Annotated in this window: 51 protein-coding genes and 3 pseudogenes; 27 read left to right on the top strand and 27 right to left on the bottom strand. The window is 68.4% G+C overall.

Annotated features, from left to right (window positions below):
- The first annotated feature begins 66 nt into the window (after nucleotides 1-66).
- A complete protein-coding gene (locus KPL59_RS32735) occupies nucleotides 67-837 on the top strand; it encodes a ParA family protein (protein ID WP_226358633.1) in 771 nt (256 codons plus the stop codon).
- 796 nt (nucleotides 838-1,633) lie between these two features.
- Here the strand turns inward: KPL59_RS32735 and KPL59_RS32740 are convergent.
- The 5 genes from KPL59_RS32740 to KPL59_RS32760 form a co-directional block, all read right to left on the bottom strand.
- The gene (locus tag KPL59_RS32740) at nucleotides 1,634-2,398 is read right to left on the bottom strand and encodes a transposase (protein ID WP_226361064.1); all 765 of its coding nucleotides are present in this window, start codon (nucleotides 2,396-2,398) and stop codon (nucleotides 1,634-1,636) included.
- 523 nt (nucleotides 2,399-2,921) lie between these two features.
- Nucleotides 2,922-3,272: a cytochrome C oxidase subunit IV family protein gene (locus KPL59_RS32745; protein WP_308187994.1), complete on the bottom strand. Its 351-nt coding sequence runs from the start codon at nucleotides 3,270-3,272 to the stop codon at nucleotides 2,922-2,924.
- Nucleotides 3,233-3,883 (bottom strand): cytochrome c oxidase subunit 3, encoded by a 651-nt coding sequence (locus tag KPL59_RS32750; protein WP_226363132.1) that lies wholly within the window; start codon nucleotides 3,881-3,883, stop codon nucleotides 3,233-3,235. Before KPL59_RS32750 ends, KPL59_RS32745 begins: the two co-directional genes overlap by 40 nt.
- On the bottom strand, nucleotides 3,880-4,680 hold the full coding sequence (locus KPL59_RS32755) for a hypothetical protein (protein ID WP_226363133.1): 801 nt from the start codon (nucleotides 4,678-4,680) through the stop codon (nucleotides 3,880-3,882). The genes KPL59_RS32750 and KPL59_RS32755 overlap by 4 nt, the downstream gene beginning before the upstream one ends.
- A 204-nt stretch (nucleotides 4,681-4,884) precedes the next feature.
- Nucleotides 4,885-5,103: a hypothetical protein gene (locus KPL59_RS32760; RefSeq protein ID WP_226363134.1), complete on the bottom strand. Its 219-nt coding sequence runs from the start codon at nucleotides 5,101-5,103 to the stop codon at nucleotides 4,885-4,887.
- 150 nt (nucleotides 5,104-5,253) lie between these two features.
- Between KPL59_RS32760 and KPL59_RS32765 the strand changes: the two are divergent.
- Nucleotides 5,254-6,029: pseudogene (locus KPL59_RS32765) on the top strand (transposase family protein).
- Between the two features lie 90 nt (nucleotides 6,030-6,119).
- On the opposite strand, the gene KPL59_RS32770 reads toward KPL59_RS32765, so the two are convergent.
- Both KPL59_RS32770 and KPL59_RS32775 read right to left on the bottom strand, forming a co-directional pair.
- Nucleotides 6,120-6,764 (bottom strand): hypothetical protein, encoded by a 645-nt coding sequence (locus KPL59_RS32770; RefSeq protein ID WP_226363135.1) that lies wholly within the window; start codon nucleotides 6,762-6,764, stop codon nucleotides 6,120-6,122.
- A gap of 104 nt (nucleotides 6,765-6,868) precedes the next feature.
- A pseudogene (locus KPL59_RS32775) lies at nucleotides 6,869-7,643 on the bottom strand (transposase family protein).
- Between the two features lie 651 nt (nucleotides 7,644-8,294).
- Here KPL59_RS32775 and KPL59_RS32780 point away from each other — a divergent pair.
- Complete coding sequence (locus tag KPL59_RS32780) at nucleotides 8,295-8,570, top strand: hypothetical protein (protein ID WP_226363136.1); 276 nt, start codon at nucleotides 8,295-8,297, stop codon at nucleotides 8,568-8,570.
- Nucleotides 8,571-8,612: 42 nt separating this feature from the next.
- Complete coding sequence (locus KPL59_RS32785; RefSeq protein ID WP_226363137.1) at nucleotides 8,613-8,945, top strand: hypothetical protein; 333 nt, start codon at nucleotides 8,613-8,615, stop codon at nucleotides 8,943-8,945.
- Here the strand turns inward: KPL59_RS32785 and KPL59_RS32790 are convergent.
- A complete protein-coding gene (locus tag KPL59_RS32790; protein WP_226363138.1) occupies nucleotides 8,942-9,436 on the bottom strand; it encodes a hypothetical protein in 495 nt (164 codons plus the stop codon). The genes KPL59_RS32785 and KPL59_RS32790 overlap by 4 nt on opposite strands.
- Before the next feature lie 97 nt (nucleotides 9,437-9,533).
- On the opposite strand from KPL59_RS32790, the gene KPL59_RS32795 reads away from it, so the two are divergent.
- From KPL59_RS32795 to KPL59_RS32830, 8 genes are all read left to right on the top strand, one after another.
- Nucleotides 9,534-10,832, top strand: a complete 1,299-nt coding sequence (locus tag KPL59_RS32795; protein ID WP_226363139.1) for a hypothetical protein — start codon at nucleotides 9,534-9,536, stop codon at nucleotides 10,830-10,832.
- 2 nt (nucleotides 10,833-10,834) lie between these two features.
- On the top strand, nucleotides 10,835-12,382 hold the full coding sequence (locus tag KPL59_RS32800; protein ID WP_226363140.1) for an SCO6880 family protein: 1,548 nt from the start codon (nucleotides 10,835-10,837) through the stop codon (nucleotides 12,380-12,382).
- Nucleotides 12,383-12,507: 125 nt separating this feature from the next.
- On the top strand, nucleotides 12,508-14,031 hold the full coding sequence (locus KPL59_RS32805) for a helicase HerA domain-containing protein (RefSeq protein ID WP_226363141.1): 1,524 nt from the start codon (nucleotides 12,508-12,510) through the stop codon (nucleotides 14,029-14,031).
- Nucleotides 14,032-14,478: 447 nt separating this feature from the next.
- Entirely contained in the window at nucleotides 14,479-16,539 is a 2,061-nt protein-coding gene (locus KPL59_RS32810) for a type IV secretory system conjugative DNA transfer family protein (protein WP_226363142.1), read from the top strand.
- The gene (locus KPL59_RS32815) at nucleotides 16,536-17,279 is read left to right on the top strand and encodes a DUF4913 domain-containing protein (protein WP_308187995.1); all 744 of its coding nucleotides are present in this window, start codon (nucleotides 16,536-16,538) and stop codon (nucleotides 17,277-17,279) included. Before KPL59_RS32810 ends, KPL59_RS32815 begins: the two co-directional genes overlap by 4 nt.
- 897 nt (nucleotides 17,280-18,176) lie before the next feature.
- Nucleotides 18,177-18,956: a hypothetical protein gene (locus KPL59_RS32820; protein ID WP_226363143.1), complete on the top strand. Its 780-nt coding sequence runs from the start codon at nucleotides 18,177-18,179 to the stop codon at nucleotides 18,954-18,956.
- A gap of 128 nt (nucleotides 18,957-19,084) precedes the next feature.
- Nucleotides 19,085-19,636, top strand: a complete 552-nt coding sequence (locus KPL59_RS32825) for a hypothetical protein (RefSeq protein ID WP_226363144.1) — start codon at nucleotides 19,085-19,087, stop codon at nucleotides 19,634-19,636.
- Nucleotides 19,637-20,424: 788 nt separating this feature from the next.
- Complete coding sequence (locus tag KPL59_RS32830; protein ID WP_226363145.1) at nucleotides 20,425-21,372, top strand: hypothetical protein; 948 nt, start codon at nucleotides 20,425-20,427, stop codon at nucleotides 21,370-21,372.
- 36 nt (nucleotides 21,373-21,408) lie between these two features.
- On the opposite strand, the gene KPL59_RS32835 is transcribed toward KPL59_RS32830, so the two are convergent.
- The 3 genes and pseudogenes from KPL59_RS32835 to KPL59_RS32845 all read right to left on the bottom strand — a co-directional run bounded on the left by KPL59_RS32835 (nucleotide 21,409) and on the right by KPL59_RS32845 (nucleotide 23,300).
- Nucleotides 21,409-21,900, bottom strand: a complete 492-nt coding sequence (locus KPL59_RS32835; protein ID WP_226363165.1) for a hypothetical protein — start codon at nucleotides 21,898-21,900, stop codon at nucleotides 21,409-21,411.
- A gap of 636 nt (nucleotides 21,901-22,536) precedes the next feature.
- A pseudogene (locus KPL59_RS37965) lies at nucleotides 22,537-23,004 on the bottom strand (relaxase/mobilization nuclease domain-containing protein); the annotation flags it as partial.
- Between the two features lie 50 nt (nucleotides 23,005-23,054).
- Nucleotides 23,055-23,300 (bottom strand): hypothetical protein, encoded by a 246-nt coding sequence (locus KPL59_RS32845; RefSeq protein WP_226363146.1) that lies wholly within the window; start codon nucleotides 23,298-23,300, stop codon nucleotides 23,055-23,057.
- 503 nt (nucleotides 23,301-23,803) lie between these two features.
- Between KPL59_RS32845 and KPL59_RS32850 the strand changes: the two genes are divergently transcribed.
- The 6 genes from KPL59_RS32850 (at nucleotide 23,804) to KPL59_RS32880 (ending at nucleotide 28,982) form a co-directional block, all read left to right on the top strand.
- Nucleotides 23,804-24,220, top strand: coding sequence for a hypothetical protein (locus KPL59_RS32850; protein WP_226363147.1), 417 nt, complete (start codon nucleotides 23,804-23,806; stop codon nucleotides 24,218-24,220).
- Nucleotides 24,217-25,068, top strand: coding sequence for a hypothetical protein (locus tag KPL59_RS32855; protein ID WP_226363148.1), 852 nt, complete (start codon nucleotides 24,217-24,219; stop codon nucleotides 25,066-25,068). Before KPL59_RS32850 ends, KPL59_RS32855 begins: the two co-directional genes overlap by 4 nt.
- 279 nt (nucleotides 25,069-25,347) lie before the next feature.
- Nucleotides 25,348-26,064 (top strand): META domain-containing protein, encoded by a 717-nt coding sequence (locus KPL59_RS36290; protein ID WP_255678273.1) that lies wholly within the window; start codon nucleotides 25,348-25,350, stop codon nucleotides 26,062-26,064.
- A gap of 119 nt (nucleotides 26,065-26,183) precedes the next feature.
- A complete protein-coding gene (locus tag KPL59_RS32870; protein WP_226351754.1) occupies nucleotides 26,184-27,407 on the top strand; it encodes an ISAs1 family transposase in 1,224 nt (407 codons plus the stop codon).
- 475 nt (nucleotides 27,408-27,882) lie between these two features.
- Nucleotides 27,883-28,260, top strand: coding sequence for a hypothetical protein (locus KPL59_RS32875; RefSeq protein WP_226363149.1), 378 nt, complete (start codon nucleotides 27,883-27,885; stop codon nucleotides 28,258-28,260).
- A 242-nt stretch (nucleotides 28,261-28,502) separates the two neighbouring features.
- Nucleotides 28,503-28,982, top strand: a complete 480-nt coding sequence (locus tag KPL59_RS32880) for a hypothetical protein (RefSeq protein ID WP_226363150.1) — start codon at nucleotides 28,503-28,505, stop codon at nucleotides 28,980-28,982.
- A gap of 6 nt (nucleotides 28,983-28,988) precedes the next feature.
- Here KPL59_RS32880 and KPL59_RS32885 read toward each other — a convergent pair whose 3' ends face one another.
- Together KPL59_RS32885 and KPL59_RS37325 are read right to left on the bottom strand one after the other, a co-directional pair.
- A complete protein-coding gene (locus KPL59_RS32885; RefSeq protein WP_226363151.1) occupies nucleotides 28,989-29,786 on the bottom strand; it encodes an Lsr2 family protein in 798 nt (265 codons plus the stop codon).
- A gap of 10 nt (nucleotides 29,787-29,796) precedes the next feature.
- Nucleotides 29,797-30,402, bottom strand: coding sequence for a histone-like nucleoid-structuring protein Lsr2 (locus tag KPL59_RS37325; RefSeq protein WP_226363152.1), 606 nt, complete (start codon nucleotides 30,400-30,402; stop codon nucleotides 29,797-29,799).
- Nucleotides 30,403-31,251: 849 nt separating this feature from the next.
- Between KPL59_RS37325 and KPL59_RS32895 the strand changes: the two genes are divergently transcribed.
- Nucleotides 31,252-31,770: a hypothetical protein gene (locus KPL59_RS32895; RefSeq protein ID WP_226363166.1), complete on the top strand. Its 519-nt coding sequence runs from the start codon at nucleotides 31,252-31,254 to the stop codon at nucleotides 31,768-31,770.
- Between the two features lie 134 nt (nucleotides 31,771-31,904).
- Nucleotides 31,905-32,354, top strand: a complete 450-nt coding sequence (locus KPL59_RS32900) for a hypothetical protein (RefSeq protein WP_226363153.1) — start codon at nucleotides 31,905-31,907, stop codon at nucleotides 32,352-32,354.
- A gap of 191 nt (nucleotides 32,355-32,545) precedes the next feature.
- On the opposite strand, the gene KPL59_RS32905 is transcribed toward KPL59_RS32900, so the two are convergent.
- From KPL59_RS32905 to KPL59_RS32955, 11 genes are all read right to left on the bottom strand, one after another.
- Complete coding sequence (locus KPL59_RS32905) at nucleotides 32,546-32,923, bottom strand: hypothetical protein (protein WP_226363154.1); 378 nt, start codon at nucleotides 32,921-32,923, stop codon at nucleotides 32,546-32,548.
- A gap of 236 nt (nucleotides 32,924-33,159) precedes the next feature.
- Nucleotides 33,160-33,894, bottom strand: a complete 735-nt coding sequence (locus KPL59_RS32910; RefSeq protein ID WP_226363155.1) for a hypothetical protein — start codon at nucleotides 33,892-33,894, stop codon at nucleotides 33,160-33,162.
- Between the two features lie 21 nt (nucleotides 33,895-33,915).
- Nucleotides 33,916-35,538: an FtsK/SpoIIIE domain-containing protein gene (locus KPL59_RS32915; protein WP_226363156.1), complete on the bottom strand. Its 1,623-nt coding sequence runs from the start codon at nucleotides 35,536-35,538 to the stop codon at nucleotides 33,916-33,918.
- Between the two features lie 217 nt (nucleotides 35,539-35,755).
- Nucleotides 35,756-36,835, bottom strand: coding sequence for a hypothetical protein (locus KPL59_RS32920; RefSeq protein ID WP_226363157.1), 1,080 nt, complete (start codon nucleotides 36,833-36,835; stop codon nucleotides 35,756-35,758).
- A gap of 6 nt (nucleotides 36,836-36,841) precedes the next feature.
- A complete protein-coding gene (locus KPL59_RS32925) occupies nucleotides 36,842-37,282 on the bottom strand; it encodes a hypothetical protein (protein ID WP_226363158.1) in 441 nt (146 codons plus the stop codon).
- A complete protein-coding gene (locus tag KPL59_RS32930; protein WP_226363159.1) occupies nucleotides 37,279-37,617 on the bottom strand; it encodes a hypothetical protein in 339 nt (112 codons plus the stop codon). The genes KPL59_RS32925 and KPL59_RS32930 overlap by 4 nt, the downstream gene beginning before the upstream one ends.
- Nucleotides 37,618-37,823: 206 nt before the next feature.
- Nucleotides 37,824-38,129 carry a hypothetical protein gene (locus tag KPL59_RS32935; protein WP_226363160.1) on the bottom strand — a complete coding sequence of 102 codons (306 nt, stop codon included), beginning with the start codon at nucleotides 38,127-38,129 and terminating at the stop codon, nucleotides 37,824-37,826.
- Nucleotides 38,126-38,428, bottom strand: a complete 303-nt coding sequence (locus KPL59_RS32940) for a hypothetical protein (RefSeq protein ID WP_226360802.1) — start codon at nucleotides 38,426-38,428, stop codon at nucleotides 38,126-38,128. Before KPL59_RS32940 ends, KPL59_RS32935 begins: the two co-directional genes overlap by 4 nt.
- A gap of 307 nt (nucleotides 38,429-38,735) precedes the next feature.
- The gene (locus KPL59_RS32945; protein ID WP_226363161.1) at nucleotides 38,736-39,833 is read right to left on the bottom strand and encodes a hypothetical protein; all 1,098 of its coding nucleotides are present in this window, start codon (nucleotides 39,831-39,833) and stop codon (nucleotides 38,736-38,738) included.
- Between the two features lie 2,836 nt (nucleotides 39,834-42,669).
- Nucleotides 42,670-44,112 carry a hypothetical protein gene (locus KPL59_RS32950; RefSeq protein ID WP_226360774.1) on the bottom strand — a complete coding sequence of 481 codons (1,443 nt, stop codon included), beginning with the start codon at nucleotides 44,110-44,112 and terminating at the stop codon, nucleotides 42,670-42,672.
- 581 nt (nucleotides 44,113-44,693) lie between these two features.
- Entirely contained in the window at nucleotides 44,694-45,032 is a 339-nt protein-coding gene (locus tag KPL59_RS32955) for a hypothetical protein (RefSeq protein WP_226360773.1), read from the bottom strand.
- Nucleotides 45,033-46,279: 1,247 nt separating this feature from the next.
- Here KPL59_RS32955 and KPL59_RS32960 point away from each other — a divergent pair.
- Nucleotides 46,280-46,927 (top strand): hypothetical protein, encoded by a 648-nt coding sequence (locus tag KPL59_RS32960; protein WP_226360772.1) that lies wholly within the window; start codon nucleotides 46,280-46,282, stop codon nucleotides 46,925-46,927.
- A gap of 229 nt (nucleotides 46,928-47,156) precedes the next feature.
- Here KPL59_RS32960 and KPL59_RS32965 read toward each other — a convergent pair whose 3' ends face one another.
- On the bottom strand, nucleotides 47,157-47,921 hold the full coding sequence (locus KPL59_RS32965; protein ID WP_226359944.1) for a transposase: 765 nt from the start codon (nucleotides 47,919-47,921) through the stop codon (nucleotides 47,157-47,159).
- Nucleotides 47,922-48,099: 178 nt separating this feature from the next.
- Here KPL59_RS32965 and KPL59_RS37970 point away from each other — a divergent pair, with 178 nt between their 5' ends.
- A complete protein-coding gene (locus KPL59_RS37970; protein WP_226360771.1) occupies nucleotides 48,100-48,405 on the top strand; it encodes a recombinase family protein in 306 nt (101 codons plus the stop codon).
- Nucleotides 48,406-48,746: 341 nt separating this feature from the next.
- Nucleotides 48,747-50,033 (top strand): hypothetical protein, encoded by a 1,287-nt coding sequence (locus tag KPL59_RS32975; protein WP_226360770.1) that lies wholly within the window; start codon nucleotides 48,747-48,749, stop codon nucleotides 50,031-50,033.
- Here KPL59_RS32975 and KPL59_RS32980 read toward each other — a convergent pair.
- Together KPL59_RS32980 and KPL59_RS32985 are read right to left on the bottom strand one after the other, a co-directional pair.
- Nucleotides 50,018-50,782 (bottom strand): transposase, encoded by a 765-nt coding sequence (locus KPL59_RS32980; RefSeq protein WP_226360769.1) that lies wholly within the window; start codon nucleotides 50,780-50,782, stop codon nucleotides 50,018-50,020. The two genes, KPL59_RS32975 and KPL59_RS32980, sit on opposite strands and share 16 nt — an antisense overlap.
- A 562-nt stretch (nucleotides 50,783-51,344) precedes the next feature.
- Entirely contained in the window at nucleotides 51,345-51,515 is a 171-nt protein-coding gene (locus KPL59_RS32985) for a hypothetical protein (protein WP_226360768.1), read from the bottom strand.
- 720 nt (nucleotides 51,516-52,235) lie between these two features.
- On the opposite strand from KPL59_RS32985, the gene KPL59_RS37330 reads away from it, so the two are divergent.
- The 4 genes from KPL59_RS37330 (at nucleotide 52,236) to KPL59_RS36305 (ending at nucleotide 55,422) form a co-directional block, all read left to right on the top strand.
- On the top strand, nucleotides 52,236-52,850 hold the full coding sequence (locus tag KPL59_RS37330; RefSeq protein ID WP_226360767.1) for a C40 family peptidase: 615 nt from the start codon (nucleotides 52,236-52,238) through the stop codon (nucleotides 52,848-52,850).
- 406 nt (nucleotides 52,851-53,256) lie between these two features.
- Nucleotides 53,257-53,421: a hypothetical protein gene (locus KPL59_RS32995; RefSeq protein ID WP_226360766.1), complete on the top strand. Its 165-nt coding sequence runs from the start codon at nucleotides 53,257-53,259 to the stop codon at nucleotides 53,419-53,421.
- A gap of 11 nt (nucleotides 53,422-53,432) precedes the next feature.
- The gene (locus tag KPL59_RS33000) at nucleotides 53,433-54,983 is read left to right on the top strand and encodes a hypothetical protein (protein ID WP_226360765.1); all 1,551 of its coding nucleotides are present in this window, start codon (nucleotides 53,433-53,435) and stop codon (nucleotides 54,981-54,983) included.
- A gap of 304 nt (nucleotides 54,984-55,287) precedes the next feature.
- Nucleotides 55,288-55,422 (top strand): hypothetical protein, encoded by a 135-nt coding sequence (locus tag KPL59_RS36305; RefSeq protein ID WP_255676958.1) that lies wholly within the window; start codon nucleotides 55,288-55,290, stop codon nucleotides 55,420-55,422.
- The last annotated feature ends 261 nt before the right edge of the window (nucleotides 55,423-55,683 follow it).

The following is a 55,683-nucleotide window of genomic DNA, read 5'->3' on the forward strand; positions in this document are numbered from 1 at the left end:
CGGGCCCGCGTAGTAACTGCGATGATATCTGATGTGATCTCGCCCCTACCGGCTATCGGCTCTGACTTGCTCGCATCCGTGGAAGAACTTCGCATCTGGTCGCGCCCGATGCTCGCCGGACGCGTCATCGCGGTGGCGGCCGGGAAAGGCGGTGTCGGGAAAAGCACTCTGGCCGCAGAGCTGGCCTACTGTCTTGATGCGGTGCTCGTCGATGCTGATTGGGACGACGGCTGCGTGTCCAGAGCTCTCGGATGGCGCCGCGAAACCCGTGCCAGATCTCCACTGCTTGACGCGCTTGACAGCGGTCGCGCACCCCGCCTGATTCGCGGCGGCACTACCAAACCCGACCTGGTCCCGGCCGGTCCAGATTTGGAAGCTCATCAACCGCGCCCGGAGAAATTTGCTGACGATCTCACGCGATGGGCTAGGGAGTGGCAACGACCAGTCGTGATTGACACCCACCCCGGATCAGGGGCCGCAACTTACGGCGCGATGGCTGCGGCTCACGTGGTCCCCTGCCCCACTGAGCTGGGAGAGAAGGACCTCGACGCGCTCGCCGGATGGTGCGAGAAATTGCAAGGGTATCCCCTGTACATTGTCCCATCCCAGGTTCCGAAGAGTCCAGCGGATTCCCACCTTGACTGGCTCGACCAGATCGCCTTAACTTATAATCTTAAGGTAAGCACCGAGGTCCCCCGTGCCGACTGGTTGCCTCAGCGAAAAGCCCGCACCGCCTTGTGTGCGGCAAGATCCCTGTCGAAACGAAACACCCCGATGATCCGTGCCTATATCACGACAGCGAGAGAGGTGGCTGAACGTGCCAACAACGCCTCCTGACGAAAATCTAGATTCACATACCACCAGCGAGACACCCGCTAGTAAGTCGCCGTCACCGACAGCAAAACTCCGCGAGAGAAAAAACTCCCGCCAGCCGCGGCGCCCCCCCGCCCCCCGCCACCCGAAGATTATCGCGCATGAGCCCGCGTCCGCGCATGAGCCCGCGTCCGCGCATGAGCCCGCGTCCGCGCATGAGCCCGCGTCCGCGCATGAGCCCGCGTCCGCGCATGAGCCCGCGTCCGCGCATGAGCCCGCGTCCGCGCATGAGCCCGCGTCCGCGCATGAGCCCGCGTCCGCGCATGAGCCCGCGTCCGCGCATGAGCCCGCGTCCGCGCATGAGCCCGCGTCCGCGCATGAGCCCGCGTCCGCGCATGAGCCCGCGTCCGCGCATGAGCCCGCGTCCGCGCATGAGCCCGCGTCCGCGTCATCTTCAAAGGCTATCCGGGAATGCCTCGGGAACCGGCCCGAGATGGCTTCTAGCGGCACAACAGAGGGGACCCAGGTAGACGAGCCCCGACCGCTGGTGGCCGCCTATCAGGGGCGCGCTGAGCGGAAGACTGTCGTCGATGCTGCATTGTCCTGGGCCGCAGCAGTGCGCAAACTGGACGCGCGTCGCGCGACCCTCATCCGAGCACTAGAGGCGGCGCGGATGGCCGGCGTGCCCTCTGAAGTGTTATCTACCGTACTTTCTGATGCTGAGGGCCGCGCACTCGGTCAACCTCTGCCCATCGAGGTGCGAAATGCCGCAGAAGGCTAGACAGCCCCTGCAAAGTCTTTGAGGCTTATTCAGGCTCCGTCAGGTAAGTGTGTAGAAGATGAGTCCGACGACTGCCGAGATTGTCGTTTTAAATGTGGCGTAGGGCCGCCGGTAGTCTGTGTGGAGAACTTTCCACGTTTTGATATGGGCGATGACTCGTTCGATGGTGGCGCGTGTGTGGTTGAGGCTCTTGTTGAATGTTTTTTGCCAGTCGAGAAGTTCCCGGCCGGGTGGTTTTTTGAACGGGGTGAGCATGCCGCGCCCGATGTATCCTTTATCGCCGATCGGGGGGTATGTGGCGAGGTGGTCGAGGGCGCCGGATTGGTCGAGGCAATATAGGTCGTGTCGGGAGCCTGGGGTCGGGTCGGAGATCCACGACAGCTGCCCTTCCAGGGTGGCTGCGACCTGGACGACGACGCCGGTGGTGCGATGCTTGCCCGACCACAGACCCGGCACCGCGGCCCATGACCAGCAGGGCAGCAAGGTTCCATCGATGATGTACTGCCGATCGGCACGAAGCTCCTCTGCCGTCGGAACGACACTCCGCAGCGCCTGTGCCAGCAACGGTGTCACCCCCGTGATCGCTCGACTAACCGTCGACTGCGACACCCCATAGGTTTCCGCCAACTCCCACTGCACACGATTCCCGCGCAGATACGCCAACGTGATCACCACCGACCAGAACAACCCCAGAACCGGCGGCCAAGACAAACGTGCCTCCGTCGCGTCCCGCTGATCCTGCTCATACACTATAGCGACAAGATCCTGAATTTCATCACGCCGGAAACCAGTGGTATAGTACATACTGCGGCAGCCCGTTCATCTCGGATTGATTCGGCAAACCAATATTCGCGATGGACGGGCTGTCGCCCAACCCGACACGCCGGGCTAGATCGTTATTTCACGGGGCCTGAATAAGCCTCTTTGTAAAGAAATACACGCTCAAGCAAGAGAGAGCTCGTAAATGCGCTGAGCGGCGTCACGTATGGCTACGATTTAACGCGTGGAGTCGAACAGTACCGCAACCGCAACTTACCCAAGCCACGCCGAAGCAAGCCACGCCGAAGCAAGATATGATGCTTCGGTCTGCAAACGCTGTGGAGCAATCCAGGATCAGTGGTCACCTTGCCGACTGGGGTGTGTCCTGTAATTCGGTGGTGCAGGTCCAGGGCGCGATCGAATTACAGGACACACCCCAGTCGCAGCAGGGGCCGAGCCCGTTTCCTCAGAGGTATGGCGCAAATCTGACCAGGATTCGGGGCGATGATTTTCGTCGGAAGGAGCAATTCCATGCCAGAGAAGATGCTCGCAGTGTGGCGGATCTGAGTCATCTCGCCTCCTCTCGAATCGCCATGGTGTCGCCACCGAATACCTCCGTGATTAGCGCAGCGCAGATAACAACGCACCATGCCGTGAAAGTGACGCGGAGTAGCGGTGGTGCGTTGCGGAGTTCCATGAAGTAGTGGCCGACGAGATACACCTTGATGAAGGCGAGCAGGATGATCCCGCTGTTCACAAGACTTGACAGATCGTGAGTGTCGGCCCAGTACCAGGAGAGGGTCGTGGCGGCCATGAGTCCGACCCAGACCACAAGCGTGCGCGTGTATGGTCGCGTCGTGATGTGACCTGTCATGATTCCTATCTCACGAGATACAGTAGTGTGAACAGTATGATCCATATGAGGTCGACGAGGTGCCAGAAACAGGCTCCGGACTCGATGTGACACAGGGCGCGGGCTGTGGGGTTCGGTGTGCGGGCGATGCGACACATGCCGATCAGGACTGCGAGTCCGGCGATGAGGTGTGTCAGGTGTATGGTGGTGAGGACGAAGTAGAACATGAAGAAGCTGTTCGCAAAAGGATCATGCCCGACTGTAAGCATGTCTGACCACTCGGCATATTTGCTGACAACGAACATCAACCCGCACGCTATGGCTGCGGCGAACAGTCGGGCGCTCCACCGGGGCTGGTGATCGCGGAGTGCGATTACGCCCCATGCGACGAACACGGAGCTGGTGAGCAACAGCAGAGTGTCCACCGCACCGTAGGTCAGATGCATCGTCGGCTGAGCGATCCGGAAAGTCTCAATCTGCTGGGCGCGTTCGTAGCCGAACACGATGAAGACGAGCCCGAAGATCAGCAGCTCGCCACCGATCAGCACCCACACGCCCAGCTCACCCGGCACTCTGCCGCGGCCACCAGGTGTCCAGTTCCGCGCAGCCGGACCGCTCGATGTCGAGGCGATCGGATCGGTGGACATATCCGCAGCAGGCTGGCTCTCGCGTGTCATCGAGGTGTCCTGGTGCTCATCCGAGGCGTGTCGTCGAGATCTTGTTCGTGGAGAAACCCGGCCCGGACGTTCCGTACCGTCAACGCGGAGAACGTCAGCAGCCATATTCCGAACACGATGATCGGAACTCCGATACACACGATCCCCTGCCACCCGAACGGCCCATCCTTGAAAAACCACACCGTGGCGCAGGGCAGATAGCCGATACCCACCCAGATACTCAGGTAGCCGCTCCACCGCGGATACACCGGAAGATCGCTTCTGTCCAACAGGACACTCAAGCCTAGCGCAACCGCCCACACAGTAAACGGAATCCACGTGCCGAGAAAAATAATGAACCCGGCATCGTTGAGCATTTGCGTGATCTCCGGCGACACCTCGCCCGCACGAAACGCCGCTGTCGCCCAGAGGGCAGTGTTGAGCACGATCTGCGCGGTCCCCACCGCCATGCACGTCACCTGCACATACGTCAGCACAGGGAACGCACCTTCTTTACGGCTGGTTTGCGCGGCCATCGCCACACCCCACACCGGGATGACACCGAACGAGATCATCGCGAACACCGCGCCGACCCGAATCGGCAAAGTGTTCTGTGCGTAGTAGGAAGCCACAGTTTCCGCGCTATCATCCGGACCGATCCGAGGCGGCAACCAGCCGCCGAGCAATACGCCACCGATCCCGAAAACGATGATGCACACCGGCGCGGCGACCGCAGCGAGCAGGTGCGCCTGACGACTCATGCTCGTACGCGCAGAATACGAGTCTCTGCGGCCCCTTGGGCCGACGTCGGTCACCACCACAGAATGATCTGGTCTCACCGCCGGAGGAAGACACCCCATGTAAAATCACGATGAAACACAGCTGCACACGCAACGACAACGGCACGCCTCCCCCTGCTACTCCACGCCGTGATGAAGAACAGCTGTCCCGCAGGGCAGGGGAATCCGACGCCGTTGTAAATATCAGATAACGCGCACCGTCGCCGCTTGTCGTGATGGGCCCTACGGCTGGATCCAGATGCCGTTTTTGGTGGTGGTCAGGCCGAGTGTGGCGGGGTCGAGACAGACGGTGACGCCGTCGCGTTCGACGCGGTGGGTGTCCCACAGGACGGCGTTGTCGAAGACGTGTCCGCAGCCGTTGGTGCGGGTGCAGCAGTGGGCGCGGTCGGGTCCGACCCAGGTGTGTCCGCAGCAGCTCATCCGGACAAGTACACCGCTCACAGGCGCCGCGGGTTCCTTTCATGATCATGGAGCCTTTTCCATCGTGATTCTGCTGGTCAGGGGCTTGGTGAGGGTGGTGGTGTAGCTGGGTGAGGCTCCCGGTAGGACAGGGATCGTCCAAGATCAATCATCCTGACCGGGAGCCTCGGCGTGTTGTCCTACCCTGCTGCGATCGCGTTGTCGACTCACACCCTTGCCCGGCTGCGCAGCATGATCGGTCGTCAGCGGCGTGCCAGCGGGGGGGGCGTTGGTGGCGGATCACCGCCGGTCAGCAGGCGTTGCTGGTCCTCGCGCACCTGCGTAACGGTGACACCTACGCCCGCCTCGCCGCCGGGTTCGGAGTCGCTACCAGCACCGCCTGGCGTTATGTCCACGACACCCTGGCCCTGCTCGCCGCCCTCGCCGAGGACATCACCCAGGTCGCAGCCAGGGTGGTATCGCTGGCCTGGGTGCTGCTGGACGGGACCCTGGTCCCGATCAACCGGGTCGCCGGGCAGCGCCGCTACTACTCCGGACGACACCGCCGCCACGGAGTGAACGTCCAGATCCTCGCCGACCCGTTCGGCCGACTGATATGGGCGTCTCCACCACTACCTGGGGCCACCCACGATGTGACCGCGGCCCGCGCCGTCGGGGTGATCGACACCCTGACCAGCCGGAACGTCGAGACGTGGGCGGACAAGGCCTACCAAGGCGCCGGAGGGACGATCCGGACCCCCTACAAACGGCACCGGACCCGACCACACCTGTCGACCGGGCAGAAAGCGGTGAACCGCGCTCACACCCGGATCCGGTGCCGAGTCGAACAAGCCGTCGCCGAGCTCAAGGGCTGGCACGTGTTGGACCGGCTCCGCTGCTGCCCCCGCTACGCGAGCACCGTCATCGCCGCGATCACCGTCCTGAACCGGATCGAAACCCGCCGCTGACCAGCAGAAACACGATGAAAAAGGCTCATGTTGTGCGCCGGCCGGTTGCTCTGACGGCAACGGCGGCGACGGAGGTCGATGGTGGTGGTTTTAGTGGAGGTGTTCGTGGACGCGCCAGAGCCTGTCCCCGCCGGGGCTGTTGCCGCTGTTGCTGTCGATGCCGCCGCGGGTCAGGGTGAGGGTGGCTGCGACGGGTTCGGGCGGCACGCGCGGGCCGTGGGGCTCGGTGCAGCGGGTGTGGACGGTACCGGAGACCTGCACCGCGACCCGGTCACTACTCCGCGGGGCTTCGGGTGGGATCACCGCGGCCAGCCCGGACACGGTGACGCTGCAGCGGTCGGCGACCAGTTGTGGCCAGCCGCCCCCGGTCCGCGCCCCATGGGTGACGAGGTAGTCGTTGGCCCGGGCGGCGGGTCCGGTCAGCAGCGGCGCGACGCGGGCGGTCCAGGCCAGCGGGTCCGGATCGGTGTGGGAGATGCTGCGGGTGGCGATCAGCCACCGCTGGGCGGTGATCAGCGGATCAGCCGAGGCCACCCCCACGCCGTCGGGAGTCACGACGGCCGCGCCGACCGCGGACGCGGTCGTGGGCGGCGGCCCGACCGACGACAGTAGCGACACCGACAGCAGCACCGCCCCGCCCAGGGTGGCGACTCCGGCGATGACCAGACCGAGGATCACCCCGAACCGGCCACGGTGGTCGCGGCGCAGGTCGGGTTCGAGGAACGACCGTTCCACCTGCCCCGAACCTCCCGACCCGTCCGTCATATCCGTCATATCCGTCATGTCCGTCTTGTCCGGTCTCGCGTTTCAGGGAGCCTTTTTCATCGTGAATCTGCTGGTCAGCGGCGGGTTTCGATCCGGTTCAGGACGGTGATCGCGGCGATGACGGTGCTCGCGTAGCGGGGGCAGCAGCGGAGCCGGTCCAACACGTGCCAGCCCTTGAGCTCGGCGACGGCTTGTTCGACTCGGCACCGGATCCGGGTGTGAGCGCGGTTCACCGCTTTCTGCCCGGTCGACAGGTGTGGTCGGGTCCGGTGCCGTTTGTAGGGGGTCCGGATCGTCCCTCCGGCGCCTTGGTAGGCCTTGTCCGCCCACGTCTCGACGTTCCGGCTGGTCAGGGTGTCGATCACCCCGACGGCGCGGGCCGCGGTCACATCGTGGGTGGCCCCAGGTAGTGGTGGAGACGCCCATATCAGTCGGCCGAACGGGTCGGCGAGGATCTGGACGTTCACTCCGTGGCGGCGGTGTCGTCCGGAGTAGTAGCGGCGCTGCCCGGCGACCCGGTTGATCGGGACCAGGGTCCCGTCCAGCAGCACCCAGGCCAGCGATACCACCCTGGCTGCGACCTGGGTGATGTCCTCGGCGAGGGCGGCGAGCAGGGCCAGGGTGTCGTGGACATAACGCCAGGCGGTGCTGGTAGCGACTCCGAACCCGGCGGCGAGGCGGGCGTAGGTGTCACCGTTACGCAGGTGCGCGAGGACCAGCAACGCCTGCTGACCGGCGGTGATCCGCCACCAACGCCCCCCCGCTGGCACGCCGCTGACGACCGATCATGCTGCGCAGCCGGGCAAGGGTGTGAGTCGACAACGCGATCGCAGCAGGGTAGGACAACACGCCGAGCCTCCTGGGCAGACAGCCGATCTTGGTCGATTGCTGTCCTACCGGGAGGCTCACCCAGCTGCACCACCGCCCTCATCAGGCCCCTGAGCAGCGGATTCACGATGAAAAAGGCTCAGGATATCGCCGCCGCAGGTAGCGGCGTTACCGACGCCGACACCGACGCCGACGACCACCCGACGACGCGCGGTGGCCCACAGCGGTGCGGGTCGGGCCTGCCCGGCCTCGGTCGTCGCGTTCGTGCGCGGCACCCCATCGAGCATGTATGGTTTCACCGCTCGTGATTCCGTTCAATAAGGTGGCATTCCCCGGCGGGGTGTCGGGGGATGGGGCTGGGGTGGGGTGGTGAGTGTGCGGGAGCGTCCACGTGTGGCCGGGGTCGCCGGCGGGGTCGGCACCTCGGTGCTGGCTGCGGCGGTGGGTGGTGTGGATCGGGGGGTGTATCGGGCGCAGACCGAGGTGGCGGTGGTGGTGTGCCGGTCGACGGTGTCCTCGGTCGGCGGGGCGGCGCACGCGTTGCAGCACACCCCGGGCCCGCCGGTGCTGGCTGTGGTCGACGATGCTCCTGGCGCGGCATGGGGGACGAATACGCGGAACCGGCTACGCAGTATCGAGCCACACACCGCCGGGATCGTGCCCATCCCCCTCGTGACCGTCTGGCGGGACATGCTGCGCCCGATCCAGCGCGCCGCCCAGCTCCTCGCCCTCGACCCCGCGGAGTTGTCGAAACCCGAACGAGCGCTGGTCCGCGCGCTGGGACAGGTGATCGACGCCGTCCTCGCCCTCCCCGACCACGCCGCCCTCCCCGACCACGCCGCCCTCCCTGAGCACGACGTCAGGTCGGCCCCGGCCGACGCCGCTCCCGCCGCTCCGGTCGGTCCGGTCGTGGTGGCGTCACCGGGTGCTCGGGTGCGTCCGGCATGACCACCACCGCGGCACTGCCGCCTCCCCGTTCGAGGAGCTCTCATGTCCCTGGTGATGACCGCTGCGGTGTCGGCGTCCGACACGCTCACCGCCCTGGACCCGGGTCTGGTGCCGGGGCAGGTGGCGCCGCCGGACCCACCCGCGCAGCGCCCACCGGGGAAGCTGGGCGACTTCGTCGATCAGATCATCGGCTGGATCAAGTGGGGTCTGATCGCCGCCGGGGTGGTCGGGCTGCTGGTGTGTGCGGGGATGATCGTCGTCGGCCGGAAACGGAATCATGCGATGGCCATCGACGGCCTGACCGGCACCCTGTGGGTCGTCGGCGGTCTCGCCCTGGCCGCGGGAGCCTCGGGGATCGTCGCGGTCTTCCTCTAGGGCTGGGGGTCGACGAGGAGCTGGGAGCGGATGAACCCGGAGACGTCGAGTTCCTCTTCCGGGGTGGGCGCATCGAGGTAACGGACCTGCAGGTCCCGCCCACCGAACAAGATCATCCGGCGGATGATCTCCTCATCCAGTTCTGCGAGACCGTTCGCGGACAGGCCGGGGTTGAGCCACAACCAGGCCGACTGCATCGCCGACACCGCCTGCGCGACACCGTCGGCGACCGCGGTCCCGCCGGGCAGCTCCCCCGTGGCGAGCACCGTCACCGTCAGCACGACCCCGTCGGTCGGGTCGGGCAGCGGCGCGACGGTCGCGTCGACGATGCGGTCTTCCCGGATCTGCTCGATCAGGAATTCGGAGAGGATGTAGTTGACCTCGACCGGGTTCCATCCCAGCGACGGGAACACCTGCCCGACCGAAACGAGAAGAGCACCCTCGACCTCGCCCTCACCTGCGCCATTACCTTCGCCTTTGCCGTCACTCACGGTCGGTCATCCTTCCCGGCCGCCCCGGCCGGTCACCGCCCGGCATCCCGTACGTCCACGTCCACGTCCACGCCTGCGTCGGCGGAGGTGATGTGAGGTGGGGTTCTGGACAGATCCCGGGGGCGCTCTGGCGGAGTCCGCAGCGGAGATCCTGGCCGCGTTGTTGACGTGGTGGCTGGCCGAGGAGACGGTGTTCGACGGCCTGGCTGCGCATGCGGAGCGGTTCGCGGTGCTGACCGGGCCGATCGTGGCCGCGATCGTCACCATCTGTCTGCTGTGTCAGGTGGGGAAGATGATCCTGACCCGCCGCGGTGAACCTCTCCTCGAGTCCGCGGCCGGGCTCATCCGGTTCGTGCTGGCCACCACGGTCGGGGTCCTGCTCACCGTCACCGTGCTGGCCGCCGCGGACGCGGCGACCACGGAGTTCCTGGGGGCGGCGCTGCCGGAGTTCGTCGACCGCCTCACCACCGTCCTGCAACGCTCGCAGATGGGGGTCGGGTCGCAGATCCTGCTCGGCACCGTCGTCCTGGTCCTGGGTGCGTTGCAGTGGCTGGCGATGTTCGTCCGCCAGGCGGGGATCTTCGTGCTGATCGCGGTCCTGCCGATCGCCGCGGCCGGGGCGCTGTCCGGGGCGACCCGCCGGTGGCTGCCGACCGTGATCGCCTGGCTCGCCGCGCTGATCTTCTACAAACCGGCCGCCGGGCTGATCTACGCGATCGGGATGACCCTCATGTCCACCCCCACCCCTGCCGGGGGTGGGCCGGAGTGGGCGGCGATCCTGGTCGGGATCGTCATCCTCGCCCTCGCGGTGATCGCGTTACCGGCGTTGATGCGGTTCTTCTCCTTCACCGGCACCACGATCACCAGCGGTTCCGCGGGTGGGATGGTGGCTGGTGCGGCGACCGGGGCGGTGTCGCTGGCCGGGATGCGCAGCGCCCGCACACTGGAGTTGACCGGCCCCGACAGCGCCCCGGCCTGGACCACCCCACCTGCTACGAGCCCGACCGGGTCCCCGGGAGCGATCGGCCCCAGCCCCGGTGCTGGGGAGAGCAGCGCCGGCAGCAGGCCTACCGATCCCCCAAGAGCGGGCTCTGGAGGACCGGCCGGACCGCAGAACACCCCGTCACCGGCCCCCGGCCCGGCGCCGGGCGCTGCCGCCGGGCCCGGTGCTGCGGCTGGTGCTGCGGTGTCGGGGGTCGGCGCGGCGGCGGCCGCGGGAGCGGCGGCGGTGCAGGCCACGCAGTCGGCGGCCGAGGCCACCGCCGCCCAGCTGACCAGCCCCACCAACAACAACCCCGACCCCGGCGCAGACAGGCCCGGCAGCGTGGGCGGGCCATCGGGTGCCGGGGCGGCCCCACCCGGCGCAGGCACCGACACCGACGGGGCAGGACGGTGACCATGAGCAGCAGTAGCGCACCGACGACACGGCGGACCTATGGGAATTGGCGCCGGGCCCGCGGGTTCGGCATCGGCACACTGTCCCCGACCGAAACGAAAGTCGTGTTCACCGCCCTGGTCGTCCCCGCCCTGGTCGCGATCGGCTCCGGCCGCGCCGACCTGGCCCTGGCCGTGGTCGGTGCGGTCGCGGTCGCGGTCGCGGTCACCGTGGTCAAGATCGACGGCCAATCGATCACCGGACTGGTCGCCCGACGGCTGCGGTTCCACCGCGCCCAGCGGGCCGGCTGGACCGAGCTCTCCGGCGGCCTGTTGACCGAGCACCCCCGCCGCCACGACCTCCCCGGACCCCTCGCCCCGGTGGTGCCGCTCTCGACCGACGACGGCCGCGGCTCACGCCAAGGCCTGCTCTGGGATCGGCGCACCGGGACCCTGACCGCGGTCCTGCGGGTCTCCCCGGTCGGGCTGGATTTGATCGACCGCGCACAAGCCGACACCTGGGTCGCGCAATGGGGCGCCTTCCTTGCCGACCTCGGCTACCAACCCATGATCCGCCACCTCAGCGTCACCGTGGACACCTCCCCCACCGGCGGGGCGACCCTGCGCGACGACGTCACCGCCCGACTCGACCCGGCCGCACCGGCGGCGGCGCGGGCAGTGATGGCCGCCCTCGCCGCCGCCGCCCCGTCCTCCGCCGCCGAGGTCACCACCTACGTCGCGCTCTGCTTCGACCCATCCCGCGCCACCCCACGCCCCCCGGACCTCCCCGCGGCGGTCGCGGAGGTCACCCGGTGGCTGCCCGGCACCGAACGAGCCCTCGCGGCGACCGGGGTCGCGGTCCTGGGACGTGCCACCACCCCCTGGCTGACCGATCACCTACGCGCCGCCTACGACCCCGCAGCCCGCGCTGATCTCGCAGCAACTGCCGCTGCAGCCGCTGCTGGCGCTGCTGGTGGTGGCGGCGGTGTGCCGCCGGGCTCGGCAGAGCACCCGACATCGGGGTGGGCGGCGGAGTGGGCTGACGCGGCCCCGATCCGCGCCCGCGAATCCTGGGATCACTGGCGGCACGACTCGGGGATGTCGGTGTCCTGGGCGATGATCGACGCACCGCGCCAAGCTGTCATGGACCGCATCCTCGCTCCACTGCTGGCCCCCGGCCCCTTCGCCCGGCGCACCACCCTGCTCTACACCCCCTTCAACGCCGCTGCGGCCGCCGCCGAGGTGGAACGGGAGATCACCCACACCCACATCCGCCGCTCCTGGGCGCGAAAGACGAAACGCGACGAGACCCAACGTGACCGCGACGACCTCGCCCGCGCGATCCAGACCGCCCGCGAAGAAGCCGAAGGCGCCGGCCTGGGCCGCTTCACCCTCTACACCACCACCACCGTCACCGACCAGACCCTGCTCCCCGCCGCGGTCGCCGACTGCGAACAACGCGCCGGACACAGCAAACTCCGCATCCGCCGGCTCAACGGCGCCCACGCCGCCGGGTTCGCCGCCGCCCTCGGCCTCGGCATCAACCCCGACGAACTCCACCACCGCCACTAACACCCACCCACGCCCGTACCTGCCCATACACAGCCATGCACGCCTACACCTGCTGTGACCTGCCCACACTTACCCAGACCTGACCGGAGAGCCCCAGAGGGACCGGAGACATCTATGAGGCGTCCATGACCACGACACACCTAGATCCCGGCCGCCCCGGTGAGCCGGCACATCCGGCCGCGCCCGACCTCGTCACCGCGCAGCAGGCCCGAGGACGGGACCTGCCGCCGGCGTGGGGCTGGCCCGCCCGCGGTGGGGGCCGGGCGGCGAACGTCGAACCCGGGATGATGTGGCAGGCCACGACCAGCCAGGTGTGCGGCCTGTTCCCCTTCGCGGTGGCCGGGGGTGCTGCGCCCCGCGGGGTCCCCGTCGGGCGCCACTTGCACACCGGTGAGCCCGTCGGGCTGGACCCCGCCCATTGGCTCCGGTCGGGTCTGGTGTCCAACACCGGCATGTGGATCCAAGGCCAGCCCGGGATCGGGAAATCCACGATCGTGAAACGGCTGCTCACCGGGCTGGTCGCGTTCGGGGCGACCGCGGTGATCCCCGGCGACGTCAAAGGCGAATACACCGCCCTCGTCGAGCATCTCGGCGGCACCGTCTGGCGCCTCGGCCGCGGCCACCACTCCCTGAACCCCCTCGACGCCGGACCACTGCGCGCCGCCCTACGGGCCGCGGTCGGCACCGAACGCACCCAGCTGGTCGAGACGATCCGGACGCGGCGCCTGTCCCTGCTGGAGGCCCTGATCGTGATCGTGCGGCGGGGGCCGATCACCGTCACCGAACGCCGCCTACTCGACACCGCCCTCGATACCGTCCGCGACCACACCACCACCGCAGACGGCAGAGCAGACGACGGCGAGCCGGTGATCGGTGACATCCTCAACGTCCTGACCAGCCCGCCGGCCAGTCTGCTGGCTGTCACCGCCGCCGACACCGAGACCCGCTACCGGCGCGAGGCCCGCGACCTGGTCAACACCCTCGCGTTGCTGTGTACCGGCGCGATGCGCGGCCTGTTCGACCGACCATCCACCGTCACCACCGACCTCGACACCCCCGCCCTCTCGCTCGACATCTCCGCGCTCGACCACGACGACGATGACGTCGTCGCCGCCGCCATGCTCTCCGCCTGGGCCTGGGCGGCCAGCGCCATCACCGCCGCAGGCGCCCGCGGCCATCACCGGACGGTGTTCCGGGTCCAGGACGAACTCTGGCGCGCTCTGCGCGTCGCACCCGGACTGGTCGAACTCTCCGACCGCGTCACCCGCCTCGGTCGCTCGCGTGGGGAGATCTCCGCCCAAGTCACCCACTCCCTCGACGACCTCGACGCCCTCCCCACCCCCGAGGACCGGGCGAAAGCCCGCGGGCTGGCCGGACGCAACGCCATCACCGTCCTCGGCGGCATGAACACCGCCGACCTCGACCGCCTCCACGCCATCACCCCACTCAGCGACGCCGAGACCGCGATGGTCCACGGCTGGGCCGCCCCACCCACCTGGGTCCCCGGACAACTCCACCCCGGCCGCGGCAAATATTTGATCAAATCCGGCGGCCGCACCGGCCTCCCCATCCACCTGAGCCTCACCAGCGACGAACTCGACCTCTACCACACCGAACACACCTGGCACCCACCCCGACACCAGCACTGACCAGGAGATACCCATGGCCGACCAGCCCGCCCCCGAGCCCCGTGACCTGCATCAACGGCACCACCCGAAGGCCGCTATCACCTCGACAGCACCACAGCCACCATCAGCGACATCGCTTCCGGCAGCTCCATCGGCAGCTCCATCGGCAGCTCCATCGGCAGCTCTGTCGATAGCGGGGTGCAAGCTCGACGCTGTCCTGGCGATCGCCGGACCCCGGTACGGGAAGACCCGACCGTGGACACCAGAGGATTCGGGCAAAAGTGATGAACCCCATCGCAACCCCCCAGACGAGCCCGGGGGCTGGCAGCATCACCGCCGCGATACCGGACGCCCCTCCGGTGACGCTGGCGCTGCTGCCCCAGGCCATGGCCCCCGACCGGCCCGGGGCAGCAGTACCAGCCGCACCCCACCCGACGACAACGGGCAGGACGCGGCGGGGACGACACCGTGACCGCGTCGACGCCGCCCCAGCCCGGGATCCCGTGGGCGCAGTTCGCCGCTCCGCTCGCGTTGCTCGGTGTCCTCACCGCCGGGACCTCGACCGTCACTCTGATCTGGTCGGCCGCCACGCTCGCCGGCCCGGCCGCGGCGCCCCCGTGGGGGGCGGCCACGGCGAAAGCCCTGATCGCCGCCGGCGGGGCGGGCAGTCTGGACCCGCTGATCGGACCGGCCGGGTCCCGGCCAGTGTTCTGGGCCGTCATCGCCGGGACCGCGGTCATCCTCGTCGCAGCCCTCGTCGCCGGTGTCCTGTCCTGGGGGCTGCGCGCCGCCACCCGCACACAACGGCCCCCGGCGCCGCTCACCCGCAACGCGCTACCCGGGATGCGCGGACCCGCCGCCCACCAGCGCGCCACCGAACTCCGCCCCTCCCTCCTCCAGCAGCACCCCGACCAGCAGCACAGTCAGCAGCACGGCCAGAACGAGCCGGGCCCGCACCGAGACCGGCGACGTGGGCGGGTGGACGAGCGCGACCTCGGCATGCTCCTCGGCCGCATCCCCGGCAGCGGCAGCCCCGGCAGCAGCGTCCTGGGTGGTGTCCTGGGCGGGGGTCGGGAGCGGGCGCGGCGGGTCTATGCCGCCGAGGAAGACGTCATCCTCGTCATCGCCGGACCCCGCTCCAACAAGACCAGTGCGCTGGTCGTGCCCGCGATCCTGTCCGCGCCCGGCCCGGTGATCGCGACCAGCAACAAAAACGACATCTACACCCTCACCGCCCGCCTGCGCGCCGGGATCGACGGTGCCCGGGTGTGGGTCGCCGACCCACAGCACCTCACCGGTATCGCCCAGACCTGGTGGCTCGACCCACTCGCCCCGGTGCACGACCTCGCCGACGCCTCCACCCTGCTCGCCCACTTCACCACCCCCACCAGCAGCGCTGGGAGTGGGAATGGGGAGTTCTTCGCCCAATCCTCCCGGCGTCTGCTCGCCGCGCTGGTCCTGGCCGCCGCCCACGCCGCCCGCAACAGCGACCGCACCCCGGCGGGGGTGCCGGTGTCGATCCGCGACGTCCGCCGCTGGGCCGCCACCGAAGACCCCACCCCCGTCGCGGTCCTCCGCGCCCACGGCTTCACCGAGGTCGCCGACGGCCTCCAAGCCCAATACGAAGCACCCGCCGAGACCCGCGGCGGGATCTTCGCCGGCGCCCTGACCACCCTGGGCGCCCTGGAGAACGACCACGTCACCCGCATCATCACCCCACCCACGACCTGGCGCACCCCACCCGACGACCCCGACACCGTGACCGAGCTGGACCCGTGGACCTTCATCGTCGGCCACACCGAACCCGACGGGCAGGTCGTGCCGCCGCGGGACACCCTGTATCTACTCACCCAGGACGGGCCCGGCTCCGGCGCGCCGGTCATCGCCGCGCTCGTCGACCACCTCCTGCGCGTCGCCGCCCGCGCTGCCGCGGCCCAGGGCGGGCGCTGCGACCCGCCTGTGCGGGTGATCCTCGACGAAGCAGCGAACGTGTGCCCGATCGCCAATTTGCCCGCCCTCTACTCCTACTTCGGCTCGCACAGCATCCAGGTCGCCACGTTCCTGCAGTCCTTCCCCCAAGGCACCGACGTCTGGGGCAGTGCCGGCATGAACAAACTCTGGGGCGCCGCCACCATCACCCTGATCGGCGCCGGGGTCACCGACCTCGACCTCACCCGCCACCTGGCCGCTCTCCTCGGCGACCTCGAACTCCCCACCGTCACCCACACCCACTCCCGCGGCGGGACCTCCACCTCCCACACCACCAGGGACAAACCGGCCATGTCGGTCGCCGACATCGCCGCCCTCGACAAGCGCTACGCCATCTGCCTCGCCACCGGTCACCGCCCCACCGTCCTGGAACTGCTGCCCTGGTACCGCGAACCCGACGCCGACGACATCACCGCCGCAGCCGCTGCGGCCAGCGCGGACGTGCGACACGCCGCGATCACACACCTCGGCGCCGACAACCCCCTCACCCGCCGCCTCCACACCCACAACCAGCAGCACCACGGCCAGGAGTCGCCGTGACCAGCGACAACGACACCGCCGGCGGCGGCGCGGCTCCGACCCCGCTGGCAACGGCGGCGGCGGTCACGGCACTCGCGGCGCAGAACACCCTGCTCCACCACCGGCTACTCGAACTCGACAGCCGCCTCGACGACCTCGCCGAGTCCTTCGACCTCCTCGAAGAAACCCTGACCGCCACCGCCCGCACCATGTCCACCGACCCGACCGGAGCCGACCCCAGCACCGAGACCAGGACCGAGGACGGGCAGACCAGTAGCGCCGCCGCAGACACGACCGCAGCCCAGGACACGAGCGCGGCCCAGGAGCGCAACACCGAGCCGGACATACGAGTCCTGCTCCCGTGGGTGCGGTGCACCATCGCCGAGCGGTGCGAGCGGAAACTGCCTCAGGGCCAGGGGCGGATCCGGTGGTGTCGCTCCTGGTGGCGTCACCGTGAAGCCCTCGCCCGCTTCGCCGCCCTCTACCGGGCCTGGGTCGAGGCCACCGACCCCGAGACCGGCACCGGCACCGCCCTGGTCACCTACTACACCCACCTCGACCACACCCTCGAAGTCCTGATGAGCGACCACGGGCCCTTCTCCGCCTGCCCCGGCGGCCGCCACCGCACCCCCGGCACCGGTGACCCCACCGTCGGCTACCTCGGCCAAGACCACCACCCCGACGAACCCGACCCCGACGAGGGCCAGGACGAGGCCGCGGCCACCGACGGCGCAGACGAGAAGGAGCAGTCGCAGCGATGACGACAGCGACGAACACTCCCATCGGGGAGGTCCCGGCCCTCGGGCTCGGTCGTGAGCAGTCCCAGGCCTGGGTGCGCCTCGCGTTGACCATCGCGACCACCCTGCGCCAGCACCGCCTCGACCGAGGCCGGGCGGCGTTCAGCGACCAGCAGGCCGCGCGGCGCCGGGGCGCCCAGTACGCGGCCGATCTCGACCCGCGGGTCGCGGCGATGGCCGCCGCCGACGAGACCGCCTTCCACCACGCCGCCACCACCGACAGCACTGCTGCTGCGGTGGCCGGGTTCGAGGAGCTGACCAGCCCGGAACCGCAGTTCGGGTGGACCGTCCACACCACCATCGGCCCCATCCCCGCCCACGCCCCCTCCGGCGGCCAGGGCCGCTGGGGACTGTGGGCCCACGGCCGGCGCGGAGACAAAGAACTGTCGGTGTTCGTCGTCGTCCCCGACCGCGACCTCGCCACCGCCCTGCGTAACGAGGTCACCCACGACCAGCACCGCACCCTGCTCCAACTCCGCGCCCTCGGCGTCTACGGCTGCCTCCGCGCCGACCACGCCCGCACCCAACTCCGGCCCGACGACACCCAGTTCGCCGAGCACGTCCGCCACGCCCTGCACACCGTCTGGCCCGACCACCCCCGACCGCGCCACCGCAATCCTCCACACCGACAGCGCCGACTCGGACAGCGCCGACTCGGCCGACGGAACTCTCGAGGACCTGCACCAGCGGCTCCGGGCCTTCGACGAACGCGGCTACCGCCCCGCCGACCTCCTCGCCGCGATCGACCCCGACCGGCTCGACCCCGGCAGCCCCCGCTCGGCGCTGATCGCCGCCCTCGACACCCTGACCCCCAGCACACAGCAGCAGCCGAGCACCACGCCCGACGGCCCCGGGCAGACGGTGCCGCAGCGCGGGACCGACCTCCCCGCTGCCGCGCAGCTTCTGCACCGCCACCTCGACGACGGCACCACCGCAGCGGTCACCGGATGTCGGCACTGGCCCGGCCTCGCCCGCCAACTCCACGCCTGGCATCGCGACGACACCACCACCGGCTATCTGGCCGCCGAACTCGCCCGGATCCCCACCCACCGCGTCCGCACCGCGCGGGCACCGGCGATCTACCTGCGCTCCATCCTCGACCGCAGCATCACCTTCCGCAGGCGACACGACACCACCGCCGGAGACGACGCTGCTGGAGACGACGCTGCCGACGGGCAGAACACCGACGCCGCCCCGGCCGAGGAACAGACCCCGGACCGGGAGCAGGTGCCGCCGACACCGTTCGACATTCACCGGCTCGACCCGACCAACGTCCTCGACCGCGAAGCCCTGCGCGCGTCCCGCGGAGCCGGCACCGCAGCCGACGACGACTACATCGACACCATCCTCACCGCCGACCACCCCACCGAGACCCAGCACATCGCCCCCGACACCGATCACGACGCCGCACCCACCCAAGGGCAGCACCCGGAACGCGTTCCTGACCAGCAGAAACAAGAGAGCTCCGCGGACCAGGTGCCAGCAGCCGAGAGCACCGCCACTCCCAGCACCACCGCGACCAGCACGGATATCGAGGCCAGCACCAGAACCACCGGCGACCCGACACAACCCGCTACGACGCGATCGGCCCGATTCGTACGAAAACGACAGAACACCCACACCCCACGACAACACCCCTAAATAGGAGAAAACGCGCATACACGCAATTTCGGGCGATACTTGCCCGAAATTGCACGCTTCGTGATCACGCATGCGCGATACGCATCCGATCTTGATCGGGCAATTCGCATCGTGCTGTACTACGGAGCGTGAGCACGACGACGTACGCACAACGCACCATCACCGTCATCCTCGCCGCTGCGATCCCGATGAGCATGACCACCGGATTCGCCGCCGCACCCGTACAGCACACGTCATCGCCCACTACCATCACCGCACCGGCGACACCTCTTCCCACTACGCTCCCTTCCCACCACAGCGACGAAGAGATCGCCCGCGCCCTGGAACGGATCGCGACCGAACTGGAACGCGCCCTCGCCTCCCTACCCGCCGACCAGCGCGACAATCCACACGCCGTCCGCGACGCACTCCACCGGAACACAGCCCACGACCGCCTCAACCCCGCCGGGGTCGCCGCCTGCATCGCCGCACTGGGCGAGTTCATCATCACCACCGGAATCCCTGCGGCGAAGCTCGTGAAAATCATCCGGGACGCGAAGAAGGTCTACGGCTCCTTGATGGCGGCACTCAAGAAGCTCAACACGAATCCGAGCGTGTCCGAGCTGGGCGAGGAAGCCGCCACGATCCTTCAGAAGATCATCGGCATCGATGGTGTCATCGCCAAGTGCAGCAACATCTAGCACCCATGCCCGACAACGGACCCTCCTCGCCAGGCCGCTTCCTCATCAAAGGACGCTGGATCGGTTTCACCATCGCGTTTGCATTCGGATTTGTCGGCTGGCTCCCAGTGCTCGCCGGAGCGCTCATATCTGGCCTCGGATACCAGTGGGCAAGCGACCCACCCCCCCCTCACAGTCCAATCCTTCAAGTAGTCGGCGCGGCAATATCAGCCTATCTTTTTGTCGTCATCGTCGCCCCTTTCAGGGTGTTTGCTCCAGTGACTCCCAAGAAGGACTCCTGGCGCCTCTGGTACCTACTTTACGCTGGCCTCACATTTCTCTCGGCCGCCGGAGCAGGTGCCGCATTCAGGATCGCTCTCCCTTTCATTCCCGTCTACGCATGCACGACAGCACTCTGCGCCGGAGCCATCGAGATGATGTGGCTGAAACCCTGGCAACCCGGCCCAAGCGACGAACTCATCGCAGCACGACTAGCCGCTCTTCAACGAGGCGAAGACCCCTCAAAAATCACCGAAGACAATACTCGATAACTCTCGCGCCAGAAATACAGTCCGCCCCACCCGCGGCGAACACCCATCTCCAAGACACAACCCATGCTGCGGCAGACGTCGAATCGTCACTCCACCGCAGATCCGTAGGTCACGACCAGCAGCCGATGACCACTGAAGCCGTCATCGCTCTACTACAGCTACGAAAAAAGGGGGAAATCAATGAGTGCTGACATCCCGACAGGGCCGAGTGGACCAGGCAGGTCGGTGCCGCGGCCGGGGATCATGGCATTGCAGGCGTTGCGGTGGTATCAGATCGCCGGTGTCGCAGCCCGGTTCATCCGGGCGAACCCCGCAGCGGTGCTGGTCCCGACCCTGCTCGAAGCACTCGTCCTGGTCGTCGGTGGCGGGCTGGCCTGGTGGTTGCTGTTCGACCCGGCCACCGCCATCGACGACGCCGCAGCAGCAGCCGCGGCGGCGACGGACCCGGCTGCGGCAGAAACCGCAGCACAGACCGCCGCAGCAGCATCCTCACCGCAGGACCTGCTGTTCAGCCTCGTGCTGCTCGCGCTCTGCTTCATCCTGGCCCCACCCGCGGCGGCCATGGTGCTGTCCACCCTGCGACCCGCCGTCCTCGGACACCCCCGCATGTCGCTGTCCCAGGCCTGGGCGGCAGCACGCCCCCACCTACGGGCCCTCTACGGGGTGTGGGCGGTCCTCACCCTGATCGGCCTCATCCCGACCGCGATCCAGACCGCCGCCGCAGCCCCGTTCTGGAACACCCCCGACACCACCGACACCCCCGCCGCCTCGGACACCATCGGCGCTCTCGCCGGGATCCTGACCCTGGCCGCAGTCCTGCTACTGATCTACGTCTCGGTCCTGCTCGCCTTCGCCCCCGCCGCCGCGGTCGTCGAAGGACTCACCGCCGGGGCCGCGCTGCGCCGTTCCCTCGACCTGGTCCACCGATCCTGGTGGCGCTGCTTCGCCGTCCTGGTCGCGATCAGCGTGATCCTCCTGATCACAACCACCCTGATCACCCTGCCCGCCCTCGCCGCCGCCATCGCGATCGGATTCGCCGGACCACTCTGGATCGCGATCCTCGGCGTCGGTGCTGTCCTGGCCGCGGTGTTCGCGATCAGCTGCAGCTACGGCATCGGCGCCACCGCCCTGCTCTATCAAGACCAGCGCATCCGACGGGAGGACTACGCCACCGACCTCATCCACGACGCCCGCCTCGAACCGTAAACCCGCCGGTCAACGCCGCAACCGCGCCAACCGGCGCTATCGTCCGAGCCCGGGGCCCCGTCCCGGGCTCGGACGGTGCCCGCGAGCCGGGGACCCCCGCACCGGCACCGGCTGCACCGACTCTGGACGACGCTCCTGCACCGCCACCGGGAACCCGGCACCGGGCAACGCCCCCACCGCCGGCGACACAACCGCAGCCGGGACGGTGGTCAACGCCGCACAGCTCCGCCGCGCCGCCGCGGCCTGCGCCGGGCGCTGCTGGGCCTCCCGCAACGCCGCAACCTCCGCCACTACTGCCGCCACCGCGGCGATCAACCGGGCCGCGCCCTCCCCCCCATCACGGCCCAACGGGCCCGCCGCGGCCAGCCGCCACGCCGCCGACCGCAGCGCCTCCGCCGCCGGGGACCACCGCACCGGCAGCACCCGATACGGCACCCGGACCGCCCGATCCAGATCGGCCCCCGCCCGACCACCGACCTGCCGAGCCACCGGCTGGCCGGCGGTGACCGTCTCGACCGCAGCCAGCATGTCCCCCACCGCATGCACGACCCCATCACCACCAAGGCCATCACCGCCACAATCAGCACCCTCAGGAACAGCGGCGCCGGGAACCCCACCGGCCCCAGACACCGCCTCCCTCAGCGCTGCGCTCGCCTGGCCCATCGCCGACACCGCGCTCTCCACCGCCGCCGCACGCTCCGCACGCGAGGCCCGCGACCGATACCGCCGCACCCCGGCCGGCTCGACCGACACGACCGGCTCCGCTGACGCCCACCGCGCCCGCAGGTTCGGCAACGACAGATCCGCCGCCAACCGCCGCCCCGAAAACCACACCGGCTCCCCCACCCCATTCACATCATGCGGAACCGCGACCGCATACCCCACCAGGCCACTCCCCCGATCCCCCGCCACCGCGTAACGAGGCCGCACCATCACCCCCCGATCCGCCAACACCGACACGAACGCCTCCGCGTCCCGGGCCTGCACTGCTGCTGCCCGCACCTGCCGCCGCAACCACTCCCGCGGCGTCTCCCGACTACCCACACTCACCGAAGCAGCCGAGACGAGCGGACTGGCAACACGTTTCGCTTTCTCCAACTCCCCATACTTCGGGGCGCTCACCGCCGTCAGATCCGACGCAGCCGTCGCCATCAGACCAAACCGAGCCTCCGCCGCGTGGCATGTCTCCCGAGCCCGCTGATAATCCCGATACGGATGCATCCGACGGCCCGACTCCGTGCGCACTAACACCGCCGCAACATGAACGTGATCGTCAGCGTGACGGATCGCGACCCACCTGCACCCGTCCGGATCGCCACGCCGCGCGATCCCAGTCCGGTCCATCAAATCCTCGACGACCTGCGCCCACTGCTCATCCGACAGCTCCGGGTCCTCGGGCGCACAGCGCAACGAGCAATGCCACACCGGGCCCTGCTTCGGACGCCTCTCCCCCTTCGCCGGCGACGTCAACGACACCCCCGCCGCCACCGCAGGATCGCTCAACCCCTCCACAAGCCCCGCAATATCGAACAAACCATCCGCACACTGCGGCGGCTGATGCGCCTCCGGACGCCCGTCCCACGACGCCACCACCCGCTGCCTCGTGTGCTCATTAGCTCGGCCCGGACCCATCAAATAAGCGACAAGCCCACCCGGCCGCCACCCACGACTGATCTTCGCGATCACACCGACCGCCGCCGACCCACAACCTCCGACCGCGCTTGCCCCACCAACGCATCGACACCCTCGACCGTGCAATCGATCCGAGCAACCGCGCGCACCACCCGCTCCAGGACCCGCTCCACCATCGGCCCCAACGTCCCGTCAGTATTCGCAATCCGCGCGACATCGTTGAGATTTCCTCCAACGTTACGCAGCACCCGCCGGTCCTCCATGAGCTCCGCCCGGAAGCCCATCAACACCTGCATCCGACCTGACGCACCCACACCCGCCGCAAGCTGCCCACTAGGACGCTCCTCCTGAGCAACCCGGGTCGCTGCCACGCCAACCCACGCTCCCGGAGCCATCGCAGAACGCGCCGCAGCAGCAGAAATCGACGCCCACTCACGCTCAGAGAACGACACGTTCGCCGAATACGGACGCCCGCCAGCAACATGATCACGACGAACCCGGGGCAACAGAATCCTCCAACACACGGACACGAGGCAAAAGAGAGCAACCAGCACCACAGCCGAACAGGCTCGCCTGCGCGCCCCCTCAGCCTACGTCCAGCCCAGCACCTCCGCGACCCCTGCTCGGCATTTTCCTGAGGAAAATGCCTATCTTGCTGCGCCACAGGCGCACGCACACCGCGCAGCGCAGATCCGCGCTCAGCAGCACCCCCACGGAGCAGCACACGAGAGAGCCCGCCCCTCGACCAGGGCCGCGCTAGGCGCTCACCAGAAGACCCCAGACCCGATACACTCCACGCATGAACGCGCGCGCGGCGACAACAGCAACACCACAAGCCAAGACCCACGCACGCACAGCAGCACGCGAACTCCTCCGCGCACGCATGCAACCCATCACCGCACTCACCGAACTCGCAACCGCCGTCGACACCGCCCGCACAGAAATCGACAACGCCCGACAACGATGGCGCGACGCACAAACCGCCTACGCCCACGCCTACCGCGCCGCCCGAGCAGCCGGCTGGAGCCCCACCGAACTCTGCGACATCGGCTGCGGCACCCAACCCGCCGGAACAGCACTACGCACACGCCCCAACAGCGACAGCACCACCCCGACGCCCGCACCTCCGGTGACCACCGACCCGGAACCACGACCCACCGACACCACCGACACCGACACCGCTGGACACAGCGCTCACAAAGCAGGACCCCGATGACCACCGACACCACCGACACCGCTGCCGACGGCGCCGCCGACGACTCTCAACCGGTACTGATCTTCGGCCGGGGAGCGCTGACCCGTCTGGCCGACGGCCGCAAAACAGCCACCATCAGCAGCGAGATCCCGGACGCCGCCCCCGGCGTCACCGTGACAGCGACACTGCCGGACGGGACACCCCGACTGCCCATGCAGATCGTGCACTCCCTCCCCCTGGAAGAACTCGCCGCACTACCCCAACTCGCCACCCAGGCCGGACTGGAACTGTCCGCATTCACAAAATGCCGATCATGGTCGGCATACCTGGACAACGTGACCACAACCGGAACCGTCACAACCCCCGCGCACATACTGGTCCTCACCACCACCGGAGAACTCGAAGGGACACTCCCACCGAAGAAACACCCCACCCCCAAACGCAAGCGCCAGCCCCCGCCGCCACCCAAGCCGAAACCCGCACCAGAACCACTCAAACCCGTCAAAAACGGCTGGATGCAGATCCAGACCACCGGCCCGGTGAAACTCACACCACTCACCATGATCCACCCACAAGACACACCCGAACTCCAACAACGAATCACAGCCGTCCTCGCACGACGCTCACCAACACTGCAGGAACGCCGAGCACTAGCACCCGTCATCGGAGCACTACTCGAAAAAGGAAAAGCCGGACCGGCAGGACTAGGAAAAGCAGACCGAGAACGACTCCGCAAACAACTCCACACAGCAGTCGCCTGGCTCACCAAACACCAACTACTCACACACGGACACTGGAACCCCAAACTCCTCGCAGGACTCCGCATCAAACACGCCACCACCCGCGGCGGCGCACCCACCAAACAATGAGGCTTATTCAGGGTGATCATGAAGCGAGGTGCTTCCTCAGGTCAGCGCCTCAACGCAGCAGCCTGTTGAACGTCCCTGAATAAGCCTCAATGAACCTTTTTCATCGTGAATCCGCTGCTCGGCGGATTCACGATGAAAAAGGTTCCTTCCTTGCCCCGGCCGGATCACCACCCGGCGGGCCGTCACCCATCCACCCGCCCCACCGGAAATACCGGCCGAGCGGGCCGTCACTCACCGTGGACCATCACTACCGGCGAGTAACCATGTTCTGCTGAAACCATGCACACGACCTCCCACGCACGACGCGCCGGCGCCGCAGCACTACTCGCCGCCGCCACCCTCACCACCGCCGCAGCCATGACCACCAGCACCGCCGCCGCCGCAGACGGAGCCGGAGCCGGAGCCGGAGCCGGAGCCGTCGAGCGGCCCTACTACGAGGTCTGGGAACCCGGCCAGCACCGCCCCCACCACCCCGGAGGAGTCCACGTGCCCCGCCCCGACACCACCACCACCGACACCGACGGCCCCCACGCCGTCGGGCCGCTGCCCGCCACCCCCGCAGTAGCCGACCCTGCAGTACGAGCAGCGGTGACCGAGCCGATCCCGACCGTCGAGCCGACGACACACCCCCTCCAGCAGGCCCTGCTCGGCCGCTGGACCCCCACCAACGACACCACCGCTGGGCGGGCATTCGTCGAATTCACCGACAACGGCCACTGGACCGGCTCCGACGGCTGCAACACCCTCCACGGCACCTGGGCGGTCCACACCGACGGAGTATTCACCGCCACCGCCGACCCGACCACCCTCCTCGCCTGCGAGAACGTCCCCATCGCCGACTGGCTCACCCAGACCATCCACGCCCGCCTCACCCACACCACCGACGGAACCGACCGCGAGACCCTCGTCCTGCACGACGGCTACAGCGACCTCACCGACCCCACCGGCGACATCACCCTGACCCGCCACCACCCCAGGGCCCCGGCAAAGTCGTGATGGGTGGGTCCTGAGCTGCGGTGATGTGGGGGGTGGGGGTGGGTGCGGACACAGGCTTGGCGTGATCATGAGGGTGTCGAATCCTTGCTCACGTCAGGAAGCCTGTGTCCGCAGTGTCAGTGTCTCCGATCGTTGCTGCTCTGGAAGGCCTGGAGGTCGGTCCTGACGCGGGGAGAGCCGCGCCGGTCGGTGAGGCGGCGGGGTTGTCGCTGGTGGAGGCCCTGTCGCGAGTGCCGGACCCGCGGAAACCACGCGGTGTCCGCCACGGTGTCCTCGCGGTGTTGCTACTGGGGGCGTGCGCGGTGTTGGCGGGGGCCCGGTCGTTCACCGCGATCGCCGAGTACGCCCATGACGTCGGCCGCGCCGTGCTGGACGTGCTCGGGGTGGGCGCGGTCGCTCCGCACGAGTCGACCATCCGCCGGGTCCTGCAACGGGTCGACGCCTCGGCGCTGGAGGCGGCGTTGCAGTCCTGGGTGTTGCCCCAGCTCAGCGCCCAGCCGGCGGCGGAGGGCACACCCCGGCGAGAACAGCGTCGCGTGCTGGCCTTGGACGGCAAGACCCTGCGCGGCGCCCGCGTCCGTGCCGCCGACGGCAGGGTCTGGCTCCCGCATCTGGTGTCGGTGCTCGACCAGACCAGCGGTGGCGTGCTCGGCCAGGTTCAGGTCGCAGAGAAGGGCAGCGAGATCACCGCGTTCACCGCGCTGCTCGACCCCCTCGACCTCGACGATGTACTGGTCACCGCGGACGCTCTGCACACCCAGCGAGCCCACGCCGACTACCTACACCGCCGCGGCGGGCACTACCTGATGACGATCAAAGCGAACCAGCCCACGCTGCTGGCACGGGTACGGGCGCTGCCCTGGACCCAGATCGGCGTCGCTGATCGTCAACGCGGGCGTGGGCACGGCCGCGTCGAGACCCGCACGATCAGCGTGGTCAGCCTGCACCCCTGTCCCGACCTGGGCGCAGAGTTCTTCCCCCACGCATCCCAGGCGATCAAGCTGGTGCGCCGGCGTCGCCCACTGCGGCCTGGCGGGAAGTGGAGAACCGAGACCGCCTACGCGATCACCAGCCTGACCAGCACCGACGCCGATCCAGGACTGCTCGCCCGCTGGATCCGTGGGCACTGGTCGATCGAGAATCGCCTGCACTGGGTCCGTGATGTCTGCTTCGACGAAGACCGCGCCACCGCCCACACCGGTCACGCCCCGCAGGTCATGTCGGCGTTGCGGAACCTCGCGATCACCGCGCTACGCCTGCACGGCGTCAGCAACATCGCCGCAGCACTCCGCCACCACGCCCGCGACCCCCATCGACCACTGACCACCTACAAGATCATCTAGCGACTTTGCCGGGGCCCTGGCCACCACCCCTAACGAACCCTTCCTCTACAGAGTGCTATAGGCCACACTGGATGGCGTTCGAAGCAGCACTCGGAAGTAGCACTCGAACCTGTAGAAGCAGCATTCGGATCTCGGGATCTCACATGGTCGCACCATCCGGCGTGCTGGGGAGCACACGCCGACCGCGACCACCACCCGGGGCCGGGTCGGCCGAGCCCCCTCCACCGACCAGCCCGGCCCCACCACCAGCACCACACGATGCGTGACACCCCCTCAGCGCTGACGACCTTCCGTCGTCACCCACACTGCGGGCACACACCGTTTGCGGCGACACTGCGTAACCGCTACGCCGTCGACGCGCGGCGACCGGGTGACAGTCTTTGACCTGCAGTTTCCCGACCTGAACCCTCTCGTTGCAGCTGGTACGGGCTCCCCCTCGTATTCGAGTATCAGCACTATCTGGAGGACATGCGTGATGTGGAAGAAGACCGGGATCGTCGTGGCCGCCTCAGCGGCATCGCTGATGGCGCTCTCGCCGGTGGCGATGGCCCACACCAGCAGCGACCGAGGCGACCACGGTGACCACGGGATCGACAAGAGCGCCGAAGGCCTGATCGCCGGCCTCAACGGCAACAACATCAACGTGCCGATCCAGGCCTGCAACAACAACATCCCCGTCAACCTGATCGGCCTGCAGGTCCCCATCGAGGACGCCGCCGCCGCGAACGGCCTCACCGCCGCGCTGGGGATCCTCGGCGAGGCCAACGCCACCTCCGGGGACTCGGTCACCGACCAGTCCGACACCTGCGTCCAGACCGGCGCCGCCGGCGACACCGTGAAGGGCCACAAGTAACACCCCTTCACACCGCACTACCTCGCCGGCGGCGGGAGCCTTCACAGACCACGCCGGCGACACCGCGACCTGGTTGGCCGTCCACGAACAGCCAGCAAGGCCGCGTAACACCAGAGAGCCCCGCACCGAGGGGATCACGGCACCGTCGCACAGGGTGCCCACGATCCCCCGGTGCGGGGCTCTCCCGCACCCTGCGGCTTGTCAACGAGTGCACCCCAGCCCGCGCTTCTACACTGGCCCCTGTGCCTGACATGTCCGACCCGATGGGCCCCGACGACATCCTCGTCATCACCACCCAGGACTTCACCATCCGCGGCAACAAAGACCTCTACCAGGCCTCCTACGCCCTGATGAGCTACTTCTCCGGGCTCTGCCGACACGGCCGCATCGCCGACGCCTACGCCGGACCCACCCGGCCCCCAGCCGACAGCGACGACACCGCCGACAGCACCGTCTACGACCCGGACGATCGCGGCGGCGAGCACCTCGGCGGCGAGCACCTCACCATCCGGATCGAAGTCATCGCCGACACCCTCGACCGCGGCACCACCACCGCCCTCGAGACCATGCACCGCGGCTTCACCACCCTCGGCCAGGCGCTGCCCGACCAGTACAGCCCCGACGAAATCCAGGTGCTGACCATCGCCATCGGCGGCGACGACCTCCACATCACCCACCTCGACCGCGCCGCGGCTTACCGTCGGGTCGGCCTCACCCCCTGACCCGAATCAGCAGCGACCACCAGTCGCCAGGCCCGACCCGCCGGGATCGAACAACTCCGGATGGGCCCGCAGATAGGCATCCCGCACCTGCCCCGACAACCGCCCCCGCGCACCCACCGGATAACCCTGAGCCTGCGCCCACACCCGCACCGCCCCCACCGACACCCGCGGCGGCGCGGCCTTCCTGGGAACCCCCTGATCCACAGCGGCGACAGCACGACCCTCGCCCGACGAGCCATCGTCCGCCCCACCCAGGGCACCGAGACTGACGCCAGGCTCGCCGACGCTGACACCGCCACCGCTGCGGTCGGGGTCGGGGTCGGGGTCGGGGTCGGGGTCGGGGTCGGGGGGACTGTCGTCGAGCGGCCACAAGGCCAGAGGCACATCCCCCTCGTGCGCGACACCCCCACGAGCAGCCGAGCGCCGACGACGACCCCGCACCGCCCCCTCAGAACCAGACTCCCCAGAACCAGCAGCCGCCCCGACATCGCCGCCGCACGTACCGGTCACCGCCGCAGCAACAGCGGCAGCAGCGGGACCACCAAGTTTGCCGAGGGAACCGAGGTCACGCAGGGAGCTGAGCAGGGTGTCGACGAACACCCGAGCGACATCGGTGTGAGCGTGATGATCCAGAAACGCCGACACCACCCGCACCGCGGTCAGCGCCTCCGCCTCCCGATCACCCCACACCGGATGCGGCTCCACACCCCGCGCCGCCCGCACCACCTCCGCGAACCGGCGAACCGGCGCAATCTCCCCCGCCACAGCATCAGATGCCACGGCATCCGGGTCGGGTCTGTTCACCCGCCCATGCTCACCCAGACGAGCACGGACCCGCTACCGCGGCGAGATAGGCCGCCCGAACATGAGCCGGGAGCCGACCCCGCTCCCCGACGGTGTAGCCGTTCTCCCGAGCCCACTCCCGCACCAACCGCGCATCCGGAACCGCCGACACCGCCGACGAAGCAGCGGCAGGGGCAGGGGCAGCGGCAGGGGCAGAGAGCAGCGCGGGAGCAGCAGCAACCCCGCCCGCCGCGGTGGAGGTAGCGGCGCCAGCACCTGCCGCAGCGGCGGCGGCGGCGGCGGTGTCCATGATCGGGCGCAGGATCTTCGCCAACGCATACGCCGCGACGTCACACGCCTTCATCTTCGCCCCCTCCGTCGCCGTGCACACCACCACCTCGCCCACGGTGTCGCCCACCAGCAGCCGCGCCGACACCGTCGCGGTGAACCCCTGCGGATGCCCCGACTTCCCCACCCCCGCCGGGACCGCACCGATCTCCAGATCCGCGATCCGCTCCACCTGCCGCCAATGATGCAACAACGCCCGCGGCGAGGTGTACTTCCCCAACACCGGATCCTGACCCGGCTTCACCCCACCCTTCTTCCCCGTCGTTTTTCCCACGGTCTTCTGCTGCACCGAACCTGTCGAACCGCCCCGCGCAGCGCTACCCTCACCCCGGGCAGACGGAGGCTCGTCCTCGACAGCGGGATCGACATCGGTGGACATCCCCGGCCCAGTACCCACCTGCGACACCGGCACGGCCTGCACCGCGCCAGACCCCGCACCTCCCGCCCCAGCCGCCGGGGGCGGGACGCTGCCCGGGGCAGCGAACACCGGAGTCACCGACGGCGCCTCCCCAGCATCAGGGACCACGGGGATCCCGGCCGCTTTCAACCACGTCCGCAACGCCGCCGGCGGCACCCCCAGCACATCCGCAGCGGCCTTCGCGGTCATCCCCCGACGGATCATCGTCTCCGCCCGCTCCAACACCCGAGCCCGATCCCGCTCCGCATCCGCCGAGGTCCCCAACTGCCGAGCATGCTCACGCTCCCCCAGCTTCAAATCCTCCGCAGCCGACAACACACACGCCAACGAGCAATACATCCCCAACCGCAGATGACGACCCCCACCACCCGGCGACCGCTCCAACAGATACCAACCCGTCGGAACACTGATCCCCACCGCCGTCAACTTGCACGACCGACAAAAATACGACCGCTCCACACCCCCCGACGGCGACGGACCCCACGGCCCCGCAGAAGGTGCCGCACGACGATCCGGCACCCGACGACCCGGATCCCGCCCCGCACCACCCGAACCCGACGACCTGCCCGCACCCGACATCCTGGAATGCCCGTACCGCACCACAACACCGCCAATCAGAAATATCGCGAACCCGACCCCGACAACGGTAACCAGAACGACACCCACGCCAGGTCATGAGACAGCGACCCAGGCACGAAGCGATCCCGTATCCTCCGAATGATGATCGTGCGCGCCACCGCGAAAGTGCTCACCGCCATCCGGCAACGCCCCGACCAGCTCCCCACCCTCCCCGCGGCCGAGGACGACTGGTACCTGCACCTGGCCTGGCTCCGCGCCCGCAAATGCCTCCTACTCACCCACGCCGACACCCTATTCTCGGTGTTCATCCCCGACATCCGCGTCCGCGACCTACGCCCACCCGGCCCCCTGCTCGTGGCACGCATCCACGCCGCCCTCGACGCCGCGGACCTCCCCACCGACGCCCTCGGCGAACTCGACCCCGACACCGTCGCCCTGGCCAAAACCCTCGACCGACGCGTCCGAGGCGTCATGAACGACCACCTCTACACCGTCGAACACCTCCTCGACCACCACAGCATCGGCATCGACCCCGACCGACCCGGCATCACCGCCCCCGACACCCTCGACCTCGTCCACCGCCACCTCCGGCGCACCATCAACAGCCCCACCGGCTACACCCAACCCATCGACGCCATCCGCGCCCGCCTCACCACCTGACACCACGCCGACACCACCCCGGGACGACAGCTGTCAACAACGACGAGGACCTCGTCGCCCCTCGTTCAGGTGCCCGTCCGTGTGACCGACAGGTGTCTACCGGTCACGCACGGTTCGTGATCTACTCCCATTCCGTGACGATCACGCCCCCCGACAGCGCTCCACGAGGTTCCCGACGCCGCGGCATCACCCGCCGCGCAGTGGCCGGGCTGACCACCGCAGCCGCGCTGGCCGCGACCCTGCTCCTCGCACCCGCCGCCAGCGCCGCGCCTCCACCGCCGGGCCAGCCCTACGGAAACTCCGGCTCCAGCCAGTCCACCGTACGTCCCGGCGGGAACCCCGAATGCCGCCAAGGCGACCCCCTGTGGTGCCAGGTCGACGGCGGATTCATCACCATCCGCTTCTACGAACCCGGCACCTACCTGTTCGAGTTCACCATGAGCGACGCCGACAACCGCGGCGCCTACACCACCCGCCACACCGTCACCAACGACGGCCACAGCGGACCCGTCACCATCCAGGTCGTCAGCGCCTACTTCCGCGAACAAGGCTTCAAAATCGACAAGTTCAACTACCGCTGGTAGACACCAGCATCACCCAAGCCGGTCCTGAACCCGAGCCCCGCCGACACCGGCGCTCACCGCCGGGTGGTGCCCAACACCGCCGAGCTGGACACCACCCGGCACGCGACACACGCCACCAGAGCGAACAGAGAGGACGACGGGGGGCGATCGCGGCGATGACAGAACCGGCGACGGTACCCAACCGGCCGCGTTCAGAGGTCGAGCGCGACGCGTAGGAGCGCATCGAGCTGGTCGAGCACAGCTTGATCGACCAGGCCGAGTGACTCGGTCAAGGTCGGCCGGTAGACCCGGGTCAGGCCACGCTGCACGTTGAGCCACCGCAGCTCGCCATCAACCTCGACCGGCACGACCAACAAGATCGCGCCCGGGTCCTGCTCATCGGCCTCGACCCCGTAGAGCATCGACACACCCCGGTCGATCACCGGCTGAGCGCTAACGATCAGGATCGTTCGATCACGCACCACCGACGGCGCACGCCACAACTCACCCCGACGCACGCCACCCACCCGTAGCCCCCGCACCGGTGCCGAGCTGGTCCTCACGCTCGTCCAGCGCGGCCATCGCAGCATCGGCACGGTCCTGCGCCGCAGCACTCAACGACGGCCGTTCAGACTCCCAGGCATGCCGCAACACCAACCGACTCATGAACGCCGACAACGTGCGCCCCTCCAACTCCGCAGCCCGCCGAGCAAGAACCAGCGCACCCGCATCAAGCGACAGCGACACCTTCTCCGTTGACCCCACCAAGCAATCCTACCATTCAGTCGCATCAACTACAGCGAGCGCCAGGGCCCGGCCGACGAGATCACGCGCCCACCCGTACCGCGCCGACCGACCCGGTCGAGACAGTCCAGCAGCGGCCGGTCTTGACCGCCAACCCGGCGCTCGCCAATGCGGTCAACGCTTTCGACACCGCCGGGGCCTTCCGCCCCGTCACCGCGGCGATGTCCCCGGTCCGGGTGTGCCCGGCAGCCAGGGCGGCGTAGACCTCCCGCTGCGCAGACGACAACCCGGCATGCTCCGCGCCCTCAGCACTGGCGACGGTCTCCGCAGCCGGGGCGGGCACCGATACGACATCGGCGGCGGTCAACGCCGACGGCACGGCCACACCCGACCAGCCCGGCAACGCCACCACCGGCACCGGCGCTGACGAGGGCACAGCAGGGACCACAGGCGCCGCATCTGATGGTGAGGGCAGCTCGGCGCCGGTGGTGGTGCGGCGCCAGGCGGCCAGCTTCGCCGTCTGGGTCTCCCACCGCGCCTGCGGCGACAGACCCTGGACCGGCTGGAACGGCAGAACCGCCGCAGCAGTGTCGCCGTCCAGGACGGCGGCGGGCACCGACCGCACCCACTCCCCCAAATCCTCTGCCCAGGCGACGCGGCCCATCGTCATCCGCCCACCTGAGTTCGCGAAGCAATACCCACCACCCGAGGGCAGGCTGGTGGGGGCGACCGCGAGACCGTCGATCACGGCGTTCTCGCTGCGGTTCATGTTGCGGAAAGCGAACAGGTTCCGGGCGGTCAGGAAACTCCGCAGCACCGTGAGGCTTATTCAGGGTGATCATGAAGTGCGGTGTTTCTCCAGGTCGGGACCGCAGCGAGGTAGCCCGCCAGGCGGCCCTGAATAAGCCTCCGTGGACTGCCCGAAATCCGGCGCCAGCAACGACTGCGTCCCCACCACCAGCCCGACGCCGTACTTACGGCCGATCCGCACCACCCGCTCCAACCGTCCGATGAAATCGGCCGCGACCATATGCGGATGCGTCGACAGGCGATGCAACTCATCGATGATCCACATCAGCCCGGGCAGCTCCGGGGTGGGCAGCAGCTTGCGCGCCGGGGACTGGACCGCCGGATCGGTGATCGCCACCAACGCCCCAGCCCCGGCCCCGCCGTCGCCGTCGCCGTCACTGTCGGGGTCGGCGGGGGCGTCGGTGAGGGTGGACTTGAGCAGCGACCGGACTTCCAGGGCGGCCTCGACCGCGGCGAGCTGGGCCAGGACACCGTCCGGACCGGACTCCGCCCAATCGGCGACATCGTTGAGCACCGGGGACGACCCGCCGTCGGGGTCACCGTCACCGAAGAACACATGCCAGCACCCCGACGCCACGAGGCCGAGGCCGATCGCCTCCAAACACGCCGACTTCCCCGACCCCGGCTCACCGGTCACCAGACCGTTGCGGACCCCGACCTCCTCCACGGCATGGAAGACCATCTCCCCCTCCCCGTCGGCATACGGCCCGAGAGGGATGGCCCCGGACTCATACCGCGGCCCGGTATAGGCGATCCCCGCCGAGAGCACGTCCCGCACGATCACGGTGATCACCGCCCAGCCCTCGTCGTCCGGATACGGCTCCACCACCAGATGTTTCCCCGACACACCCAGAGCGGAGGCGATCCGGGCCCGACGACCCAGGATGTCGTCGAAACACACCTCCCCCGGCGGAGTGCGCACCGTCCACCGGATCGCCCGCCCCGACTCCACCCGATCCGTCAACAGCGAGTCCGGCAGCGCTTTCCCCCGGCGAGCGACATTGGCCGCCCACCGCCGAGCAAGACGGTCCCCGACATCACCTGCGTCCTCGGTCGGCAGGACCGGGCCGGTCGACGGCACCGTGACCGGGTGGGCGGCCATCCAGCCCGACCAGCACGCCGCCGAACCGGCCGCGAGCACGGCGAGCAGGGCCGGATCGGCCGGGCCGGCCAACGCCGCCGCACCCACCCACGCACCCGCACCGGCGACACCCGCCCACGACGCCTTCTTCCACGACGCCGGGACCCGGCGGCGCCACCAGCCCCGCGCACCGGCCAGCCCGGCCGACACCGCGAGCCCGAGACCCGCCGACACCGCGGCCGCCGCACCCGGCCCCTCCGAAGCGGCGACGAGATCGCACAACGCCCAGCCCAGGGCCCCCATCGCCGCCGTCGCCGCCGTGACCAGATACGGCACCCGCCGCGCCCACACCGACGCCCGGACCCGCTCCACCCGCTCGCTGGCAGCGGCCTGACCAGGCGTTTCCCGCCGCAACACCGAACCCGCCGGGCGCGCCACCACCTCACCACCCGCACTCGCAGCGGACTCGTCGTGGATCTCGTCGGCGGTCAGGCGTTGCAACGCCGCCACCAGCACCTCCGGGGACAGCCCGGCCGGATCGGCCGGCCCTGACTCGATCGCTGCACTCAACGCGCCCTCCGGTCCTCAGCGGTCGCGCGCAGGTACGGTCACGCGCAGACTTTCGTTTCGTTCTGCTCGGTAGTGTTCGGTGATGTTCGGTGGTGCCCCGCACCGCCATGACACGGACACCCGACAACCAGTACGCGCGTACCGGTTCCGAGGACGGGGCTTCCCCGGTCCGGCCCTGACCTGCGCGTGCGCAGGTCAGGGCCAGTCCGAGGGCGGGTCAGGTGCGGGTGCCGATGTAGGTGCCCGACACCGTCGCGGCCAGGGAGTCGTCCGAGAGGACCTGGTCCTGGGTCGACAGATGCCGAGCGAAATGGGCCTGCGCACTCGACGCGCTGTCGCGGAACAGCGCGGCGTGCTCCTGCATCTGCGACAACAGCGCGATCGGTGCGCCCGACACCCCCGCCGCGGACAACGACGACACCAACTGCTCGATCTCGGTGAACATCCGCTCCCCGAGACCGCGCATCTGCTCGCAGAAATGATGCGCACTGCCCGGATCCAGGGTCTCCCCACTCGCCATGGTCGTGCTGCTGGTGGTTGCGGTCATCGGGACATCCTTCCCATCGCTACTGCTGGTCACAGGACTGTCGGTCGTGCTCGCCGGGGCCGGGCGCTGGAGTGGGTGCACCGTCGCCCACCCGCCCCCGGTCTCGGTCTCGGTCTCGGTCTCGGTCTCGGTCTCGGTCTCGGTCTCGGTCTCGGTCTCGGGAACGCTGCCGCTGGCGGGCGGGGCCTCGGTCTCCTCCTCTGCTTCTTTCCCCGCGGGCACCGGCTCGGGACCCGGGTCGACGGTGATCACCATCGGCCCGGCCTCCGGGGTCCGGCCCGTGTCGCGTTCCGCGGTGCGTGGCGTGCCCGGGCGGGGCGTCCACTCGCCACGACCACCCGCACCCGAGCGGCGGGACCTCCGCCCGACCCGGTCCCGCAGCGCGCGGGCCCACCGCTGCCGACGCAACTCCCCGGCCGCGGCCCGCTCATGACGCCGCCGCCGCCGATCCGTCGCGTAGTCCCACCCGTCGGCCCACCACGCACCCAGAGCTCGACGGGCCGGACCCGGCTCACGCCGCCCCCGCGGGTGCGCGATCCGCTCCGCCACCCGCGCGGCCAGGGCCTCGGCGATCGTCGGCCCGGTCCGGCGCGCATCGCGGGCCATGCGGCGTTCATGGGCGCGTTCGGCCCTGCGGCGCCGATCTTGTAGGCGGGGCGGCTCCGTCCCCCGCGCGGTCGCGATGACCTCCGTGCCCGCATACCGGGCCAGCCCCCACACCAGCAGGGACACCAGCAGGATCGTCTCCACCGCCGCTCACCCGGTGATCCAGGTCGAGGCCACCGCACCCGCGCCCCCGACACCCCGGGCCAGCACGCTGTAGAACCCGGCCAGCAGCGGAGCGCCTGAGGCGACGGCCAGGGTCGGGGCGGTCAGCGCCAGCCACGGATGCCACGACTTCGGGCGCGCGGTCTTCGGCACGATGCCCTTCACCACGACCTCCAGGGTGGCGATCACACAGACCGCGGCCAGGACCGTGCCGCCGGCGACGCCGAGGAGCTGGGTGACTGTGGAGGTCGCCCCCGACAGCGTCGTGAACACCCTGCCCAGCAACGTCCCCAGGACACCGCCGATCCCGGTCCCCGCGACCAGGAACAACGCGTTCGTCGTCTTCGCGCAGTTGCCGTTGTACTTCAGCCAGGCGCCCAGCACGAGCGCCAACGCCGCCACCACACCAGTACTGGCCCACGCGTTCATGACGTGCTCCCCTCAGACCCGGACAGCCACGACGGCGTCCAGTAGGACCAGGTCACGAACTCCGGCACCAGGACTCCGACCAGCGGAATCTCGTTCAGCACCGACGCCACCGTCACCGCCAGCGGCGCGACCGTCCAGAGTCGGCCCGGGGTCCGCGACGCCCACCCCAGCACCCCCGCAACCAGCAGGGCGGGGGCCTGCACCAGCCAGAAGTGCGCGACCGCGACCTGACGCACCATCGGATGCTCACTGGCCGTCCAGTCCCCGCGCCGCGCCAACTCGATGCCCTCGGCCAGAGTGACCGGGCGCTCCACCGCGGCCCGGCAGCCCGTCACCGCAGCCGTGGCGGCGCTCGCCAGCGTCCGCGCGAGTCGCGTCCACCACGGCGGACCCGCCTCCGGGACCGGGCCCCACCCAGCCTTCCCCGCAACAGCCGACACCACCGCACTCGGGGCCGACTCGCTCGGGGCCGCCGCGCTCGGAATCGACTCGTTCGTCGTCGTACTCGTCGTCGTTGCACTCGGCGCTGTACTCGTCGTCGTCACCGCCGACTCCTTCCCGCGCTCAACGGCTCACGGGCCTGCAGCTCCAGAAGTCGATCCCCGGCCGTGACCAGCGCCGACACCGCAGACTCGACCGCAGCCGCGGCTTCGGCCGGGTCCGGATGCCGCCGCGACGCCGCGCCGCGGGCGTAATCGAACGCCGCGGCCAACCGCTCCACATCACTCCCGGCCGCGGCGAACCGCACCACGAACCGCGACCGCCGACGGTCCGGACGCCCCCGGCGCGACGCGACCTCCACACCCGCGCCAGCAGCCGCGGCGGTGCGGCGGCGGTAGCCGCTCACCGCCGACCACCCCGCCCCACACCACGCCGGCGGTCGAGGGCCCGGGTCACCAGAGCAGCGACGCTGCACCACACCAGCACCGCCGCCAAGCCCATCACGATCCGCGGCGCCGACCAGTCCCCGGCCGCCGGGAACATCGCCTCCACCAGCACAAACACCGCGAACCCCACACCACCCAGCCCGAGCAGCAGCGGAACCGACGACACCACCGACCCCAGCCGCGACACCGCCGCCCGCACCGGATGCGGCGCGAACCGCGGGCGACGCACCCGCACCCGCTCCGGCGGGAACAACGACAACTGACCCGACCGGTCTGGCGAGTGATCCAACGCCCGGTCCAGCGGCCGGTCCGACACTCGACGCGACGATCGACGCGGCACCGGACGAGACACTCCAGATGACGACACAGCAACAGACACGCAAACCTCACCCCAAAAAGGAAGAAGCAGAACAAACAGGAGATAACGGACACCATCGGGCCCACGGCAGCCCCACAGCAGCTACAGCACGCCGCTACAACCAGCCGAAGACGACCCGAGAAAGAACTAGACAGACCTGCCCGGCAGAGCGAACGGCAGAGCCGAACTGAACGCCGCCGCGCCAGGACTATGCGAGGGCGGCGACCCGGGCACCGTTCACACGCCCCGCCACCGACGACACACCCGGCGACACCGGTGCTGTGGCTGCGGCAGTGGTGCGGTGCAGGAACGTGGTGACGTGGTCATAGGCGTCACCGGCGAGCTGGGCGCGGGACTTCCCGATCCCGAAGGTCTTGCGGATCGCTTCCCGCGACACCGACCCGGCCCGCTCCCCCGACACCGCCGGAGCGGGAATGTGGCCATCGGCGACCGCGCGCCGAGTCCGCTCATACAGCACGACCGTGTCCGCCGCCGTCTCATCCAGCCGGGCAGGAGTCAGCTCGTCATACAGGTCAGCGAAGATCGGCCGGAACACCGAATGCAACACATGCTGCACCACCACCGCCGCAGCGACCAGCAGCGGCGGCAGGACATGCGCCAGGGTCGAGCCCGGGTCGAAGCCGTAACGCACGCCCCACGGCACCACCGTGAGCGCGAGGGACGCCGCGGCGAGGACCGCATCCAGCGCATACAGGCCGCGGGGGATGCGGCGGCCGTGCTGCACCGCGGTGAAACCCACGAACAAGCTCACGACCAGCAGCACCGAAGCGAGAGGTTCGATCAGGTAGCCGTACCACGGGCCGTCGACACCGACGACGCCGTCGTGCACGGTCACCGCCATGAACAGCACCCCGGCGGCGATCAGCAGCGGCGGCACCATCGACAGGCCGACATAGCGGCGGTAGGTCGAGGTCAGCCGACGGTCCGGGTTGAGCAGACGGTCGCGGTTCGCGACCGCACGATGCGCCCAGCCGGCCTCCCGGCGCTCACCCCGCACAGCGGCAATCTCGGCCATCCGGGTCCGGCGCCGCTCCGCACGCTCCGCGCTGCGGAGCTTCTCGGTCACCTTCCGGTCGGCGCGGCGCTCCCGCGACGACCGGGCATCGAGAAGCGCGGGATCATCCTGGAGCGCGACCACAGCGCGGGCCTGCTCCACCTCTTTAGCCAGGAGCCGGGCCTCACCGATCAGACGCGGCCCGGCCCCACCGGAGTCAACGCGGTCGGAGTCCGGGGCGAGGACCAGGTCCTCCAGCCACGACTCCGACCGGGACCCGCCCGTGCTCATCGGGCCCACCCCGGCGCAGAGGTGCGCGGCAGCGGCACCACAGCGACGGTCACCCACAGGCGATCGATGAGCTTCTCAGTCCACCCATCCGGGAACCACCGCAGCTGCTCACAGCCGGGGTCACCATCCAGAGGGGGAACCAGGCCACCCGGGGGTGGAACAATATGGGTCGTGCAGGCACGATGCCACATAGCCGATCACCTGTTTCTAGTCAGGTTGGTTGGTCAGACCGGCGCCCCGGAGTTCAATCCGGGGTGTCGGTCGCCCACCCAGCAGGAAGCCAGACGGGCTTCGACATGTCTAGCACCCCGCCCGCTCCTGTGACAAGACCAGGGTCGAACCCGCTGTCACCAGGCAGGCACACACCGCACGCGCCGATCGGGCTGGGATGCGGCCAGGCGCAGGGCCCGGCGAACGCTGTCGGGACATCGCCGCGACGGTCGCGGGCGAAGGAAATTCCCAGGGGCCTCTCGCGCGCGCCTACGCGCACATCGCGTTGAGACCGGCCACGAGCAGCCGCCGCCGAGGAAATTTCCTCCAGGAAAAACTCCTGTCGACGGCGGGCAGCGGCGTCCCCAGGCCGTCGCGCCGGGCCCCGGCAGCTCAGCCGAACCGGCCCAGCCGAACCGTGAGCCGGCGACCGGCCCCGGCTCCGGGCGCGCGGCCCGAACGCGACCACGGGCCGACCTCGCCGGCGACGGCGCATGACGAGCGCCGCGTGGTCGGACGACCGACTGGCTCCGAGCCGGAGGTGCGACCCGCGGCGCGAGCCGACCGAGGACCGCAGAGGGATCGCGCCGAGCAGCAGTCGACGAGCAACACGGGCCGGACGCCCGAGGACACCTCGGCAGCCGAGCCCGCCGACCCTCGCTGACGCCGTACACCACCTCCGTGGACGCAACCGCCCGGCGGTGCCGGTCGAGTCGTGCCGGCCGAGTTTCCGGCAAGGAAATTTCCTCGCCGGGAATCCCCGTCGGGCGGGTCTCAACGCGATGTGCGCGTAGGCGCGCGTCGCGCGCGCACGCGAGAGCCCCGGGGATTTCCACCCGACTTTCCCGGGCACGGCCGCGCACGACGACCGCCGCCGACGACGTCCCCAAGCGCCCCGGCCAGGCTCGAGACGATGATCGTTCGCCACTACCCAGCGCCGCTATCGGCGACCTCGGCAGCCTCGCCGGGGTTGCGAGTGGGCGGTCGCCCGGCACGCAACCACACCTCTGCGATGCCTGCTCGATAACGCCCTCTCGGGGCCGGGCCGGAACCGGCGCGGCGTAGGCCTCGGCGACCGCCGTCCCGGCGGCGCGGGCGGGGCACTGCGGCGTCCAGCTTCGAGACCGGCGCGGACCCGGCAGCGCAGGTGGCGCGTCGATCCGGCCGAAGCACGCCTGAACGGGGCGCTGAGACCGCTCGACGACACCGGCCACCGCGGGTACGGGCCCGCGGGCAGCGCTGTCGTGCCGCCCGTGCCACCCAGAGCGTTCGTGCGCCTCGCCAGCGAGAGCAGCCCGGCCGGGCTCGGGGCCAGCGCGGTCGGGATCGGCCCGCAACGCCGCGCCGCGCGCACCTCCACGGCCGCTGCAGCGAGCGTGACCGCGGCGACACCAGGGTGGCAACGGCGCGCGGGCCGGCGCGCCGGTCCCGCGGCCGGGTCCCGGCGGCCCGGGCTCCACCGTGATGATCCACTCCTGGGGCCGTGCGGACATCCGACTCGCCAGCGCCCCAGGGGCCTGCGTCAAGATCGCTCTACAGGTATCGGGACCAGCACCTTTGCCGCGTGCACCGTTCGCCGTGCAGCGGCACAGAGCGACCTGAACAGCACCAACAACAGCCACACTGCCGAAGAGAATCCCCTGGTCAGAGCGTTGTCACTCGACCGCTGCGGCCAGTGTCTGCTGTCGCCAGCCACTCAAGATCGTTTCATTGCGGCGTTTCCGCTGGTCCCGATACTTGTCGACACCTACTCGCCCAGGCGCGTGAGGGAGGATGGTCCAGGCGAAGAGCTCGGTCCCCGCGGCGCGCGAGCGAACATATCCCCAGGTCAGGGGCGCGATCCGAGCGGGGCGGAGGCCTGGTCGGCGCCGCGTAGCGACCCACGGGACGATCATGAACAAGGCTGTTTCCGCTGGTCCGGCTACGTGTCGATATCCACTCGCAGGAGTGTTCCGGGAGCGAGCGCCCAGGGAGGGAGGTGTTCAGCACGGTCGACCTCGACAGGATTCCCCAGGTCAGGGGCGCAATCGTGACCAACAGGGAAGCCCCGGAAGGGGGCCGCGGCGAGGCAGAGGTTGATCATGCGCCGGGGTGTTTCTGCTGGTCCCGGCGCTTATCGAGGGTGTATCGCGCCAGTAGGTGGGAGAGGTCGTCGGTATCGATGACGCGGCGGAGGCAGCTCTGGTTCCGGGGGAATCCGCAGGTCAGCGCCCCCGCCAGCTATCCCGAGTTGCCCTGGGAGCAGCTCCGGCGCGACCACGTTGTTGATCGAGAAGTGGGGTGTTTCCGCTGGTCCGGGTGCTTGTGGGTGGCTGTCTGCGGCATCCTGGCGCCGTCGACACGTCGGGTCTTCGGTGTTGAGGCGGGCGTTCCGGTATTGGCCGGGCTGCCCGGTTCCTTCGTGGCGGTTGTGTCCTGGCTGTGGTCTGGTCGGGGACGTTCACCGGCGGTGACGGACGGGCCTGTAGTGGGCGCTGAGGGCGTCTGTGACGGCTTCAGGTGACGTCGGTGGTCGTGGGCAAGTCGACCCGGACCGGAGCCCGCTCTGGCGGGCGAGGACCGGAAGCGGCGCGGCAGCTCCGTTCGTGCGTCTCCAGAGCCGCCGGACGGGCGCGGGTGCTGGTGTTCAGCACGACGTCCCGGCAGCGGCGAGTCGTCGGGAACGGCGGTCTTTGAGCAGAGCGGTGATGTGGTCGCGGGCGGTCTCCCGGGTGCTGGTGCTGGCGGTGTCGTGGTCGGTGACGAGCCCGGTGAGTAGCGCGTGCCGGTCGCGGGTCTGGTTGCGGGCCAGGGTGGCGCGGGCCTCGGCCTGTTGCTGGGCGTCGGCTCGCAGGGTGTCGACCGCCAGCTGGGTGTGGCCGTAGGGCAGCCGCTGTGCGGCGGCGTGGCCGTGCCGGGCCGCGAGGTCGGCCCGCTGGCGGGCGTCGACGTGCGGGGCGGGCAGGGGCCCGCACGGGCCGGTCCAGGGCGCCAGGCGGTGGCGTAGCCACGCCGATGGCCAGCGCACCTGCCCGGCGGGGCAGCGTTCGACGGGCCGGGACGGGCCATCGAGGGTGGGCTGGTGGTGAAGGGCGTGGCGTAGGTCGTTGTTGGTCCACCCGGCCCGCCAGAACGGCTTCACCTGGGCGCGGATTGCTCGCGGTGAGAGCTGGGCCAGTAGCGGGTCATCGCGCAGCTGTCGTGCGGCGGCGAGCATCCCCCCGCGGCTGGTGGGCACTCGGTCATCGAACCAGTCGCCCCACCGTCGTCCCTGACGGGGCGGCTCCGGACGGGTCGGCTGCGGGCCCCGCGTAGCGGGCCGGGGCCGGGTTCGTTGGCCGCTGTGGATGATCGTTTTCGCGCGCGTGTGAACAGAACTCTTACCTGCGGTAAGAGTAAACCCCGTTGGGGTCCAACTTTCGCCGCGCAACGATCTGTGAGAGGGGGTGTTGGTTGTGGTGTCGGGGGTGATGTCGCCGGTCTCGGTGAGCGGCCGGAGGTCGTCGCGGTGCGCGGCGGTGTTCGACTCGGTGATCGCGTGGTCGGGCAGGTGGAGTTGGTAGACCGCTGCGCGGTTGCCGTGTCGTCCGTGGAGCATGCTCTGGATCGGGCCGCGGTACTGCGGGGTCGAGCCGGGCTCGACGAGGATCAGCCAGTCGAACTCTTGGAGCTTCGCCAGCCAGGACGCGACCGAGGACCGTGACCACCCCGAGGCCTGCTGCAGACGCTTCCAGGTGGGCCAGGTGAGATGGTCGGTCCAGTCCGCGCGGCGGGCGAGCTCGGCGAGCAACGGCTCCAGGCGTCGGCGGACATCACGGCGCAGCCGCTGCCACCAGGCCGACGCGTGGATAGCCTCACGCCAGTCCTGCGCGGTCCGCGGTAACCCCCGGAGTGCCGCAGCGGCGGTCTCGGCGTCGCTCCGGGTGGTCGTGTCGTCGGTGATCGAGATCCAGCACGGGGCGCAGACGATCGAGTCGAGCACCGTGTCCCGGGGCTGCCCGGAACGGCGGACGCAGTGCGTACACATCCGCGCCGTCGGCGGCGGGGCGGTGTGCAGCTCGTCGGCGGGCGGCCAGTCTGCGGTGCTCATTGCCATGGCCGTGGCGGCCAGCTCACCCTGGTCGAGCCCGCCCAAGGGCCAGAGCCCGGCATCGAGCCCGGCCCGGACCGGACACCCACAGACATCCCGGTCGCACCCGTCTGGGGGCGTTGCTGTCGTGCCGGGGGCCGCGCTATCGTGTAACCACGCATCCAACGCGTGCTCGCTCCTTCAGGGATGGGGGGGCTGAAGGAGCGGAGCGGGAACTCCGTTGTACTTCCGTTGTAGGGCCCGGCCGAGAGGTCGGGCCCTACTTCGTTCTGAAGCACATACTGCTGCTGATGCTGCTCCAGCCCGCCATATCGAATTGAGATCGTGGGACGACCAGCATCTGGCTGTCGCCCTAAGCGGTCTAAGCGGTCTAAGCGGTCTAGGTGGTCATTCGTCGATCCTTCGTCTGCGCTGAGGGAAGCGGCTGTCCGGCGGTCCCGGTAGCCAGGAGAGCCAGGAGAGCCAGGAGAGCCAGGAGAGCCAGGAGAGCCAGGAGAGCCAGGAGAGCCAGGAGAGCCAGGAGAGCCAGCTCACTGTCCGATCCTGCCAGACCCGGCTACTGGCCCGGTCGGCGGCTGCTCTTACGGGCGTGGCGGCTGTGTCGGGGGCTCGCCGGGCCCGTGGTGTCGGTCGCAGTCGTCGAGGTCGTCGAGGTGTTCGACGCAGTCGTCGAGGATCGCCTGGGTGGTCCGGACATGCCACGCCGCCGGCGCCTGGTCCTCTAGGGTCGCCCCGTAGGGGTTGCGGACTTTTTCTGCGGCGAGTGTCAGTTCCCGGGTGGCGGTGAGGATCCTGTCCCGCAGCCAGTTCTCCTGGTCCACTCCGTCACGCCCCGAACGACGGACCGGCCGCGGCGGGACGAGACCCGGCGGCATCCACTGCCGCCCGAGATCAGGCTCGTCGGGGGGCGAGGCGAACATCGAGACCTCCGGGGAGACAAAGCGCGACGATTCCTCGATGCGGCTCGCCCTGCGAGATCCGCATCATGGTGTTGGCGTGGCGATCGTGCACGCCTGTGCACGGGCTGTCAACACCGCTATGCTCTGCGTGGACGTCGCACCGCCCGGCAGTGGTCGGGGATGGGGGGAGTGATCCGCAGTGGGGACCGCCGGGCATGAACGAGATGCGGCAGAAGCCAAGAAGCTAGCCAACAAGATCAACTTGCTGTTTGACACGGTCTACGATCGCGCGGTGCGGGACAGGCCGTACTCCACGGAGGAGGCGGCTCAATGGCTCCATGAACACGCCGATGAGGGCCCAACGATCAGCCCAAACTACCTTCGAGCCTTGCGTCGTGCGGCTCGTACTAACCCAAGCTCAAACAGTTTGAGAGCTATTGCTCGTTTTTTTAAGATCGATCCAGGCTACCTTTTGACCGATGATGCGCATACTGAAGAGCTAAATCAGCAGCTGCATAGTCTCCGACTTCTTGCTGACGCAAGTGTTCGTGGAATCGCTGCGCGCTCGGCGTCTTTAGATTCGGCGACGCAGGCATGGGTTTTACATATGCTGGACACTCTTCCGCGTCGTGGCGAGCGGCCAGACCGGGGGTGGGAATCAGGCGCTACTTTCCCGAGTAGGAAATCGAAATGAGCTGCTGCTCCTGAACCATCGCTGGCTATTTGCTCGGAGATGAGCGTGCCTGGCGGCGGGGGACTGGTGGTGAACTTCCAGAAGGCAGCGCGGGGATGTGGTGAGGGTGGATAGAGCGTCGCGAACAACTGCTGAAGCGCTGGATTACGCGATGAGGATGCGCCCACACCTTAAAGGAGTCGACAGTAGAGGAGAGTTTCTGGCAACGGTCGTGGTGGCCGGAAATCCCGAGTTCGAAGGTTCTGCACTAAGCTCAATCACAGATCTACTCGCTGGCGACTCTCTCGGTGCTCTCCCTCGGGGATTCCTGGCGGCGTTGGCCGCCGCCCTGAAGGTTCCTGAAAGCTACTTTTCCGACTGGCGAGTTATGACCAGTGTTGATGTAGCGGTCGCGTGTGGGACGGAGCTCAATAAGCGAGGCGCGTCTGTCATCGGTCCCTGTCGCGTGTCTTCGCGGGGACCGTTTACGCGAGCAGTGATGCACTGCAAGTGGCTCAATGATATCGCACTAGATCCCAGGGCGGATATAAAAGATCCGACCGATCCTGAACGGGCGAGGGATGAAGGTCGAAGTATGAGGCGCCCGCTGACTCCGCGAGAGCAGTGCGGTCGCCTTCTGTCGGAGCTGGGACTCCGGCCGCCGTTAACACTGGCAGAGATTGTATCCGCAGTCGAACAGCGTGTGCAGCGAAGAATTCGGCTGGAACCCGAGCGTCTCCCGCTAGGCGGGCTGTTCGGCTGCACACATACTGAGGGCGATCTGGAGAGAATCCAGTATCAGGCCCTCGCACCGGTATCGCAACAGACCCTCATCATTCTCCATGAGTTAGTGCACTTACTTATGGGGCATCCGCGCAATGCCATTCCATTGGATATGACAGTGCTGGTGGAACATTTCACTGAGCTACGCGGCCTACTCCACCTGGTCGCACCTCAGGAGGGTAGTTTCCTGGAGTCTCCTGCTAGTGCGGTTATCAGACGCACTCGTCCAGGCCTGCTTGACGACTTTCGGGCTTTGCTCAACGAAGCGTTCGACAGCAGGAGTGCAAGCCCGCCCACTCTCGGAGGTGTTTCCGTTGCATTGTATGACGACTACAATGAGTGGCAGGCGGAAACCATGGCGACGATTATGCTGGAATGGATTGAAACGGGAAGCAAGAGACGGGCTGCAGGCAATCGCTCCAGGAGAATTCTTGAGAGCCTGGGAGAGCCGGAGCGATGATAGAGGGTGATGGGTTAGGGGCGCTAAGGAAGCTCATCGACTGTTGACAAAGTATCCGGTACTAGCTCATACTGATTTAGATGCGTATAGCGCGAGCTGCCGAGTACATGGGCATGTCGGTGGTGGGTGTTCGGAAGGCTGCCCGAGAGGGTCGGCTGCCGTGTCGAGTTTCAGCCTCTGGTCAGCGTTTGTTTGATCGTGCTGATCTTGGAGGCTTATTCAGGCTCCGTCAGGTAAGTGTGTAGAAGATGAGTCCGATGACTGCCGAGATTGTCGTTTTAAATGTGGCGTAGGGCCGCCGGTAGTCTGTGTGGAGAACTTTCCACGTTTTGATATGGGCGATGACTCGTTCGATGGTGGCGCGTGTGTGGTTGAGGCTCTTGTTGAATGTTTTTTGCCAGTCGAGAAGTTCCCGGCCGGGTGGTTTTTTGAACGGGGTGAGCATGCCGCGCCCGATGTATCCTTTATCGCCGATCGGGGGGTATGTGGCGAGGTGGTCGAGGGCGCCGGATTGGTCGAGGCAATATAGGTCGTGTCGGGAGCCTGGGGTCGGGTCGGAGATCCACGACAGCTGCCCTTCCAGGGTGGCTGCGACCTGGACGACGACGCCGGTGGTGCGATGCTTGCCCGACCACAGACCCGGCACCGCGGCCCATGACCAGCAGGGCAGCAAGGTTCCATCGATGATGTACTGCCGATCGGCACGAAGCTCCTCTGCCGTCGGAACGACACTCCGCAGCGCCTGTGCCAGCAACGGTGTCACCCCCGTGATCGCTCGACTAACCGTCGACTGCGACACCCCATAGGTTTCCGCCAACTCCCACTGCACACGATTCCCGCGCAGATACGCCAACGTGATCACCACCGACCAGAACAACCCCAGAACCGGCGGCCAAGACAAACGTGCCTCCGTCGCGTCCCGCTGATCCTGCTCATACACTATAGCGACAAGATCCTGAATTTCATCACGCCGGAAACCAGTGGTATAGTACATACTGCGGCAGCCCGTTCATCTCGGATTGATTCGGCAAACCAATATTCGCGATGGACGGGCTGTCGCCCAACCCGACACGCCGGGCTAGATCGTTATTTCACGGGGCCTGAATAAGCCTCTTGATATCTTCCTTGGGCGCGAACCGATTCAGCCGGAAGCGGCGGAGCGGGTTGAGGCGTTGTATTGCCGTGTTTCTGGTTCGACGGGTCAGGAGTCGTCGTTGGCGAACCAGGAATCGGTGTTGCGGGAGACGTCCAGGGGGACAGTATTCCGAGTGTATCGTGATCGCGCGTCCGGTTTGCGAGAAAATCGGAAGGGGTTGACTCGGCTACTTGATGACGCCGCTGCTGGGCGGTTCACGGTAGTTCGCGTAGTGTGGCGTGACCGACTGGCTCGGTTTGGTGTCGCCTATGAGGCTTATTCAGGGCCGCCTGGCGGGCTACCTCGCTGCGGTCCCGACCTGGAGAAACACCGCACTTCATGATCACCCTGAATAAGCCTCTATATTGAGCGGTATCTGGCGCAGGTCGGAGTTGCAGTTGAGACTGTTCATGCTCATGCGGACAAGTCGCTGCTTGAAGAGCTGATGGATGACTTCATGGCGTTACTTGCGTCCTTTTCTGGTCGGTTCTATCAGTTGCGGTCAAAGACGAATCAGAAACGACTGCTTGATGCCGCGCAGGCACGCCTGCAGGAGCAGGGACCTCCGACGTGACGGGTTGGCAGAAATCCAATGTATTGACGTCTTCAACGACATCTCGAGCTTCACGAGCAGTGTGTGAAGTGTCTGGTGCTGTCGTGTCGCGAGATGACTTGACGGAGCGGGTGCGTTGGCTGCTCGACATTGTGGAGGGCGCCGAACGCGATCTGCTCTCCGAGTTGTGGGTTCCGGAAACTTTTGACCGTATACATTCCGGTGTGGATGAGGGCGGCCGTCGATTGCCTGCGGCTGCAGCGGTAGTGGGGCAGCGTTGCGGATGGCGACCTCAGTTTCCGCAGGATATGTACGTTCCATCTCGTGTGATGCGGATCGTGACGGCACAGGTGATATCAACGTTGCGAACCTTGGCTTCTCGGGATGCCGCCATTGCAGCAGAGGTGTCTGGTGGTGCGTCAGACGGCACTGCGGGCCTCGGGGGTGCGTTCGCGAGGAATGTGCATAGGCAGATCGCTCGGTGGGTGCGCTTGCATCCCGGGGTCGATCCGGCAGGCTTGCGGATCACGACGCTCCAACCCGTTCCATCTGTCGCTCGCCGGGTCCGTCTCGGAGCCGTTGACGCCCAGCTGGCGACGCTTGTTACCAGTACGGCCACCGAGCTGACACTGCGGATCAAACTTCCTGTACGTCAACATCCAGATTCTCGGACCGATTGGCGTTGGGTTCAACTCGATATCCCGATTCCTCAACATTTACATCATCGGTCAATCACCGGATGGCATCTCCCCGAGGTGACCCTTGATCGGCGCGGGGCACTATTCCGTTTCGCTTTCGCTGAAACAGTGCCTCGGCCACCGACCGTTGCGGACGCAGCGTCTGCAGTCGGGGTTGATTGGTCACCTAAGGATATGGTCGTTGCGGCGACTGTAGTTCGTGACACTCAGAGCAACGCCATGTACAGCGATTTTCGCGGGCGCCGTTTCGATGACCATGGACTCTCCGTCAAGTTAGCTCGACTTCAGCGACAAGGACAGTTCCTCCGCCGTAAAATCGCTCGTCTTGAACAGCTTATTCCTCAAGCCTCGATACCCACGCGACAGCGCCTTGAGGGGAAGATGTCTGCGCTGCAGGCAGAAATGCTCTCCTGTGGGCAGAAACGGGCACGCATCAATCGAGATTTAGCTTATCTGGCCGCGCAGTATGTCACGGTAATCGCCCGAGCCTCCGGTGCATCGATCATTGCACTGGAAGATCTTGCCACTCTAGAGGCCCGAGGGTTGGGTAAAGATGTCAACAACACAGTAGCTCAATCAGCGCGTCGCGTCGCCGCAAACGCGATCGAACACATCGCGACCCGCGATGGTCTCACTGTCGTGGATGTCCCACCCCGAGGAACATCGGCAAATTGCCCAACATGTGGAGGCTTATTCAGGCTCCGTCAGGTAAGTGTGTAGAAGATGAGTCCGATGACTGCCGAGATTGTCGTTTTAAATGTGGCGTAGGGCCGCCGGTAGTCTGTGTGGAGAACTTTCCACGTTTTGATATGGGCGATGACTCGTTCGATGGTGGCGCGTGTGTGGTTGAGGCTCTTGTTGAATGTTTTTTGCCAGTCGAGAAGTTCCCGGCCGGGTGGTTTTTTGAACGGGGTGAGCATGCCGCGCCCGATGTATCCTTTATCGCCGATCGGGGGGTATGTGGCGAGGTGGTCGAGGGCGCCGGATTGGTCGAGGCAATATAGGTCGTGTCGGGAGCCTGGGGTCGGGTCGGAGATCCACGACAGCTGCCCTTCCAGGGTGGCTGCGACCTGGACGACGACGCCGGTGGTGCGATGCTTGCCCGACCACAGACCCGGCACCGCGGCCCATGACCAGCAGGGCAGCAAGGTTCCATCGATGATGTACTGCCGATCGGCACAAAGCTCCTCTGCCGTCGGAACGACACTCCGCAGCGCCTGTGCCAGCAACGGTGTCACCCCCGTGATCGCTCGACTAACCGTCGACTGCGACACCCCATAGGTTTCCGCCAACTCCCACTGCACACGATTCCCGCGCAGATACGCCAACGTGATCACCACCGACCAGAACAACCCCAGAACCGGCGGCCAAGACAAACATGCCTCCGTCGCGTCCCGCTGATCCTGCTCATACACTATAGCGACAAGATCCTGAATTTCATCACGCCGGAAACCAGTGGTATAGTACATACTGCGGCAGCCCGTTCATCTCGGATTGATTCGGCAAACCAATATTCGCGATGGACGGGCTGTCGCCCAACCCGACACGCCGGGCTAGATCGTTATTTCACGGGGCCTGAATAAGCCTCGTGATAACCTCGTTAGTCGACCAGGGGGATACCACAGCGCAGCATGCGCCACGTGCATGTTTACGGTCAATCGAGATGACGTCGGCGCGGTGAACACTGCGAAACGCGCATTAGCTGCCGAGCGGGTTACGCGGCGCCGAGGATCTCAGCGTCAACGGGTAACCCGGCAACAACACAGGCCAGTCATCCGGTGCCGGGATAAAACAACTCCCACTCCCAAGCGACGGCGACACCGCAGAGTTCGCCGCACTACACCAGCCACAACGCCGACGATCACCCGCGCTGAAGCGTCGCCGCGGGGCACGGACCAGAAGAAGCAAGTCACCCTGACCTGCCGAAACACCCGTGTGACTACCGATCACTCACACCGACAGACATCCACTCGGGTGTCCATAAGTGTCAGAGATCCGTAGACGCTACGACGTCGCCACCGGCGGCTCCTTCTACACCCACCCGCCCGAGTGGGTCCTGAGAAAGATCGTCACCAACCCGAACATGATGATCTTCGGCAAGCCCGGGCGGGGGAAGTCGTCGACGGTGTGTGCGTTCTGCCTGCGGATGATGCCGTTCGGCTTCAAAACGTTGATTTCCGGTGACCGGAAGGGCGAGTACACGCCGGTGCTGCGCGCACTCGGGATCGAACCGATCGCGCTCGGCCCCGGGTCACCGCGCCGCCTCAACGCCCTGGACCTCGGACCGCTACGTACGTACTGGCCGGCCTGGAGCACCGAGCGGCAACGCCGCGAACTCGACGTGATCCTCGGCCGCTGGAACCGGCTGCTGCTGTCGCTGGCCGCGGCCCAGGGCCACGTCCCGTCGGTGACCGACGAGTACGTCCTGCACGCGGTCCTGCGCCGCCTGCTCGGCGCCGATGACACCACCGACCAGCTCCGCCCGGTCACGATCCCGCAGGTCACCGGCCTGCTCGCCGACCCCGACACCGAGCTGTGGACCGGGACCCGGTTCGCTGACCGCACCGAGTTCACCACCGCGACCCGGGCGCTGACCGATGCCCTGTCGAACCTGGTCACCGGGCCGCTGGCCGGGCTATTCGACGCCGAGACGAACTTCGACCTCGACTGGGACTCCCCCATCCAGTCCATGGACCTGTCCCGCCTCGACCCGCTCGGGGACAAAGCGATGAACGTCGCCGCCCGCGCGGGTGCTGAACCCGGTCGCGGCCACCGATGCCTTCCTCGACCGCCTCATCGCGCTGTCCGGATGGGCGACCATGCCGCCCGGGACAGCGGCGCAGGCGGTGCAGCGCTCGGCGTTCCCCGACCGCTACGCCCCCCCAAGAGACCCCGGCCGCAGCCCTGGTCGACCAACTCTGGGTGGGTGCGGACAACCCGGTACCGCTACCAGGCGGCACCGACAGTTCCCGCGCCACGACCGCGCAGCTCGCTTCCACGGTCTACGTGTGCCCGGACTCCGGCGGCGCCGGACTCCCACCGGGCGGCGCTGGTGTCGTCGATGCGACGACGCTCCCGGACGGGTTCACCCCACCCGCCGATCCGGTCGCGCGGGCGGCGGTCGGCTACGCTCTGGCCCAACTCGGGAAACCGTACGTGTGGGGAGGGACAGGCCCGGACGGGTTCGACTGCTCCGGACTCATGCTCGCGAGCTGGGCCGCCGCCGGAGTCGCCCTCCCTGCGGGCACGGTCAGCCAGAAACACGCCGGGACTTCGGTGCGCATCGCCGACATCGCACCCGGAGACCTCGTGTTCATCCCCGGCTCACTCGGCAGCACGGGCAATCCTCGGCACAACGGCATGTATGTCGGCCACGGCCTGGTCGTCAACGCCTACGACACCACCCGAGGCGTCGTCCTGCAGCCACTCGCCGAGTGGGCCGAGCAGGTCACCCACATCCGCCGCGTCCACACACCGACGCCCGCTCCTGCGGGCCCACCGGCGCCTGCGGCTACTGCGGCAGGAGCGACGCCATGAGCGCGATCGCACTCGCGGCCACGCTGGGCCTCACCACAGGTGAGGCCGCCGCCGCGACCACGCTGATGAGCACGACGGCCACGGCCGTCACGGCGGCCCCACCCGAGCACCGTAACCACGACCAGGACGAAGACCCACCGCCGCAGGACGGCAGGCCACGGATGCCATCGATTCGTGTGACAGCGCCGCGGACGAGAGCACCGGCGGCGAGGCGGTCGCGGCGCCGGTGCGGGCGGCGTAGGCCCGGTGGAGCGGCACGATCCTGGGATAGGTGGTGCGGGCGGTGTCGATGGGCACCGGCTCGGCTACGGTCTGCACAGAAGAAAGGACTGCGGCGCCCCAGACTCGCAAAGTTGTGGGCGCCGCAGCCTCCGAGCACGTTTCCGCGCAAGGGAGCACTGTAGTCATGTCCCACCGAAGCGTCGAGCACCCCCTCGACCTCGACCTCGACCTCGACCTCGACCTCGACCTCGACCTCGACCTCGACCAGCTGTACACGCTGCCGGTGGTGGTTGCCCCGTTTGTGTCGGCTGGCCTGGCCGTCTTCGTCCTGACCGGTGGTGCCCGATGAGCGCGGCGGCGATGATCCGTCCGTCCGGGACCGGCTACAGCGGCGGCTACGCCGGCGCGGAACGGCCCGGTGAGGGTGATGTGTTGCGGGAGGGGCGTCGGTTCCCGTACACGACGGTCGGGGACTGGGTGGCGCTGTCCGGGGTGTCACCGCGGGCGATTCATGCCTATGTGCTGCTGCGGTCGTTTGTGAACACTCAGCGCGGGGATGAGCGGGCCTGGCCGGGGCAGCGGTTGCTCGCCCGCGGGCTCGGGGTGTCCAAGGCCCACACGGTGGGTGCGGCGATCGGCGAGCTCGTCAAGATCGGCGCGGTCGATGTCGAGACCGTCGCGACCGCGACCGGGCGCCGCAACATCTACACCGTCCACGAGGCCCCACCGCCCGGCTACACCGGCCTGGGCAGCACCCAGGAACTCGCCGCGCTCGTCGCCGCCGAAGACGCCGAAGCCACCGCGAAGGCCCTCGCCGCACGCCCCGCCGGCCCCCCGCCACCGGCACCCAAGCCCGGCCGCGCCTGCCCCGCCACGAACCGCGCCGCGGCCCGGCCGCAGCGCCGCACCACCGACGCCGTAAGCCACGGCACGACCCGATCCGGTCAAGAACCAGCAGGTCGCAGGGGGTATGCCGCAAAAACGGCAGATCCCCCAAATGGGGGACCCCCAGAGTCGTTAGCATTGGGGGGATATGCCGATTTTGCGGCATACCCATCTGCCGAAAAACCGGCACAGAACGACCTGAAGTTGAACGACCCGAAGGGGGGGAGGGCGCGAGCGCGCACGAACCGTCCGGCCACCGAGGTCGCTGAGCCCGTCCACGCCCCCCACCCCCAGAGCCCTCGACCAGAGCCACACCCCGCACCCGCTCCGGCCGCGCCCCCGGCGCAGCCCTCGATCGCGGCCCCGGCGGCCGGCGGCGACGAGGCATCGCTGGTGAGTGAGCTGGGCGCAGTGACTACGGCGCTGGCCCAGGTCGCCGCGCAGCTGGCCACCGCCCTAGCCGCGCACCCGACCGCCGCTCCGCTCCCGGCCCCGGCCCCGGTCGCGGCCCCGGCGGTCGCCGCGCTGCCCGCGATCGCTACCGCTCCCGACCCGGCCCGGCCCGACACCTGGAAATGCGCACGCCACCTCGCCGCCCCGGACCCTCAGGATCGGCCCTGTGGCTGCTGCGGAGCCGTCCGCAAACACCACGAGGCCCTCCGGGACCTTCAGGTCACCGAAGCCGCTCAGAAGCGCTCTGAGGCCGCGCAACGAGCCCGCGGCGAACGTGACGCCTGCCCCGACTGCGACGACTACGGCCACGTCCTCGATCCCGACACCGGTCAGGTCTATGACCACCCGCTGCGCTGCGAGCACACCGGACCCGCCACCGAGCGGATCGCCCGACACCGCCAGCACCTGCTCGCCCTCGCCGCCCAGACCGCCCAGGCCGAGGGCACTGTCCCGGGAGAGGCAGCCCGCGCCCAGATCCGCGCCCACCTCACCGCCCAGGCCACCCGCCGCACCGAGACTCACCACCACCACCCAGGCCGGGCGCTGCCGCCCACCCCGAAAGCATGGAGATGACCAGCACAAACCAGTCCTGAACTCGACGCCGGCCAGCGGGCGGTGCCCGGTGCACCGAAGACGGCGCCGTACCGAAAACGGTGCTGCCGCGCCGCTTCCGGTCCTCACCCGCCCCGGGGGCGGGCTGCGGTCCGGGTCGACTTGCCCACGGTCGGCGGCGGGCGACGCCGCAGCCCCCGGGACCTGCTCACACACCAACGTCACCTGTCGCGCACAGTGCACACATGAACACACCACGCAACGACCCGCCCTGCACGACGCCCTCACCCACGACCAGCCTGCCCGTCCTCGGGCCGCAGCTCAGATGCCCACGAAAACCGGTACGTCGGCCGCCACGTCATCCACGGCCCGGCCGGACCCCGGGCCGTGGCTCACCCTGGTGGTCCTCGGCCTGGTCATCGTCGCCGCCATGCTCACCATCACCGTGACCTGGAACTGACCTGGACCTGAGGTCTCCGCTACGTCGGGACCGGTCCGGGCGCCGCTGGTGCTGGTTATGCGGGCGTGCCGCTGCCCGGCAGCGGACGCACACTCGCCAGACCGGAACGAAAACGCACCGGTCGTTCCCCGGGCGCGGTGACACGCTCGGACGGAGGAAGGACACCGCGGGTGAGCAGGTTGCGCTTGGCCTTGGTCGCGGTCCGGTTCCCGCCGATCGCCGGTCCACCTCGGACAGCGACAGATCCTCACCGCGTTCCCC

The organism is Pseudonocardia sp. ICBG1142, assembly GCF_020496255.1.
In the GTDB taxonomy this organism is placed as follows: Bacteria; Actinomycetota; Actinomycetes; order Mycobacteriales; family Pseudonocardiaceae; genus Pseudonocardia.

Coding starts and splice junctions, on each gene's coding strand:
- KPL59_RS32950 (WP_226360774.1), bottom strand. CDS start 44,112: ATGAGCACCGCAGACTGGCCGCCCGCCGACGAGCTGCACACCGCCCCG.
- KPL59_RS32945 (WP_226363161.1), bottom strand. CDS start 39,833: ATGAGCACGGGCGGGTCCCGGTCGGAGTCGTGGCTGGAGGACCTGGTC.
- KPL59_RS32845 (WP_226363146.1), bottom strand. CDS start 23,300: ATGCAGGTGTTGATGGGCTTCCGGGCGGAGCTCATGGAGGACCGGCGG.
- KPL59_RS36290 (WP_255678273.1), top strand. CDS start 25,348: ATGCACACGACCTCCCACGCACGACGCGCCGGCGCCGCAGCACTACTC.
- KPL59_RS36305 (WP_255676958.1), top strand. CDS start 55,288: ATGCCCACGAAAACCGGTACGTCGGCCGCCACGTCATCCACGGCCCGG.
- KPL59_RS32800 (WP_226363140.1), top strand. CDS start 10,835: ATGAGCAGCAGTAGCGCACCGACGACACGGCGGACCTATGGGAATTGG.
- KPL59_RS32745 (WP_308187994.1), bottom strand. CDS start 3,272: ATGGATCATACTGTTCACACTACTGTATCTCGTGAGATAGGAATCATG.
- KPL59_RS32855 (WP_226363148.1), top strand. CDS start 24,217: ATGACCACCGACACCACCGACACCGCTGCCGACGGCGCCGCCGACGAC.
- KPL59_RS32960 (WP_226360772.1), top strand. CDS start 46,280: ATGAGGCGCCCGCTGACTCCGCGAGAGCAGTGCGGTCGCCTTCTGTCG.
- KPL59_RS32835 (WP_226363165.1), bottom strand. CDS start 21,900: ATGCTGGCTGCGGTCGAGACGGTCACCGCCGGCCAGCCGGTGGCTCGG.
- KPL59_RS32875 (WP_226363149.1), top strand. CDS start 27,883: ATGTGGAAGAAGACCGGGATCGTCGTGGCCGCCTCAGCGGCATCGCTG.
- KPL59_RS33000 (WP_226360765.1), top strand. CDS start 53,433: ATGATCCGTCCGTCCGGGACCGGCTACAGCGGCGGCTACGCCGGCGCG.
- KPL59_RS32995 (WP_226360766.1), top strand. CDS start 53,257: ATGTCCCACCGAAGCGTCGAGCACCCCCTCGACCTCGACCTCGACCTC.
- KPL59_RS32955 (WP_226360773.1), bottom strand. CDS start 45,032: ATGTTCGCCTCGCCCCCCGACGAGCCTGATCTCGGGCGGCAGTGGATG.
- KPL59_RS32980 (WP_226360769.1), bottom strand. CDS start 50,782: ATGTACTATACCACTGGTTTCCGGCGTGATGAAATTCAGGATCTTGTC.
- KPL59_RS32750 (WP_226363132.1), bottom strand. CDS start 3,883: ATGACACGCGAGAGCCAGCCTGCTGCGGATATGTCCACCGATCCGATC.
- KPL59_RS32905 (WP_226363154.1), bottom strand. CDS start 32,923: ATGCTGCGATGGCCGCGCTGGACGAGCGTGAGGACCAGCTCGGCACCG.
- KPL59_RS32785 (WP_226363137.1), top strand. CDS start 8,613: ATGTCCCTGGTGATGACCGCTGCGGTGTCGGCGTCCGACACGCTCACC.
- KPL59_RS32805 (WP_226363141.1), top strand. CDS start 12,508: ATGACCACGACACACCTAGATCCCGGCCGCCCCGGTGAGCCGGCACAT.
- KPL59_RS32740 (WP_226361064.1), bottom strand. CDS start 2,398: ATGTACTATACCACTGGTTTCCGGCGTGATGAAATTCAGGATCTTGTC.
- KPL59_RS32925 (WP_226363158.1), bottom strand. CDS start 37,282: ATGAACGCGTGGGCCAGTACTGGTGTGGTGGCGGCGTTGGCGCTCGTG.
- KPL59_RS32895 (WP_226363166.1), top strand. CDS start 31,252: ATGATCGTGCGCGCCACCGCGAAAGTGCTCACCGCCATCCGGCAACGC.
- KPL59_RS32965 (WP_226359944.1), bottom strand. CDS start 47,921: ATGTACTATACCACTGGTTTCCGGCGTGATGAAATTCAGGATCTTGTC.
- KPL59_RS32850 (WP_226363147.1), top strand. CDS start 23,804: ATGAACGCGCGCGCGGCGACAACAGCAACACCACAAGCCAAGACCCAC.